Here is a 56264-nt window from a genome sequence, read left to right on the forward strand (position 1 = left end):
CCGGCGCGCGCCGCCAGACCGAGCTCGTGCGGTTGCTGGCGGATTACTGAGTTTTTTCAGCGCATAGTATGTTCGCATCATGCGGCGCCCGCGCCGCGCGGTCAGGATCGTCCCGTTCAGGCAACAGGGGGCGATCATGGCACCACGATATTTTCGCGCGGCACTTCTCGGCTGTTCGGTCTTCATTGGCGTGACGGCGACGCCCGCGCTGGGGCAGGGGCGGTACAGCGGTTATGATGTCGACCCGTTTTCGCAGCGGGGGTATAACCCGTTCGAGGCTTTCAGCGATCGTATCGGCGAAATGACGAACGATCGGTTGCGCGCCTATCGCGAGACGCGGCAGGAGCTGATCGACGGCTGGTGCAAGCGGCGGCTCAGCAATCTGAACAGTCTCCATGCCGAGGTCGAGCGGCGGCAGAACGAGATTTCAAAGGAGGATCTGGCGGCCTATCGGCAGGCGCTGGCGCAGGAACGCGCCTATCCGTGCCCGCCGGGCGGGCCGCCGACTCCGCCGCCGCCACCGCCGCCGCCACCGCCGCCGGTGGTGCCCGAGCCCAAGGCGGTGATGCGCGACAGGATCGCGCCCAGTCAGCCCTATGAAGGGCCTTCGATGACCTATGATCCGGGGCCGATGCTGCCGGGGCCGATGCTGCTCGATCCGGGCGCGCGCGTCGTGGCCGACCCGCCGCCCCCGGCGCAGCCGACACCGCCTCCGCCGCCTGCGGCACAGCCGGTCGCCGCGGCGCCGGCGCAGGGGCTGACGCAGGACGAGATCAACGAGGTCGCGCGGCAGCAGTCGCACTTCGACGTCGTCGAGCGCGAGCGGAAGATGGAAAAGGAGCGCAACGAGGCGGCCGCGCTCGGCCGCATCGGCAATAGCGTGCTGGTCAGTGTCGGCCTCGGCGAGATGGAAATCCCGGCGACCAATTACGGCTTCGTCCGCGACGGACCGGTCCCGACGCCCGAAGTCGCGGCGCTGACCGGACAGCAGCGCTTTCCGGCGATCTTCGTCGAGGGCATCGCGAGCTTCGCGACCGTCGGCGACCTCGTCTTGCGCTATAGCGAGGGCGATGCGCGGAGCAGCGTCGACCTGCCCGCCGGGGAGGTCGGCACGGCGCGGGGCTTCCCGTACAGCGCCGAATCGCCGGGCGGCAGCACCGGCATTGCGGGCCGGGTGCCGCTGTCGGCGGCCGAAGAGAGTACCTTCAAGGACTTCGGGGGCGGTGTCCGCCGCAGCGCCTTCCCGCACGCCAAGCCGAAGGATCCCTTCGACATCTTCTACGGGATCGAGGGCGTGATCCGCGACCGCGACCATGTCGGCGAGGTGTCGATCACGACGCCGGTGATCGCGAACCAGCTGCTCGAACAGGATGTCGACGAGCGCGAGCTGCATGTGTTGGCCGGTGCGAAGGCCGAGGTGCCGCTCGGCAATATCGCGCGCTTCCTGATCGGGGCGGAGGCCAGCGTCTATTATTACGACTTCGACCTGAAATCGCTGGAAACGATCGATCAGAATTTCGGTCCGCTCGACGATCGCAGCTACACGCGGTCGGTCGAGGACGGCAGGACCGGGGTGGGTTATACGGGGACGATCCGCGGCCAGATCATCCTCAATCTCGGCGAACCCAAGACCGACGGGAGCGCTCGCGCGGAGCTGTTCCTCGCCGCACGCGCCGCCTATTCCAGCGACCGCGCGCAAATCCTGAACCCGCCCAATGGCGACTTCGTCCAGGCGGGCGGGACGAGCGGGCTGGTGACCAACGATGCCATCGACTGGTCGGTGTCGCTGGGGTTCCGCGTGTTTATGGGGGGCTCGGGGCGGTTCAAGTTCTGAGCCGAGCGGGCGAATAAAGAGCAAGGGGATGGTTGTTGGACCATCCCCTGTTTCCGCTCGACACAAATGGGATCATAGGGCGGCTTATTGCCTTCCGCCCGACACCGGCCACGCCACCCCGTCGTCCGCCGGGCGATATCGGCCGTTGGTGGAACAACCATGGCCCCGACACATTGTTGCGACAATTGCGACATAGGTGAACCGCGACCGCAAACGGGCGTCAGCGATGGTTCAGCGCGTGCCGGTAAGACAAGACAAAGACAAGAAAAACAAAGGCCCTCTCCCAATGAATTACTCCCGTTCGACCCTCTCCGTCCGGGCCGCCCTGCTGGCGGCCGGCGCGTCGCTCGCGGTGCCGGCGCTGGCCGAGACCGAGGCGCCGGTCGCGATCACCGCGACCGCCGCGCAGCCGGTCGAGGATAGTGCAGCGCAGCCCGACGACGCCGGTTATGACGAAGGCTATGAGGACGAGATCGTCGTCACCGCGCCGCGGCTCGCGGGACAGCTCGACACCGATTATGCGGCCGAGGCCGAACTCGATGAAGCGGCGATCGCGAGCTATGGCGTTTCGAACGTCGAGGAGCTGCTGACCGCGCTCCAGCCGCAGACGCGCTCGGGGCGCGGGCGCGGCAGCGGGCGGCCGATCATCCTAGTCAACGGGCGCCGCGTCGGCGGCTTCGGCGAGGTGCGCAACCTGCCCCCCGAAGCGATCGCCAAGGTCGAAATCTTTCCCGAGGAAGTCGCGCTGCAATATGGCTATTCGGCCGACGAGCGCGTCGTCAACCTGGTGCTCAAGCCCAATTTCCGTCAGGTCGCGGTCGAGGCCGAGGGCGGCATCCCGACGCAGGGCGGGCGCTTCCAGAGCGAGATCGAGCCCAGTTTCCTGATGATCGGCGACAATGGCCGTTTCAACCTCAACGCAGGGTGGGAGCATCAGACGATGCTGCGCGAGAGCGAGCGCAATCTCGTTTACGACGATCCCGTGCTCGCCGCGCAGGCGCCCGCGCGCAGCCTGCTCGGCGCCAGCGACGAATATTCGCTCGACGCGACGATCCAGCGCAGCCTGAACAAGCTCACCGACGCGTCGCTCAACGTGCGCTTCGACCAGACCGACAGCCTGTCGTTGCTCGGCCCCGGGCTCGGCGGCGTCACCGATCCGCTCGAGCGCGACGGGCGCAGCCGCAACCTCGCCGCGACCGCCAGCGTCAACGGCATGCTCGGCGACTGGCGCTGGTCGACCTCGGCCAATTATGCCGACGCCGACCAGCGGACCTTCACCGATCGTATCGTCAATGGGGCCGCGCGGGTCGACCGGTTCGACAGCAGCCAACAGAGCTTCGGTGGCAACGCCAATCTGTCGGGCACGGTGACCGAAGGCTGGGCGGGTCCGATCCGCCTGTCGGCGACCGCGAGCTATTCGGGGCTGCGCTTCGACAGCCGGTCGGACAATGCCAATGGCATCACGACGACCGACCTCGCGCGCGACTTGCCGGGCGTGTTCGGATCGCTGACCATCCCGCTGCTCGACCCCGAATATGAGGTCGGCAAGATCGGCCGCGTGTCGCTGACATTGAGCGGCCAATATCAGGACCCCAGCGATTTCGCCGCGCTGAAGAGCTGGGGCGCAAACCTCAACTGGGGCGTCACCGACAATCTGTCGCTGATCGCGAGCTACAACCAGGACGAGGCGGCGCCGGGTATCCAGCAGCTCGGTGCCGCGCCGCTGGTGACCCCCGCGGTGACCTATTACGACTTCCGCACCGGGCAGACGGTGCAGATCACGACGACGACGGGGGGCAATCCCCTGCTCCAGGCCGAGCAGCGCCGCGACCTTAAGCTGGGGGTGAACTGGTCGCCGCCGATGATCGAAGGGCTCAACCTGTCGGTCAATTACAACCGCAACCGCAGCTACGACACCGCGAACGGCTTCCCGCTGCTGACGCCCGAAATCGAGGCGGCCTTCCCCGACCGGGTGACGCGCGATGCGAACGGGGTGCTGACCGCGCTCGACCTGCGCCCGGTCAATTTCGACCGCAGCGAGAATTCGCAAATCCGCTGGGGCTTCAATTTCGGCAAGAGCTTTGGCCAGCAACAGCAGGGCGGCCCCGGTGCTGGCGGCGGACGCGGCGAGCGTCCGGCGGGCGCGAGTGCGACGCCGCCGGTGGGCGAAGGCGGGCCTCCTCCGGCGGGCGCGCGGCGCGGCGGAGGCGGCGAAGGCGGCCCGCGTGCGGGCGGCGGGCGTGGTCCGGGTGGCGGCGGTCCCCGGATGGGCGGCGGGCGCGGCGGCCCCGGCGGGATGTTCGGCGGGCCGCAGGGCGGGCGCTGGCAGGTGTCGCTCTACCACACGATCAAGCTGACCGACACGGTGCTGATCCGTCCGGGCGTGCCCGAACTCGACCTGCTCGACGGCTCGGCGACGGGCAGCGGCGGCGGCAGCAACCGCCACCTGCTCGAGCTCGACGGCGGCGTGTTCAACAAGGGCTTCGGCGTCCGGCTGAGCGCGAAATACGACAGCGGCAGCACGGTTACCGGCGGCAGCTCGGGCGATTTGAAGTTCGGCGACCTCGCGACCTTCAACCTGCGCGTCTTCATGGATTTCAACCAGAAGCCCAAGCTGATCGAGAAAATGCCCTTCCTGAAAGGGTCGCGCCTGCGCCTGTCGGTCGACAATCTGTTCGACGCGCAGCGCAAGATCACCGACGGCAACGGCATCGTGCCGCTGAATTACCAGCCGGGCTATATCGACCCCTTGGGGCGCTATATCGAGCTGGAGTGGCGCAAGGCTTTTTGATGTCGGTTAAACGGGACAGCCCCTATATTCCCTCCCCCTTGATGGGGGAGGTAGCGAGACTTCCGAACTTGTTCGCTAGCCGCAGCGGTGGGGGTGCGGTTTCGGCCTGAACCGACGGGGGCAGGATGCACCATCACCCCCATCCAACTTCGCCTAGCGCCAACGGCGCAAGGCTCCGTATCCTTCCCCCATCGAGGGGGAAGGAGGTCAGGCCGAAAGGATCGTCGTGCCCAGCGGTGCGGTCGGGCGCGGGCTCGCTCGGTACGAAGGTCAGCGCCTTTTCGAACTGCGCGGTGCAGCCCGCCCAATTGTAGCGCGCGCCGAGTGCGGCGGCGTCGGCGCGGTCGCATGCGAGCGCTGCGGCGATCGCGGCGTCCAGATCTTCGTCGAGCGCGCCCGCGCCATCGCGGACGATGTCGCCGGGGCCGGGCACCGGATAGGCGGCGACGGGCGTGCCCGCGCTCAGCGCCTCGATGATCACGAGGCCGAAGGTGTCGGTGCGGCTGGGGAAGACGAAGACGTCGGCGCCCGCGTAAGTCGCGGCGAGCGCCTCGCCCGTCTGCTTGCCGAGGAAGACGGTATCGGGATAGCGCGCCTGGAGTTCGGCGAGCGCGGGGCCGTCGCCGACGACGATCTTGGTGCCGGGCTGCGCGGTATCGAGGAACGCCTCGATATTCTTTTCGACCGCGACGCGGCCGACATAGAGCTGGAGCGGGCGCTTGAGGCCTTCGAAGGCGGGGTGCGGCGCGCGGTCGGGGCGGAAGAGGTCGTGATCGACCCCGCGTTCCCACATCATCGTCTGGGTGAGGCCCTGGTCGGCGAGTTCGCGCGCGAGGCTGCGCGTCGCGACCATGATGTGGCGCGCCGGGCGGTGGAACCAGCGGATGAAGCGCCAGACGAAGGCGGGCGAGAGCGGTAGCCGCGCCGCGACATATTCGGGAAAGCGCGTGTGATAGGCGGTGGTGAAGGGGAATTGGTTGCGGATGCACCAGCGCCGCGCCGCCATGCCGAGCGGGCCTTCGGTGGAGATATGGATCGCCTGCGGCGCGAAGGCACGGATATGGCGGCCGACCTTGCGCCAGCCGGCGAGCGCGAGGCGGATTTCGGGATAGGAGGGGCAGGGAAAAGAGCGGAAGAGGTCGGGCGAGATCACCCCGACCTCGTGGCCCGCCCCCCGCAGTTCGCCGATCGTCGCCTGCAGCGTACGCACGACGCCGTTGACCTGCGGCTCCCACGCGTCGCTGACGATCAGGATCCGCATCAGGCGGCCTTGGCCGGGGCGGGGAGCGACAGCTGCGCCGGGGCGCTGCGCGCCGCGACTTCCTCGGCCCAGTGGAGAATTTCCATCGTGCCGTCGTGATGCTCGACCAGCGCGGTGCAGCCCTCGACCCAGTCGCCGTCGTTATAATAGGAAACGCCGTCGATCTCGCGCATCTCGGCGCTGTGGATATGGCCGCACACCACGCCGTCGACCCCGCGCGAGCGCGCGGCGTGGGCTACGACCTCCTCGTAGCGACCGATGAACTGGACCGCGTTCTTGACCTTGTGCTTGGCGACCATCGACAGCGACCAATAGGGCAGGCCGAGCTTTTTGCGCACCGCGTTGACCGCGACATTGCACTTCATCAGCGCGGTGTAGGCGGCGTCGCCGACGAAGGCGAGCCAGCGGTGCGCGAGCATCACCGCGTCGAAATCATCGCCATGGACGACGAGCAATTTGCGCCCGTCGGCGGTCTCGTGGATCGCTTCGCGGCGGATTTCGACCCCGCCGAAATCGAAGCCGTCGAAGGGCTTGATCATCTCGTCGTGATTGCCGGGGACATAGACGACGCGGGTGCCGCGCTTGGCGCGCTTGAGCACGCGCCACACCACGTCATTATGCTCGGGGGGCCAGAAATGGCGCTTCTTGAGGCGCCAGCCGTCGATGATGTCGCCGACAAGGTACAGCGTCTCGCAGTCGACATGGTCGAAGAAGTCGATCAACAGCGGCGCGTTGCAGCCGCGCGTGCCGAGGTGGATGTCGCTGACCCAGACGCTGCGATAATTGCGGCGCTCGCCGATCACGCGTTCGGGAATATGCGGATCCGTGGTGAAGGGATCGGGGAAACGCGCGGGGATCGGCAGGGTGGAAATCGATGCCATGTCGTGCTCCGGGGCAGCCTGTGCTGCCCCCGGCCTAGACAGGAGTTTTGTTACACGGTGCGAATCAAAGCCGCGACAGTTCGGAGAAAGTTTTGCGGCGGTTCGGTGACGTTACCGCAGCGTAGCACCCACTCTCCCCCTCGATGGGGGAGGCAGCGAGATTTGCGAACTTGTTCGCTAGTCGCAGCGGTGGGGGTGCGGTCCGGGCCTGACAGGGGCGGCGCACGGACGCACCATCACCCCCATCCAACTGCGCCTAACCGCTTCGCGGTAAGGCTTCGTATCCTTCCCCCATCAAGGGGGAAGGACGCTAGACCCGCCTTATCACCAGATTCCGGATTTCGCTCATATCCTCGATGGCAAAGCGTACGCCCTCGCGGCCGAGGCCGCTGTCCTTCACCCCGCCATAGGGCATGTTGTCGATGCGGTAGCTCGACACGTCGTTGACGACGATGCCGCCGACGTCGAGATGGTCCCATGCCTCCAGCACCTTGTGGATGTCGCGGGTGAAGATGCCCGCCTGCAGCCCGAACTTGCTGTCGTTGACCTCGGCAAGCGCCGCGTCCCAGTCGCTGAATTTCGACAAGACGACGACGGGGCCGAAGGCTTCCTCGACCACCACGTCGGCATCGCGCGGGACATTTTCGAGCAGCGCGGCCTCGAGCATATTGCCCTCGCAGCCGCCGCCCGCGAGCAGGGTCGCGCCCGCGGCGACCGCGGCGTCGATCCACCCTTTCAGGCGCGTCGCTTCCTTGACCGAGATCATCGGGCCGATGAAGGTCTCGCGCAGCTTCGGATCGCCCGATTTCAGCGTCTTGACCTTCGCGGTGAGCATGTCGCGGAATTTATCGTAGATGTCCGCATGGATGATCGCGCGCTGGACGTGGATGCAGCTCTGCCCCGACTGATAATAGCCGCCGAAGACGATGCGCGCGAGCGCATGGTCGAGGTCGGCGTCCTTGTCGACGATCACCGCGGCGTTGCCGCCGAGTTCGAGCACGACCTTCTTCTTGCCCGCCTTGGCCTTGAGGTCCCAGCCGACCCCGGGCGAGCCGGTGAAGCTCAGTAATTTCAGCCGCGGGTCGGTGGTGAACAGGTCCGATCCCGCACGGGCGGCGGGCAGGATGCTGAACGCGCCCTCGGGCAGGATGTCGCATTCGGCGAGCACCTCGCCCATGATGATCGCGCCGAGCGGGGTCATCGACGCGGGCTTCATCACGAAGGGACAACCGATCGCGATTGCCGGCGCGATCTTGTGCGCGGCGAGGTTCAGCGGGAAATTGAACGGCGAGATGAAACTGCACGGGCCGATCGGCACGCGTTTCCACATTCCGATATAGCCCTTGGCGCGCGCCGAAATGTCGAGCGGCTGGATTTCGCCATAGTTGCGCACCGCCTCCTCGGCGGCGATGCGGAAGGTGTCGATCAGCCGCCCGACCTCGCCCTCGGCGTCGGCGATCGGCTTGCCCGCCTCGACGCAGAGCGCATAAGCGAGCTCGTCATAGCGCTCCTTGAAGCGCGTCACGCAATGGTTGAGCACATCCTGCTTCTCGTAACTCGCCAGCCGCGCCATCGGCTCGGCGGCGCGCACGGCGCCGGCGATCGCTTCGTCGATCACGTCGGGGGTCGCCAGCGCGGTCCGGAACGCGACCTCGCCGGTATATTTGTCGATCACCTCGAGGTCGGTGTTCGGCTGCGCCGCCTTGTTGTTGAGATAGAGCGGGTAGACGTCCTTGAGTTTCATTCAGCTTCCCCCCCCCCCCGCAGGCGGGGGGGGTGGGGGGTGGGCATGAAACGGGTGGGCCCGGAAAGCCCACCCCGCTGCGACTAGCGAGCAAGCTCGCAAGTCTCGTTGCCCCTCCCGCTTGCGGGAGGGGAGCCGAAATCAAAGCTCCTTCGACAGCTTCTTGATGTCGATGTTCAGGATCTGGTCGTTCTCGCTATAATCGACGGGGCAGTCGATCAGATGCACGCCGGGGGTGCTGAGCGTATGCGCGAGCAGTTCCTTGAGATGTGCGGCGCTTTCGACGCGGTGGCCGTGGGCGCCATAGCTTTCGGCATATTTGACGAAATCGGGGTTGCCATAGGTCAGCCCCCAGTCCTTGAAGCCCATGTTCGCCTGCTTCCAGCGGATCATACCATAGCTGTTGTCGTTGAGGATCAGCACTGTGATGTCGAGCCCCAGGCGGACCGCGGTCTCCATCTCCTGGCTGTTCATCATGAAGCCGCCGTCGCCGCAGATCGCCATGACCTTGCGCCCCGGATAGACCATCGACGACATCATCGCCGACGGCAGCCCCGCGCCCATCGTCGCGAGCGCATTGTCGAGCAGCACCGTGTTCGGACGATAGGCGGTGTAGCCGCGCGCGAACCAGATCTTGTAGACGCCATTGTCGAGGCAGATGATGCCGTCCTCGGGCATCGCATCGCGCACCGACTGGACGAGGTGCGGCGGGAAGATCGGGAAGCGCTCGTCCTTGGCGAGCGGCGCGGTATGGTCGACCTCGCCCTTGCGATAGGCGAGCAGATGGTCGAATTTCCAGCCGCCGTTGGGGACGATGTCTTCCTTGATCTGCCACACCGCGTTGGCGATGTCGCCGATCACCTCGATGTCGGGGAAATAGACCGGATCGACCTCGGCGGTCTTGGTCGAGACGTGGATGACGGTCGGGCCGCCCTGTTTCATGAAGAAGGGGGGCTTTTCGATCACGTCGTGGCCGAGATTGACGATGCAATCCGACGCCTCGACCGCGCGGTGGACGAAGTCACCAGACGACAGCGCCGCGCAGCCGAGGAATTTCGGGTGGCGCTCGTCGATCACGCCCTTGCCGAGCTGTGTGGTCAGAAAGGGGATGCCGGTCTTTTCGATGAACTGCAGCAGCATGCGGCCGGTCATCGTTCGGTTGGCGCCCGCGCCGATGACGAGGACGGGCGAGGTCGCTTCCTCGAGCGCCTTCACCGCCTCGCGGATCGACTTGACGTCGGCGGTCGGGCGGCGCGAGTGGCTGCGCTTCAGCGGCAGGCTGTCGGTATGTTCGTCGGCGATGTCCTCGGGCAGTTCGATATGCACCGCGCCGGGCTTTTCCTCCTCGGCGAGGCGGAAGGCTTCGCGCACGCGGCTCGGGATATTGTCCGACGAGGCCATCTGGTGCGTATATTTGGTGATCGGCCCCATCATCGCGACGACATCGAGAATCTGGAAGCGACCCTGTTTGGACTTCTTGATCGGCTTTTGCCCGGTGATCATCATCATCGGCATGCCGCCCAATTGCGCATAGGCCGCCGCGGTGACGAAGTTGGTCGCGCCGGGTCCCAAGGTGGCGAGGCAGACGCCGGTCTTGCCGGTGTGGCGGCCGTACGTCGCGGCCATGAAGCCCGCGCCTTGCTCATGGCGGGTCAGGATCAGCTTGATCTTGGTCGACCGCGACAGGCTGTCGAGAAAGTCGAGATTCTCCTCGCCCGGAACGCCGAAGATATATTCGACGCCTTCTTCCTCGAGGCATTCGATGAACAGGTCGGATGCTTTTTTCATGTGACAGTCGCCCCCTCAGCCCCGCACCCGGTGGTGCGGCCTTTAGCCTGTGCCGGCGACCCTCAGCACGATGATGACACAGCGGCGCCCGTCGTCAGGTCGCGAGTCCCTGCTGCATCGGGAAGCGGTTGTAACGATGGGAAAAGGGCTTGTCACCCACCCGCGGGCAACGCCGTTCAATCGATGTCGAACAGACCCGCGAGTTGCTCGACCATCGTGCCGCCCAGCTGCTCGGCGTCCATGATCGTCACCGCGCGGCTGTAGTAGCGCGTCACGTCGTGGCCGATGCCGATCGCGCAGAGTTCGACCGGCGATCGGTTCTCGATCCACTCGATCACCTGGCGCAGATGCTGGTCGAGATAGGCACCATGGTTGACCGACAGCGTGCTGTCGTCGACCGGCGCGCCGTCCGAAATCACCATCAGGATGCGGCGTTCCTCGGGGCGACCCACGATGCGGCTGTGCGCCCAGATCAGCGCCTCGCCGTCGATATTCTCTTTCAGCAGCCCCTCGCGCATCATCAGCCCCAGCGACTTGCGCGCGCGGCGATAGGGTTCGTCGGCGGGCTTGTAGATGATGTGGCGGAGGTCGTTGAGGCGGCCGGGATGCGCGGGGCGGCCCGCGGCGAGCCAGTCCTCGCGGCTCTGCCCGCCCTTCCACGTCCGCGTGGTGAAGCCGAGGATTTCGGTCTTCACGCCGCAGCGTTCGAGCGTGCGCGCGAGGATGTCGGCGCTGATCGCGGCGATGCTGATCGGGCGCCCGCGCATCGACCCGCTATTGTCGATGAGCAAGGTGACGACGGTGTCGCGGAAGTCGGTGTCGCGCTCGATCTTGTAGCTCAAGGACTGGCCCGGCGAGACGATGACGCGCGCGAGCCGCGCGGCGTCGAGCTGGCCTTCCTCCTGGTCGAAATCCCAGGCGCGGTTCTGCTGCGCCATCAACCGGCGTTGCAGCCGGTTGGCGAGCTTGGTCACCGCGCCCTGCAGATGCTGCATCTGCTGGTCGAGATAGGCGCGCAGCCGCGTCAGCTCGTCGGCATCGCAGAGCTCGGTCGCGGCGACGATCTCGTCATGCTTTTCGGTGAAGCGGACATAGTTGAAGTCGGGGACGTCGGTCGGCAGGCGGTTGGGGCGCACGGGCAGCATGCCCTCGTCGCCTTCGCCGCCCATTTCGGGTTCGCCGTCGGCCTCCATTTCCTGCGCGTCGGGGTCGCTGTCGCCGTCGTCGGCCTGGTCGCCCGCGGTCTCGGCGCGCGCGTCGACCTGGCTCTCGCCGGTGCCGCCATCCTCGCTCTCCTGTTCGTCCTGCGATTCCTCGGCCTCGCTCTCATCCTCCTCGCCATTGTCCTCGGCGCCGTCGTCCATCGGCTCGTCGCCATAGATGAGGTCGAGGTGGCGGAGCGCGAGCTTGGCGGTCTCGGCAAAGGCCGCCTGATCATCGATCTGCACCGCCAGCGCCTCGATATCGCCGCCGGCCTGGCGCGCGATCCAGTCGCTGATCAGCCCGAGCCCGGTCTCGGTGCCCGGCGGCGGCGCTTCGCCGGTCAGCGCCTCCCGCAGCATCAGCTCGAGCGCCGAGGAGACGGGCACGTCGTCGCGGCTCTGCGCGCGCGCGATCGGGTCGCTGCGCATCCGCATCGCGAGGCTGGCCGACAGGTTGCTGCGCATGCCGTCCATGTGCCGCGCGCCGAGCGCCTCGATGCGCGCGCGCTCCATTGCGTCGAAGGCGGCGGCGGCGAGCGGCTCGCCGGGGCGCGCGGCGGCGTGCAATTTCTCGCTATGGTGCTTCATGCGCAGCGCATAGGCGTCGGCGAACCCGCGCGCCTCGGCGACCTGTTCGGCGGGCAGCGTGCGCGACGGGGTGGGCACCTTGATCGTCTTGCCGATCTGCGCGGGCGCGTCGGCGGTGAAGCCGACCTCGACCTCGGCATCGCGCGTGACGGCGCGCGCGACGCTCGACAGCGCGGCCTTGAAATCGTCGAGGGGGGAGGAGGCGGTCATGGGGCGCGGCGATCTTCGAAAGCCTTCCCCCTTGATGGGGGAGGGTTGGGTGGGGGTGAGCTCTCGGCCAAAGCCTTTGTCAGAAGGATCGCAACACCGTCAATATTGGCGAGCATATCATTGTTCCAGAAACGGATGACGCGGTAGCCGTCATTTTCGATCACGGCCGTGCGGGGGCCATCGACTGCTTCGTCATGCTGGCCGCCGTCGACTTCGATTACCAATCTTGCGCGATGGCTGGCGAAGTCGGCGATATATTGGCGGATCGGAACCTGGCGACGGAAGCGCCAGCCGGGGAATGCCGTGCGCAACAGCGTCCAGATTTTCCGTTCGGCGTCGGTCATGGCGGAGCGCAATCGGCGTGCGCGCTGCGTGGAGCCATCCGGCGGCGTTCGTTTCATGGCGCGACAACACCCCTACCGCTGCGACTAGCGAACAAGTTCGCAAGTCTCGCTGCCTCCCCCATCAAGGGGGAGGGACTGGCTTTGCTACGCCGCTTTTTGCTTGAGGGGAATATAGCTAAGCTCGCTTGACGCCAACGGCAGCCGGGCGCATCCGCAGCCCATGTCCTCCCCCGCATCCTCCGCCATGAAAAAGCCGTGGATCGTCATTCTCTGCGCCGCGCTCATCGTCACGCTGGCGATGGGGGTGCGGCAGTCGTTCGGGCTGTTCCTGCCGCAGATGAGCGTCGATATCGGCATCAGCCGGTCGGACTTCGGGCTGGCGATGGCGCTCCAGAACCTGCTCTTCGGCCTCGTCCAGCCATTCGTCGGCGCGCTTGCCGACAAGCATGGCGCGGGGCGCGTCGTGCTCGCGGGGGCCTTGCTCTATGCGCTCGGCCTGATCGGCGCGGCGTTTGCAAGCGACGCGATCGGGCTGCATATCAGCTTCGGCCTGCTCATCGGCATGGCGCAGTCGGCGACGACATTCGTCGTCGTGCTCGGCGCGGTCGGGCGCGTCGTGCCGCCCGAGAAGCGCAGCAGCGCGTTCGGCATCGTCACCGCCGGCGGCTCGCTCGGGCAGTTCCTCGTCGTGCCGCTCGCGTCGATCCTGCTCCGCGATATCGGCTATCACGAGACCTTGTGGATCATGGCGGGGCTCGTCGCGCTCTGCGGGCTGCTCGCGATCGGCGTTGCGGGAAGCACCGATGCGAGCCCCGGCGTCGTGGAGCAGGTCGAGCAGAGCGCGCGCGAGGCGCTGCGCGAGGCGGCGGTGCATCGCGGCTATTGGCTGCTCAACGCAGGCTTTTTCGTCTGCGGTTTCCACATCGCCTTCATCGCGACGCACCTGCCCGCCTATCTCGACGACAAGGGGCTGGGGATCGAGATCGGGGCGCAGGTGCTGGCGCTCGTCGGGCTGTTCAACATTCTCGGTTCCTACGTGTTCGGCCGCGCGGGCGACGTGCTGCGCCAGAAATATGTGCTCTCGGCGCTCTACACCGCGCGCTCGGCGGTGATCGCGCTCTTTCTCTTCCTGCCGCTGACCCATGTCAGCGCCCTGGTCTTTGCGGGCGCGATGGGCTTCCTGTGGCTCGGTACCGTGCCGCTCACCAGCGGGATCGTCGGGCGTATCTTCGGCATCCGCTATCTCTCGATGCTTTATGGCATCGTGTTCCTCAGCCACCAGGTCGGCAGCTTCTTCGGCGCGTGGATGGCGGGGCTGATCTTCGACGCCACCGGCAGCTATGACGTCGCCTGGGGCTTCGCGATCGCGCTCGGCCTCTTCGCAGGACTTGTCCATCTGCCGATCGCCGACGCGCCGCTGAAGCGCACCGCGCCGGCATGAAGCTCTGGCGACAGGACTGGGTCGCGCTCGCGTTGTTCGCGGTTGTCGCGATCGGCGGGCTGTGGCTGTGGACCGGCGAGGGACCCGTCGTCTGGCTCAGCGATTTCGCCGTGATGTGCGGCTTTTTCTAGGGCGCCTTGTCGGGCAGCCAGCGGCAATTGGCCTCGTCGAGTTCCTTGGGCGCGGTCACCGGGTCGGGCAGCAGCAGGAACACATGCGCCAGCCGCGTCGCGACCCGCTCGTGCCGGGACCTCTTGTCGGCGACGACATCGACGAAATCGCGGCACGCGACCGTGCTGCGCAGGAAATTGCTGTGCCCCGTCGACCCGCGCGACACCTCGGTCGTGTCGATAATCGTCAGCCCCGGCGCGGGCGCGGCATAACAGCGCTCGGGCTCGCCCCTAGCCCTGAGTTCGGCCGCTTCGAACGGATCGAAGCAGTAGGGCGAGCCGAGCCGCGGATAGCCGTGGAGCACGCGCGAGGCGGCGAGCGCCTTGTCCTTCGACGACACATAGACGGTGATGTGGCGCCCCTGCGCGACGCGTTCGGGCGACAGCACATCCTCTACGATGTCGCGCTCGAAGGTCTGGCGGTCGACGTCGGGCGAGGCGAGGATGATGTTCGCGATCTTGTCGCGGCGGTCGGCGCGGCGCGCGAGCCGGTCGGCGGCGCCCACCGCCGGGATCACCAGACGCGCGCCGAGCGAGTGCGAGACGATCACGATCTCCTTCACCCATTCGCGCTCGGCGAGCGCGCGCAGGAAGTCGCGGAAATTGCGGATGTCGTGGTACATGTTGGTCTCGTCGACGACATAACCGAGCACCTCGTGCTGCGACGGCGAGCTGTACGCGACGACCGGCCCGTCGAACGCCGTCATGCGCGCGATCTGCGCCGTGTCCTTGGTCGTCGTTTCGAAACTCTCGCGATAGCCGTGGACATAGAGCAGGACGCGCCCCTGCCGCCGGTCGGTTTCGGCCTGCAACGCGCGCCACCAGTCGCCCGATTCCTGGAACGCCATCGGGGTACGCAATTCCTTCTTGGTCTCGGTCGGCGCGGCGAAGCGGCCGTAGCGGACATGGTCGCCGCGATAGACGAGCATACGGATGTCGGCGCTGCGGCAATCGGGCAGGCGGCTGGTCGCGAAAAAGAGCGGCAGCGCGGCCTCGTCGATCGCGGCGCCGGGCTGCGCGGTGCAACGCGCGTTGGCGACATAGTCGGCGTGGCGGATCTTGCCATAATCGACGGGCTTGATGCAGCCGGCGAGCAGCGCGCAGGCGAGGAGCGGGGCGAGGCGGGGAAGCGAGATCATGGCGCGGGGATAATCCGCTTTGCCGCCGGGGGGAAGCCGCGTCAGCGCGGCGCGAGCAGCGGCAACAGGCTGCGCGCGATCCGCTCGGCACCCGCGACCGACGGATGGTTGTCGTCCATATAGAGCGGCGCGGTACCGACGACATAGGGGCAGCGGCCGTCCATGCACATCGCGGCGCCGGGGTCGGCGACCATGACCCGGTCGCCGTCGGCGAGCCGTTCCAGCGCCGCGCGCATCGGCGCGCTGGTCCGGCGATACTCGGCCTCGCTTTGCGCCAGCGGCAGGTCGTCGCGCCCGTTGCGGTCGCGGCGCGCGAGGCCGCTCGGCACGTCATAAGGCGGCTTGGGTAGCGGCCCCACGATGATCACGCGCTTGCCCGCGCGGCGCAGCAGCGCGGCGCTGCGGTCGAGTGCGGCGGCGATGCGCGCGTCGCCCAGATAGGCGTGGCGGCCGTAATACGCGACGAGCACCACGGTCTGGATCGACGGCGTCGCTGCGATGCGCGCGGCGATGCGGTCGTTGTCGGCGGGGCAGTCGGGCTGGCTCCGGATCGCGGTGCCGAGGAAGGGCGGGCACCCCGACGAGGTATATTGCGCGAGCGAGCGGCCGGCGGGAGCAAGCTCGCGGCCGAGTGCATGCGAAAGCTCGCGGCTGTGGCTGTCGCCCCACACCGCCACATCGGGGCGCACCGCGGTGTCGCCGAGCAGGCAGGCGCCCGGCGGCGCGAAGGCCGCGCTGCGCGATGCCGGGGTACAGCGCGTGCGGTCCTTGAACACCGCGAGCAGCGCGCGCTCGTCGGCGGAGAAGCGCTCGGGCATGCCCTTCTTCGCGACGATCAAGCTTGCAGCGCCCACGATGAGCGCGGTGGCGAGCAGCGCCGCGCCATAGACGTGGATCGCGGGGGTGGCCGCCCGGTTGGCCCAGCGCCGCGCGGGCCGCTCGACGAGGAACCAGCAGAGCGCCGCCAGCGCCAGCGTCGCGGGCAGCACGAGCAGGCGTCCCGTCGGCGAGAGCGGCACGATATGCCAATTCTCTGCGAGCATCAGCAGCGGCCAGTGGATCAGGTACACCGAATAGGAGACCAGCCCGAGCGCGCGCATCGGCGGCAGCGCCAGCAGGCGCGCGGCGGGGTTGGCCGGCGCGGCGAGATTGGCGTGGAGGAGGAGCGCCGTGCCCGCGATGCACAAGATCTGCCACAGGCTCTTCGCCGCGAAATGGCCGGGTACCGGCGCAAAGGCCGCGCCGAACATCATCGCCGCACCGAGCGCCGCGAGTATGGCGGCACGGCGCGGCGGTATTGCTGCGATCGGTCCGGCGGCGATCAGCACGCCCGCCAGAAACTCCCATGCGCGCAACGACGAGAAATAAAAGGCCGCGCGCGGCTCGTGGAGGCCGGCCGCGACATAGGCGGCGAGGCCGAGCAGCAGCAGCGCGCCAACCCCGCGGCGGGCGAACCAGCCGAAGCGATGGAGCAGCAGCGCGAGCAGCGGGAAGGCCGCATAGAATTGCGCCTCGACCGACAGCGACCAGCTGTGGAGGAAAAAGCGCTCGATGCGGTCGCGCATGAAATAGGAGGCCTGCGGCTCGAAATGCCAGTTGGCGATGTTGAGCGCCGCTGCGCGGACCTCGAGCGCCATGCGGCTGAGGTCGGCCGGGATGAGCAGCGCATAGCTCGCAGCGAGCGTCAGCGCCGCCACGACCAGCAGCGCGGGGGTGATTCGCGCGATGCGGCGACGATAGAAATCGACGAAGCCAAAGCGCCCGTCGGCGAGGTCCGTCCGCACGATCCCGCCGATCAGATAACCCGAAATGACGAAGAAGATGTCGACGCCGAGGAAAGCCTGCGCCCCGCCGCCGAAATCGAAATGATAGAGCAGAACCAGCGCGATCGCGACCGCGCGCAGCCCGTCGATATGGCCATGATAGGCCGCCGATCCGGACCCGCCCCCCGCGGTCATCGCCGGCGCCGCTTATTTGCCCCCGACGATGCCCTCGGGCAGATCCTCGCCGAAGACGCGCTGATAATATTCGGCGACGATCATCCGCTCGGCCTCGTCGCACTTGTTGAGAAACGACAGGCGGAAGGCGAAGCCGAGGTTGTTGAAGATCGCGGCATTCTGCGCCCAGCTGATCACGGTGCGCGGGCTCATCACGGTCGAGATGTCGCCGTTGATGAAGCCCTGGCGCGTCAGGTCCGCGACCTTGACCATGTTCGCCACCGTCATGTCGTCGGTATCGGGCACCTTCGCCAGGATGATCGCGCTTTCGGTTGCGGCCGGCAGATAGTTCAGCGTGACGACGATGTTCCAGCGGTCCATCTGGCCCTGGTTGATCTGCTGCGTCCCGTGATACAGCCCGCTCGTGTCGCCGAGCCCGACGGTGTTCGCGGTCGAGAACAGCCGGAAATGCGGGTTCGGGCGGATCACGCGGTTCTGGTCGAGCAGGGTCAGCTTGCCCTCGGTCTCCAGCACGCGCTGGATTACGAACATCACGTCGGGGCGGCCGGCGTCATATTCGTCGAAGACGAGCGCGGTCGGGGTCTGCAGCGCCCAGGGGAGCAGGCCTTCGCGGAACTCGGTGACCTGCTGGCCGTCCTTGAGCACGATCGCGTCGCGGCCGACCAGGTCGATGCGGCTGATATGCGCGTCGAGGTTGACGCGGATGCACGGCCATTTGAGGCGGGCGGCGACCTGTTCGATATGCGTCGACTTGCCGGTGCCGTGATAGCCCTGCACCATGACGCGGCGGTTGTATTTGAACCCCGCGAGGATCGCGAGCGTGGTATCACCGTCGAAGACATAAGCCGGGTCGAGGTCGGGCACGCGCGCGTCGGCCTCGCTGAACGCCGGGACCATCATGTCGACATCGACGCCGAACATCTCGCGCGCGCTGACCTCGACATCGGGGGCGGCGAGCAGGGTCGAACCATGATGGTCGGCGAGGCTGTTGGGGATATCGGTCATGTCGCGGCCTTCAAATTTCTAATTCCCTTCTCCCTCGACGGGAGAAGGATACGGAGCCTTGCCGCAAAGCGGCTAGGCGCAGTTGGATGAGGGTGAGCGGCGCCTTGCGCCGCGCGAGCCTATGGCTCGCAACCCCTCACCCAGCTTCGACTAGGCAGCAAGCTGCCGAGTCTGCGCAACCCTCTCCCGCAAGGGGAGAGGGGAGTTGCGTTAGCGCGGTATCGATATGGGTTGCGCCTTGCAACGCCTTATTCAGAGGATGCCCAGCGCCTTCAGCACCGACGACTGGTCGTAATAGGGGCGTTCGCAGACGATCTTGTCGCCGCCCGGCGCGAATTGGAAGCTCGCCGCCATGCGCACGCGAAACGCCTTGCCCGTCGGCTCGATCGTGCGCAGGCCGAGGTTGAGCGGACCGAGGTGGGTGCCGGTCAGCCAGAATTCGACGAGCACCGTGTCGGTCGCGGCATCGGCGGCGATCGAGATCACCTCGTTGCCCTGGTCGGGAAAGGGGATGCGCGACTGGGTGAAATAGCTGCGCACCGCGGCCTCGCCGTCGAAGATCGTGCCGGGGCCGTGGAGCTCGTAGCGCGGATGCTCGAAGGTTTCGATCACCGCATCCCATTCGTGGGTGATCTCCAGCGCCATGTGGCGGCGGACCACGTCGATGCGCTTTTCGTCCAGTTCGCTCATCGCAGCTCTCCCGTCAGGCGAAGGCTTTGGCCTTTCTGAGCAGCTGATATGCCGCAACGACCGCGCCGAGTCTCGCTTCATGGCTGCGGTCGCCGCCGTTGCGGTCGGGGTGATATTTGCGCACCAGCTCGCTGTAGCGGCGGCGGAGCGCGGCGCGGTCGGCGTCGGCGGGCAGCGCGAGCAATTGCATCGCGGCATGCTCCTCGCGCGACAGGCCGGGGTTCGCCGCCTGTCGCCGCGCCTCGTCCATCCGCTGGCGGAAACGCGCGCCGAGCGCGTCGATCGGGTCCTTGAAATCGGCCCAGCGCGGCGGCAGGTCGGCGCTGCCGGCGGGGCGGAAGGTGCGGCTTTCGGTTTCCCAGCCGGCGGTCGGCGTTTGCGCCGCCATGATCTGGTCGGCGCTCATCCCCTCGAAATAATTATAGCCGCTGTTGAACGCGCGGACATGGTCGAGGCACAGCCAGCGATATTGCGGCGGCCCGTCGGGCGAGCGCGTCGCCGCGATCGGCGCGCGAAACTCGCCCGCCTCGCGGCAGCCGGGCGCGGCGCAACGCTCTTCGCGCGGAACGCGGCCATGGAAACGGGTCGGGCGGGTCGGGGAGGGCAAAGCATTTCTCGGGGCTTGGGGAGGTCTTATCATTTGGCGACGAAGCGCTTATGGTCAACCCCATGAGCACCCCCGGACCCGTACAACAAGAGATGGAAGCGCTGCTGACGGCGGCGTTTCCCGACGCGAATTTCACCCTCAGCAACGACAGCGCCAGCCATCATGGCCATGCCGGCGACGACGGCAGCGGCGAGTCGCATTTCAGCCTGAGCATCGAGTGGGCGGGCTTCGCGGGCATGAACCGCGTCGCACGCCAGCGTGCGGTGAACAAGGCTTTGGGCGACCTGCCCGGACAGCGCGTCCACGCCCTCGCGATCCGCGCGACGGCGCCGGGCGAAGGCTGATGTTCGACAAGGTCAATCTGGCACAGGCTTTCGCAAGCTTCGACGATCCCTGGAACCCGCGCATCGCGGGCGACATCAACGATTTCCAGGTCAAGCTGGTCAAGCTCGCCGGCAAGTTCGACTGGCATCATCACATGCAAGAAGACGAGTTGTTCCTCGTCATCGCAGGGCGGATGAAGATGGCGTTCCGCGACCGCGACGTAATCGTCGAGCCCGGCGAGTTCATCATCGTTCCGCACGGCACCGAACATTGCCCCGAAGCGCTGGACGGCGAATGCCAGGTGCTGTTGCTCGAACCGAACTCGACGCGAAACACCGGCAATATCGAAACCGAGAAGACGCGAAAGACGCTGGAAAGGCTCGACTGACCGATGGACGTCATCACTCCCTCGACCCATGATCTCGGCGCGTTCGAGGTGCGGCGGACGCTGCCGAACAAAGCGCGGACGATGGTCGGGCCCTTCATCTTCGTCGACCAGTTCGGTCCGGCGCATTTCGACATCGGCGCGGGCATGGACGTGCGCCCGCATCCGCACATCAACCTCGCGACGGTGACCTATTTGTTCGAGGGGGCGATCGACCATCGCGACAGCCTGGGCACGCTGGCGACGATCCGGCCGGGGGCGTGCAACCTGATGACCGCGGGGCGCGGCATCGTCCATTCGGAGCGCACCCCGGCGGCCGAGCGCGCCGCCGGATCGGCGATCTCGGGGATGCAGACATGGCTCGCGCTGCCCGACGGCAAGGAAGAGATCGACCCGGCGTTCGAGCATGTCGCGAAGGACGATCTGCCACTGATCGAGGACAGCAATGTCTCGGCGCGGGTGATCATGGGCAGCCTGTGGGGCAAGACCTCGCCGATCACCCAGCATAGCGCGACCATCTATGCCGACATATTGATGAACGCCGGCGCGACGATCCCCATCGAGGCCGAAGCCGACGAGCGCGCGATCCTCGTGGCGATCGGCGACGCCAGCCTCGACGGCGAAAGGCTCGACCGCCACAGCCTCTATATCCTGAAGCCCGGCAACGCGATGACCTTGCGCGCCGACAGCGATGCCCGCGTGATGCTGCTCGGTGGCGAAGCCTTTTCGACCCCGCGCCACGTCTGGTGGAATTTCGTGAGTTCCTCGCGCGACCGCATCAACGAGGCCAAGCATGAGTGGAAGGAGCAAAAATTCCCGCTCGTCCCCGGCGACAGCGAGGAATTCATCCCGATCCCCGAAGTGCCCAAGACAGTGAGCTATCCGTGAGTCTGCTGCTTGCGCTGGCGATGGCGGCGGCGCAAGCCAACGATCCCGGGCCGGTGTTCGACTGCGCGATCGGCAAGAAAAGGCTGACGGTGACGCAGGAGGGCGGGGCGCTCGTCTATCGCTACGGGACGAAGCAGCGCGCCGGGCTCCGCATGGTCGCCGATGCCGCGAGCGGGCGCGTCCATTACCACCGCACACTCTATCCGCGCGGCGAGGACCAGACGCTGCGTTTCGTGAACGGCGATTACTCCTATGTCGTCTACGCCAATTGGTCGGCGCCGGGCATGGGCATGACCGAGGAGGGAAGTACGACCGAGGCCGCCTATGGCGGGCTGATCGTGCTGAAGAACGGCGAACAGCTAATTTCGAGCCGCTGTAACGGCGAGAGCGGCGACATGCGCGAATGGCCGATCTTCAAGACGCTGCCGGTGGATGCGGAGAATCTGACGCCGACGTTTTGAGGTTTGCCATTTTATGGTGGCGGATTTGGGGTGGCGAGCTGCCCTGAAGATCCTCCCCACGCGCAGCGATGGGGAGGGGGACCGCCGCGAAGCGGTGGTGGAGGGTTCGCGGCGCAGCGCTGACTTTTGACGTCGCTAACCCCTCCGTCAGCCCTGCGGGCTGCCACCTCCCCATCGCTTCGCGTTGGCAGTATCTGAACGACCGCTCCCGCCCACAACCGACCCCTCGATCACACCCCTTGCCAGCCGTCCCGATCCCCGGCATCAGGTTGCGAAAAGCAACCTATGGAGCGGAAAATGATCGGCGATTTCGAACAGCAGCGGGTGAAGCTTTCGACCGGAGTCGAGCTCGACGTCGTCGATATCGGTCCTCGCGATGCGCCGGTGCTGATCTTCCTCCACGGCTTTCCCGAATCGCACCGCACCTGGCGGCACCAGCTGCCACATTTCGCGGGCCGCTTCCGCTGCATCGCGCCCGACCAGCGCGGCTATTGCGGATCGTCGAAGCCGCAGGACGTCGCCGAATACACCCCCGACAAATTGTTCGCCGACGTCTTCGCGCTCGCTGATGCGCTGGGGATCGAGACCTTCACCATCGTCGGGCACGACTGGGGCGGAGCGATCAGCTGGGGCGTCGCGCTCGGTGGCCAGCCCGGCGGGCTGCATCCCGCGTGGGCCGGCCGCGTGACGCGCGCAGTGATCGCCAATGCCCCGCATCCTGGCATCTTCGGCCGCCTGCTCCACGCCGATCCCACGCAGCGCGCGGCTAGTCAGTATATCCGGATGTTCCGCGACCCCGCGACCGACGCGCTCGTGCGCGAGCAAGGCCTCGCCGGGGTGCTCGCCAAGGCGTTCGAGGGGCGGCTCGAGGGCATGCCGACCCCGCCCGAGGAGGTCGCGCGGTCGCTCGCCTGGTGGGAGAACCGCGATACCTGCTTCGGCATGCTCAACTGGTACCGCGCCTCGCCGATGGAGGTGCCGCCGATGGACGCGCCCTTCGTCGAGCCGCCCGCGATGCCCTTCCCGAAACTGGAAATCCCGACCTTGGTGATCTGGGCGCTCGACGATGTCGCGCTGCCGCCGAGCAACCTCGACGGGTTGGAAGAACTCGTGCCGAATGCGACGATCGTGAAAGTACCGGGCTGCGGCCATTTCGTGACTTGGGAAGCGCCCGATGCGGTGAATGCCGCGATGGAAAAATTCCTCGCGGCGACCGGATGATCAATCCTCGGGCCTGAGCAGGCAGCCGCTCGCGCCCGCGTAGCGCGCGCTGCGCGAAGCGAGCAGGGGGACGCTGCCGGTAACCGTCTTGGTCACGGGATCCTCGCTCAGCGACACCAATTCCATGCCCGGCGGAAAGTCGGTGGTGCAGCTTTCGAGGCTGCGCCCCTGGATATAGCGGCACGAACAGCCGACGCGCGCGGCATAGGCCGAGCCGAGTTCGGCCTGCGCCTTGAACGAGGGGAATTTCCAGATCAGGTAACCGCCGCCGATCACCAGCGCGATCAGCAGCCACGGCAGACAGCCGCCCCAGCGGCTCGGCCGCTTTTTGCCGCGCAGCCGCTCGGGCACTTCCGGCGCCGGGCTGGTGGGCAGCGGTGCCGGGGTTGGCTCGGGCGTTGCCGGGACGGGCGGATCGGTGTTAGTCACGCCGCCATGATCACCAAAAAAATCCTGCTGGCAAGTGGCGTGCTCGGGCTCGTCGGGGTTTGGTCGCTGAGCCAGGCGGCGGGGCAGGGCAGCATCGCACCCGCCGCGCCGGGGCCAGCAATGGGAACGTCGATGTCCGAGAAGGCGGTCGATACGCTGCCGCCGCTCCCTGGGCTCGACCCGGCGATCAAGGCGAAGGCCGATGCGTTGTTCGCCGACGCCGAGGCGGTGGGGGAGACGCGCGCGCTTTATGTGCTGCGCGACGGGGCGCCGATCTACGAGCGCTATGGCGAGGGTTTCGGGCCCGAGACGAAGATGATCAGCTGGTCGATGGCGAAGAGCATCACCGCGGTGCTGACCGGGATCATGGTCTCCGACGGCCAATTGTCGCTCGACGCCCCCGCGCCGGTCGCGGCGTGGCAACGCAGCGGCGACCCGCGCGGCGCGATCACGCTCGCCGACCTGCTCCACATGTCCTCGGGGCTCGAGCATGTCGAGAATGGCGATCCGATCTGGGAGGGCGACACGGTCGCGATGCTCTTCGGCGGTGGGGCGCCCGACATGGCCGGTTTTGCCGAGGCCAAGCCCGCGGCGGCGCAGCCGGGCGAGGTTTTCAACTATAGCTCGGCGACGAGCGTGATCCTGGCGGACATATTGGCCGACACGCTGACCCCGTCGAAAAGCCCCGAGGCGCGGCGCGAGGCGATGCGCGAGTTCATTTCGGGACGGCTGGCGGAACCGCTCGGCATGACCAGCTTGACCCCCGAATTCGACGCGGCGGGGACGATGATCGGCGGATCGATCATGCACGCGACCGCGCGCGACTATGCCAGGTTCGGCGAATTTCTGCGCAACCATGGCGTGGTGAACGGCCAGCGGCTTCTGCCCGAAAGCTGGATGGATTTCATGCTGAAGCCGTCGGCGAAGGATGCGGGCTATGGCGGGCATATCTGGCTCAACCGCACGCGGCCGCGCGGTGTTACGCCCAGCCTGTGGCCCGATCGCGGGCCGAACGACCTCTTCGCCTGCATCGGGCACCAGGGGCAGTATATCATCGTTTCGCCGTCGCAGCGGGTGACGATCGTGCGGCTGGGGGTGACCGACGACGACCAGTTTCCCGAACTGCGCCGGCATCTGGCGGATTTGACCGCGGCGCTGTGAGGCGATTGGTGTCTGCTTTCGAGCGAAACCCGACATTTATAGCATCGTCACCCCGGACTTGATCCGGGGTCCCACTTGGCGAGGTTGAAGAGTGGGACCCCGGATCAAGTCCGGGATGACGCAGGTTGGGAAATCAACCTTTGTGCTCCCCAGCGAAAGCCGGGGCCCAGATGGCCAACGCCGCCTTGTCCTCATGGGCCCCGGCTTTCGCCGGGGTACGCATAAGGGCAGCTCCCCACCTCAAAGCCGACCTTTGTCCCGCAACCAAACCCTAGAGCAGGAACTCGCCCACCAGCGTCGTCACGCACGTCCCGCTGAGCTCGACCATCGCGCCGTCCGCGCGGCAGCCGACATGGCCGCCGCGCTTGCTGGCCTGATAGGCAGCGAAACGGTCGCGGCCGAGGCGGGCGGACCAATAGGGCGTCAGCACGCTGTGCGCCGAGCCGGTCACGGGATCCTCGTCGATCCCCGCGCCGGGGGCGAAGCAGCGGCTGACGACATCGGCGCCCGACGGGTCGCCGCCGCCCGGGGCGGTCGCGATAGTGAGGATGTCGCCCCCGGCCGACAGCGCGCGCAGGTCGGGGTCGAGCGCGCGGATGCTCGCCGCGTCGGCATAGACGATCAGCGCATAACCGCCGTCGTGCCACAGCGTTTCGACCGGCGCCCCGCCCATCGCCTTGGCGATGTCGGGCAGCGGCTTGTGCGCGGCGGGATAGGCAGGGAGCGCCATCTTGTAACCGTCGTCGCCGTCGCGCGCGACGCGGAGGATGCCCGCCTTGCGGGTTCGAAAGCGCATGTCGTCGCGCCACGGCGCGGCGCTCAGCAAAACATGCCCGCTCGCGAGCGTCGCATGGCCGCAGAGCGCGACTTCGACCCCGGGAGTAAACCAGCGCAGCTCATAATCGGCGTCGCCGCTTTCGTCGGGGATCAGGAAGGCGGTCTCGGCGAGGTTGTTCTCGGCGGCGATCGCCTGCAGCACGTCGTCGGCGAGCCATTCGTCGAGCGGCATCACCGCGGCGGGATTGCCCGCGAAGGGGCGGTCGGCAAAGGCATCGACCTGGGTGATCGGGAAGCGGCGCCAGCTCATGGATAGAGGTGACCTTTCGACCAGTTTTCGCCGTCGCGGACGAAGAGGTTACGCTCGTGGAGGCGGTGCTCGCGGTCCTGCCAGAACTCGATGCGCTCGGGAGTGGCGCGCCAGCCTGACCAGCGCGGCGGGCGCGGCACGTCCCGCCCCTCGAAGCGCGCCTGCATTTCGGCGAAGCGCGCTTCGAAGGTCGCGCGGCTGTCCAGCGGGCGCGACTGGTCGCTCGCCCAGGCGCCGAGCTGGCTGTCGCGGCCGCGCGTCGCGAAATAGGCGTCGGCGGTGGTGTCGTCGACCGGGCTCACCGGCCCCTCGATGCGGATCTGGCGGCGGAGCGATTTCCAGTGGAAGAGCAAGGCGACATGCGGGTTGGCCGCCAGTTCGCCACCCTTGCGGCTGTCGAGGTTGGTGTAGAAGACAAAGCCGTCGGGGCCGTGGCCCTTCAGCAGCACCATGCGCAGCGACGGATGGCCGTCGGGGGTGGTCGTGGCGAGCGCCATTGCGTTGGCGTCATTGGGCTCGCTGGTCCGGGCTTCGGCGAACCAGCTGTCGAAGAGGGCGAAGGGATCGGTCGTCATGCGCGTCTCTTAGTGCGCGGTCATTAAAGGGTCGAGCAACATCGTCATCCCGGCCTTCACCGGGATGACGGGCAGGTCGGAACTTGACCCCCCTTCACCCCGTTACCACATGCTGCCCGCACATGGGCCTTTCCGGCCATCCTCTTATCGGGCACAGAAGAAACATGGCAGATCCCTATTCCACCCTCGGCGTCGCGAAGAGCGCGAGCGAAGCGGAGATCAAATCCGCGTACCGCAAGCTCGCCAAGGAATTGCACCCCGACAAGAACAAGGACAATCCGAAGGCGTCGGAGAAGTTCTCCGACGTCACCAAGGCCTATGACCTGCTCTCCGACAAGACCAAGCGCGGCCAGTTCGACCGCGGCGAGATCGATGCCGAGGGCAATCCGGCGATGCCCTTCGGCTATGGCGGCGGCGGGTTTCGCGGTGACCCGCGCGGGCAGGCGGGCGGCTTCGGCGGCTTCGGCAACGAAAGCAGCGACTTCGGCGACATCTTCGAAGGGCTGTTCGGCGGGCGCGGCGGAGCGGGCGGCGGCGGGCCCTTCGGCGGCTTCGGCGGGCGCGCGGCGCCGCCGCCGAAGGGCGCCAATGTCGCCTATCGCCTGGGCGTATCCTTCGTCGATGCCGCGACGCAGGCGCCGCAGCGGATCACGCTCGCCGACGGCGGCACGATCGACCTCAAGCTCCCCGCCGGGGTCGAGACCGGGACGCAGATGCGCCTGGCGGGCAAGGGCCAGCCGGGCCCCGGCGGCAACGGCGACGGCATCGTGACGATCAGCGTCAAGGACCATCCCTTCTTTGTCCGCGAGGGCGCCAACATCCGTCTCGACCTGCCCGTGACGCTGAACGAGGCCGTCAAGGGCGCGAAGATCAAGGTGCCGACGGTCGATGGCCCGGTGATGCTGTCGGTTCCCGCGGGATCGACCTCGGGCAAGGTCATGCGACTCAAGGGCAAGGGCTTCAGCCAGAAGAGCGGCGGACGCGGCGACCAGCTGGTACGGCTGATGATCGACATTCCCGCGGGCGATGCGGCCCTGGAAAAATTCGTCGGCGAATGGAGCGATTCGCGGGCCGTGCGCGCGGACCTCGGCGTGTGATGCGTGGCTGAACGCGGCGACAAGGCGGCGGTCGCCGCGATCGAGCGCGAGGTCGCCGAAGAGGTCACCCAGCAATTCGCCGCCGAGGGCCATTCGCCGCACTCGCCCGAGGCGCGCGCCGAACGCGCCAAGCGCGTCAAACTGCGCGCGCGCGCCGAGGGGCTGATCCACCGCGGCCGCGAATCGCTCGGCCCCGGTACGCGCGCGTTCAGGATCGTCCGCCGCGTCGTCGTTGGCACCTATACCGACGGCTTCATCCATGCGGGCAACCTCGCCTATCTGGCGTTGATCGCGCTCTTTCCCTTCTTCATCCTGCTCGCTGCGGCGTTGTCGATCTTCGGCGGCAGTGTCGGCGGCGAAGCGGCGATCGAGGCGGTCTTCTCGACCATGCCGCCGACCGTCGCAAAGGCGCTGTCGGGCCCGATCCGCGAGGTGATGTCCGCGCGCACCGGCATCTTCCTGTGGCTCGGGGCGCTTGTCGCGCTGTGGACGGTGGGGAGCCTGATCGAGACGGTGCGCGATATCCTCCGCCGCGCCTATGGCACGCATTTTTCGAAGGGTTTCTTTCACTACCGATTGCTGTCGATCGGGATCATCACCGGCGCGGTGGTGCTGATGCTGCTGTCGTTCAGCATGCAGGTGCTGATCGTCGGCATCGAGGAATTCGTGACGCGCTTCCTGCCCGAGGAAATCCAGTCCTTCGGTATCGTCCTGCTGTCGCGCGGGGTATCGGGCTTCGGGCTGTTCGTGGCGATCTACATGCTCTTCTACAGCCTTACCCCGTCGAAATACCGCCGCAAACAATTCCCCAAATGGCCGGGCGCGCTGTTCACGACTTTGTGGTGGATTGCGGTCACGCTGGCGCTGCCGCCGTTGCTCGCCAGCCTGCTCAGCTATGACGCAACCTATGGCAGCCTTGCGGGTGTGATGGTCGCGCTCTTCTTTTTCTACCTCGTCGGATTGGGTATGGTGATGGGCGCCGAACTCAATGCCGCGCTCGTCGAGGTTGAGGATTTGGGCCACGACGCTATTGGGCGCGTCGACGACGTGATGATTGGAAAGACCGGAGACACAAAATGACGGGTCTGATGACGGGCAAACGCGGGTTGATTATGGGGCTGGCGAACGACAAGTCGCTCGCCTGGGGCATCGCCAAGGCGCTGCACGGCGCGGGAGCCGAGCTGGCGATTTCGTACCAGGGTGAGGTGATGCTGAAGCGGGTGAAGCCGCTCGCCGATCAGCTCGGCTGCGATTTCCTGATCGACTGCGACGTGTCCGACATGGCGAACCTCGACGCCGCCTTCGCGACGCTCGGCGCGCGCTGGCCGACGATCGACTTCGTCGTGCACGCGATCGGCTACACCAATAAGGAGGCGCTGCGCGGCCATTATGCCGATGTGACGCTTGACGACTTTTTGATGACGATGAATATCAGCGTCTACAGCTTCACCGCGGTGGCGCAGCGCGCGTCGCAGATGATGACGCCCTACGATCCAGAGACGGGCAAGGGCGGCGGCTCGCTGCTGACCTTGAGCTATTATGGCGCCGAGAAGGTGATCCCGCATTACAACGTCATGGGCGTGGCCAAGTCGGCGCTGGAGACCAGCGTCAAATATCTCGCCAACGATTACGGCCCGCAGGGGGTGCGCGTGAACGCGATCTCGGCCGGGCCGATCAAGACGCTGGCGGCGTCGGGCATCGGCGATTTCCGCCTGATCCTGAAATGGAACGAATATAACGCCCCGCTGCGCCGCAATGTCACGATCGACGATGTCGGCGGTTCGGCGCTGTACCTGCTGAGCGATCTCGCGAGCGGGGTCACCGGCGAGACGCATCATGTCGATGCCGGCTACCATACGATCGGCATGAAACAGGAAGACGCGCCGGACATCGCGCTCGCGTGACGTCCGACCTCGCTCTCGATCATGTCCAGGTCGCCATTCCCGTGGGCGGCGAGGCGCGGGCGCGCGGCTTTTTCGGCGATCTCCTCGGCCTTGTCGAGCTGCCCAAGCCCGCCGACATGGCGGCGCGCGGCGGCTGCTGGTTCCAGCTTGGAGAGCGCCAGCTGCATCTCGGCGCCGAACAGGATTTCCGCCCGGCGAAAAAGGCGCATGTCGCGCTCACGACCGATACGCTCGATGCCTTGCGCGCGCGCATCGAGGCGGCGGGGCATGCGACGCAGGACGATAGTCCGGTCGATGGGCGCTATCGTTTTTTCACCGAAGATCCCTTCGGCAACCGGATCGAGTTCATGGACAGGACGCCGCGCCAGTGAGTTTCAACAGTTTCGGACGCGTGTTTCGCTTCACGACCTGGGGGGAAAGCCATGGGCCCGCGCTCGGCGCGGTGGTCGACGGTTGCCCGCCGCGGTTGTCGCTGAGCGAGGGCGATATCCAGCCTTTCCTGGACAAGCGCCGCCCCGGCCAGTCGCGCCACACGACGCAGCGGCAGGAGCCCGACCAGGTGCGCGTCCTATCGGGGGTGTTCGAGGGCAAGACCACGGGCACGCCGATCAGCCTGATGATCGACAATGTCGACCAGCGCTCGAAGGATTATGGCGATATCGCACAGGCCTATCGCCCCGGCCACGCCGATTACGCTTATGACGCGAAATATGGCATCCGCGACTATCGCGGCGGCGGCCGGTCGAGCGCGCGCGAGACCGCCGCGCGCGTCGCCGCGGGCGGGGTCGCGCGGCTGATCATTCCCGAGGTGCAGATCCACGCCTGGGTCTCCGAGATCGGCGGCGATGCGATCGACCCCGCGAACTTCGACCTCGAAGAGATCGATCGCAATCCCTTCTTCTGTCCCGATCCCGCCGCGGCGCAGCGCTGGGAAGGGCTGATGGACGCCGCGCGCAAGGCGGGCAGTTCGCTGGGTGCGGTGATCGAATGCGCCGCGAGCGGGGTGCCCGCCGGTTGGGGCGCGCCGATCTATGCCAAGCTCGACAGCGACCTCGCCGCCGCGATGATGGGGATCAATGCGGTGAAGGGAGTCGAGATCGGCGCCGGTTTCCAGGCGGCGCGGCTTCGCGGCGAAGAGAACGCCGATCCGATGCGCCCCGCGAGCGACGGCAGCAACCGTCCCGACTTCCTGTCGAACAACGCCGGCGGCATCGCGGGCGGCATTTCGACCGGCCAGCCGGTGGTGGTGCGCGTCGCCTTCAAGCCGACCAGCTCGATCCTCACCCCGGTGCCGACGATCAACAAGGCGGGCGAGGCGGCCGACATCGTCACCAAGGGCCGCCACGATCCCTGCGTCGGCATCCGCGGCGCGCCGGTGGCCGAGGCGATGATGGCGCTCGTCCTCGCCGACCATAAATTGCTGCACCGGGCGCAGAACGGCTGACGTGATCGAGACTATCCGGGCTTTTATCGCGGCGCATCAGGCGGTTATTTCGCTCGCGATCCTGGGCGTCATGTTCGTCGGTTTTCTGATGGAGCGGCTGCCCGCGACGGTGATCGCGATCCTCGGCGCCTGTACCTATCTCGCGCTCGGCATTCTCGACGACAAGGGATTATACTCCGTGTTCTCGAACTCGGCGCCGATCGTCATCGGCGCGATGTTCGTGCTGTCCGGCGCGCTGATTCGCACCGGGGTGATCCAGCGGGTTGCCGATCTGATCATGGCGCGCGCCGAGAAACATCCGCGGCTCGCGATCGTCGAGGTGCTGCTCGGCGCGGTCGTCGCGTCGGCCTTTCTCAATAACACGCCGGTCGTCGTCGTGTTGCTGCCGATCATGATCAAGCTCGCCGAGGTGACGGGAGTCAGCGCGAAGAAATTGCTGATGCCGCTGTCGATTGCCGCGGTCCTTGGCGGGACGTTGACCTTGATCGGCACCTCGACCAACCTCGTCGTAGACGGCATCGTGCGCGAAGCGGGCATGGAGCGTTTCGGCATTTTCGAGATCACGCCCATAGGGCTGGTCACCGCGGCGTCGGGGATGATCGGGCTCGCGCTGATGTGGTGGCTGCTGCCCTCGGACAGGCCGGTGACCGGCCCCGCGGGTACGCACGATTCGCACCAATATCTGACCGAATTGGTGCTGGCAGACGAGGACGATCTGGTCGGCATGACCGTCGAGGCCTTTCGCGACCTGCCGCGGACGGGGCAGGTCGTCGGTATCCGTCGCGGCTCGGCGGTGGTCCATGGCGCCGAGCTCGAGAATTGGGTGCTAGCGCCGGGCGACCGGCTCGTCCTGCGCGTCGACGGCGCGACGCTGATGACGTGGCGCGAACAGGGGCGGTTCCGCCTCGGCATCGGCAGCGGCGAGCCTGCTGAGGAAGATTTGGTGGTCGAGACGATGATCGCGTCGAACCATCCGGCGATCGGCCAGCGGCTGATCGACATTCCTTTCCTCCAGCGGGTCCGTGCGCGCATCATCGGGCTCGACCGGCCGGCGCACCAGCCGGGCCCCGACCTCGCGAGCGTGCGTATCCGTCCTGCCGACCGTCTGCTGGTCGCGGGCGGCCCGCGCGAGGTCGAGGCGCTGCGCGACAATCCGCACCTGATCGGCGCCGACCTCGCCAAGGTCCGCGCCTTCCGCCGCCGCAAGGCGTGGATCGCCATCCTGTGCATGCTGAGCGTGGTCACGCTCGCGGCCTTCGACGTGATGTCGATCGGGGTCGCGGCGATCATCGCGATTGGGGTCATCCTCGTCACCCGTTGCATCGACAGCGAAGAGGCCTGGGGGACGATCGACGGCGACGTGCTGATCCTGATCTTCGCGATGCTCGCGGTCGGTCTCGCGCTCGAGGCGAGCGGCGCGGTCGCGATGATGGTGGGCTGGGTCGAGCCTTCGCTGGCGGGGCAGCCGATGTGGGTGCTCGTCTTCGGCATCTATTTTTTCGCGCTGATCCTCTCCGAACTGCTCAGCAACAATGCGGTCGCGGCGCTGATGACCCCGGTGACGCTGGCGATCGCCGCCGAGCTCGGGGTCGATCCGCGTCCGCTGGTGATCGCGCTGATGATCGGCGCCTCGGCCTGTTTCGCGACGCCGATCGGTTATCAGACGAACACCATCGTCTATGCCGCGGGCGATTATCGCTTCGTCGATTTCGTCAAGATCGGGGTGCCGCTCAACATCATCACCGGGGTTTCGACCTGCCTCGCCATCACCGCCTTCATGACCTGATCGGTTCGGCGCGGCGCCCTTGACGCTGCGCGCGGCGCCCGCTCAAAGGGACGCCATAATGTCGGGCCGCGACCGCGCCCGGATACGCGAAGATTTTTGAGGGGGACGGCCGGATGGACCGTAAGCTTACCTGGTATATTCTGGCCGGCATGGTGCTCGGCGTCATCGTCGGTTACGCCGTGCACCTCGGCATCCCTGCGAGCGATCCCTGGTTCGAATATCTGTCCAAATCGTTCAAGCTGCTTTCGGACATCTTCCTCAACCTGATCAAGCTGCTCGTCGCGCCGCTGGTGCTGTCGACGATCGTCGTCGGCATCGCGCATATGGGCGACAGCAGCGCGCTGGGGCGCATCGGGGTGCGCGCGATTAGCTGGTTCATCGCGGCGAGCTTCATCTCGATCGCGCTCGGCCTGCTCATGGTGAACCTGTTTCAGCCCGGGGTCGGCGCACCGATCCCCGACGCCGCCGAGGCCGCCAAGATGGTCGGCGAGGTCAAGAAGCTCGACGCGTGGGAATTCACTTTCTCGATCTTCCCCAAGAACGCGCTCGAGGCGCTGGCGACGAACAATATCCTGCAGATTCTGGTGTTCTCGATCTTCGCGGGCGTCGCGCTGTCGGCGATCGGCGAGCGGGGCGCGGTGCTGGTACGCGGCGCCGACGCGCTCGCCGAAATGATGCTGCAGATCACCGGCTATGTGATGCGCTTCGCGCCCTTCGCGGTGTTCGGCGCGATCGCCAATGTCGTCGCGAAAAGCGGGCTTGCGATCCTCAGCACCTATCTGGAGCTGCTCGTCGAATTTTACGCGTCGCTCGTGCTGCTGTGGATCATCCTGCTGACCGCGGGCTGGATATTCCTCCGCCAGCGCATATGGCAGCTGATCCGCTATATCCGCGAACCGTTGCTGATCGCCTTCTCGACCGCCTCGTCGGAGGCGGCGCTGCCCAAGATGTTCGAACAGCTCGACCGCTTCGGCATCCCGCGGCGCATCTCGGGCTTCATGCTGCCCTTGGGCTACAGCTTCAACCTCGACGGTTCGATGATGTACATGAGCTTTGCGACGATCTTCATCGCGCAGGCTTACGGCCTCGACCTGTCGATCGCGACGCAGGTGCTGATCCTGCTGACGCTGATGGTCAGTTCGAAGGGCATCGCCGCGGTGCCGCGCGCCAGCCTGGTCGTGATCACGGGCACGCTCGCGCAATTCGGGCTGCCCGTCGAGGGCGTGGCGATCATCCTCGCGATCGACCAGTTCCTCGACATGGGCCGCACCGCGACCAACGTCGTCGGCAATGCCGTCGCGACCAGCGTCATTACCAAATGGGAAGGCATGCTGCAGGTGCCCGAGCCGGCGGAAATGGAGCTGCCGCACGCCCCCGCGCATACGTCGCATCATGGCGCGCGCGGGCTCGAACTCGCCGAGGATATGGTCACCGACGAGCGCGGCAAGCCGGTCTGACGGGGCTTCCTTGCTCAGGCTTCAGCGGAAACCTTAATCCTCGCGGACGTGGTTCGGCCGGTCGGCCCGGCTGCTGCGGGTCGCGGGCGCGGGGCGCGGCGGAGGAGCCGCGGCCGCAGGCGGGGCACTGCGTACGGGCGGTGCGGCCTGCGGGGCACGGCCTGCGGGGGGTGCCGACTGCGGTCGCGTCGGGCGGGGCGCGGCGCCCACCGCGCCGCCGCCAGGATTGCCCCACTGCTGGCGGGGTCGGCTCATGCCGCTATTGCCGTCCGAGCGCGGCGGGCGCGCTGCTCCGGGCGCGTTGCCGCTGCCGACGCCGGGACGGGTCCAGCCACCGGGGCGACCATCGCCGCGGCCCGGATCGATTGGAGTCGTGGTGCTGCCGGTGGGCGGTCCGCCCGCGCCGGGGCGCGGCGGCCGCGTGCCGCGCGGACCGTCGCGATCACGATCGCGGTCGCCGCGCAGGTCCCAAGGATTGTCGTCGCGGTCGGGGCGGCCGTTACCGTTGCCGGGGCGCCCGTCGCCGCGCGGCCCGTCGCCGCGGCCCGGGCGGCCGCCGTTCCATTGACCGTCGCCGCGACCGGGACGGCCGGGACCGTTCCAATGGCCGTCGCCGCGCCCGCCATGATGTTTCCACCAGGCGCGCCGCCCGCCCCAATAGTTCAGATATTGGCCGCGCAGCGGATAGCGGTTGTTGTAGCTGTCGAAGAGCCACAGGCCGTAGCCCGGATAATAATAATTATCGTACCAGCCACCACCGAATCCGATGTTGACGAAGCCCGCGCCATAATCGCTGCCATCGTAGCAGTCGTAGCCATAGCCGTCGTCATAGGCATAGGGGTCATAATCGTAATAGCTATCGCCGTAGCGCGACACGCAGTCGTTGCCGGCGTAGGCGGACCCATAGCCGTTGACGTCGCCATAATAGCAGCCGCCAAGGCTGGCGGTCGCGAGGGCGCCGAGCGCGATGCCTAGCGGGCGGCGAAGGAAATTTTCCATGACTTTATCCTTGGTTACGGCCCAAACGGACGAGCCGGCATCATGGATGCGAATTTGCGCGAGTCGAGTTGAATTTGCGGTGAATGGAGTCGGAGCGTCGACGAGACGTTACTTGCAACGATGTCAGTAGTGCGTTAGGCCTTGGCAGCTCTCCCCGTCGACGAGGATATTCAGATGAACGCCCCCGCCAAAGCCCAATGGTCCGCAGCGCGGTTCGGTGCCGACACCGCGCACTGGCTGCCGCGCAACGACGAACGCGTGCTCGACCATATCCCCGGCGAGGACGGCATGCCGCTGCTCGGCACGACGCTCGACCAGCTCAAGGATCCGCAGGGCTTCACGCGGCGCATGGTCGGCAAATATGGCAAGGTCTATCGCACCAAGAGCTTCGGCGGGCGCAGCGTCGCGATCCTGGGGCCCGAGGCGAACGAGCTAGCGATGTTCGACCGCGAGAAGAATTTCTCGTCCGAACAGGGCTGGGGGCCGGTGCTCAACCTGTTGTTCCCGCGCGGGCTGATGCTGATGGACTTCGAAAAGCACCGCGCCGACCGCAAGACGCTGTCGGTCGCGTTCAAGCCCGAACCGATGCGCCTCTACGCCGACAGCTTGAACGCCGGGATCAAGGACCGCGTCGCAAGCTGGAGCGGAAAGAGTTTCAAATTCTACCCCGCGATCAAGCAGCTGACGCTCGATCTTGCCGCGACCAGCTTCCTCGGCATCCCCTGGGGACCCGAGGCGGAGAAGATCAACAAGAGCTTCGTCGACATGGTGCAGGCGTCGATCGGCATCGTCCGCCGGCCCTTGCCCTTCACTGCGATGGGGCGCGGCGTCGCGGGGCGCAAATATCTGGTCGACTATTTCGGCAAGATGGTCCCCGAGCGGCGCGTCTCGGACGGCGAGGACATGTTCACGCAGATCTGCCAGGCGCGCGACGAGAATGGCGACTATCTCTCCGTCGAGGCGATCGTCGACCATATGAACTTCCTGATGATGGCGGCGCACGACACGATAACCAGCTCGATCAGCTCGCTCGTCTGGCTGCTCGCCAAGAACCCCGAATGGCAGGACAGGCTTCGCGACGAGATGCTGCGCGTCGCGCCGGCGGGCGAGGGGGTTGGGCATAATGCGCTGAACGAGCTCGAGCTTACCGAATGGGCGTTCAAGGAAGCGCTGCGGATGATCCCGCCGGTGCCGAGCATCCCGCGCCGCGCGCTGCGCGATTTCGAGTTCGGCGGCTATACCATCCCCGCGGGCACCAGCGTCGGGGTGAACCCGGGCTATACGCATATGATGCCCGAATATTGGCCCGAGCCCGAGACATTCGACCCGATGCGCTTTTCGCCCGAGGGGGCGAAGGGTCGGCACAAATATGCCTGGGTCCCCTTCGGCGGCGGCGCGCATATGTGCCTGGGGCTGCACTTCGCCTACATGCAGGCGAAAATCTTTTTCCACCATGTGATCACGACACACCGGATCGTGGTCGCCGAGGGTTATGATCCCGACTGGTATATGTGGCCGATCCCGCGCCCCAAGGACGGGCTGATGGTGACGTTCGAGCGGATTTGACCGGCCCGACCCTCCCCTTTTGATGGGGGAGGCAGCGAGACTTGGAAGCTTGCTTCCTAGTCGCAGCGGTGGGGGTGCGCTCTCGGCCAGCAGCGGCCGTGCAAGGCGCGCCATCACCCTCATCCAACTTCGCCGAGCTGGTTCGCAGCAAGGCTTCGCATCCTTCTCCCATCGAGGGAGAAGGGAAGTGATTCACCCCCGGATAAACAGATTCTTCAGCCACGGCGCGCGGCCGCGCGTCGCTTCGCGCCAGTCGCCGCCGTCGTCTGCCTCGGGCGCGGCGCGGCTGGGGTCGAGCAGCTTGAGCCGCGCGGTGCGGAACGCCGCGGGGTGATAGGTGACCAGCGTCAGCCCATGTTCGAGCGCGGTGGCGGCGAGCAGCGCATCGCGGTCTTGCTCGATGGTCAATGCGGCGCGCCGCCGCGCGACCGCTTGGTCGACCGGCACGATGCGCCCCTCGAAGGCAGGCAGCAGCTGCCCGTCGATCCACGCCCGCCACGCCGCGCCCGCCGCCTTGCCCTGCTTCTGCGCCAGCGCCGCCGCGTTTTCGAGCTCGACCAGCGACAGCGCCGAGACGAACATTGCCTGGCGCGACACGCGCTGCGCCCACGCCGCCAAGGGCGCGCCATCGGGCGCGTGGCGCAGGTCGAGCAGAACGTCGGCGTCGAGCAGATACATCAGCCGCGCCCCCGCCCGCCGAGCGCTTTGCTCAGCAGCGACCGGTCGAGCGCCGCCTCCCCCGGCGCGGCGGCGAGCAGCTGCACCATATTCTCGCGCTCGCCGCTCAGCTGGCGCCAGGCGTCGATGCTGATCAGTACATGCGTGGGCCGCCCGCGATCGGTGACATAGACGGGCTCGATCATGGCGAATCGCTTCGCGCGGCTGACGTCCTGGTTGAATTCGCGACTGGTGACTCGCCTCATTCGTGCCTCCGATCACCCGGCTGGTAGCGCTACCGGGATCGTTCACATGTAGGTATGTTACTACACTGTGGCGCCCTCGCAACAAAATAGAACGTCGCGCCGGGAATCGACGGTGCGCGCGCGCCCCATTGCGGACTTTGGATTGCGCAGCAGCCGCTTTCGTGGCTGCTGACCATCGGAAGGAACGGATACCGAGGCCGGAAGAGCCGTCGGCCCGCCGGGTGGGGAGATAAAGATGATATCGAATATGTTCGGTGAACTGGCGCGAGCGATCGGCGACGTCATGGGCGCGCACGGGCCCGCGGTCGAGGCGGCGCAAAGCTATACCCCCGCCGACTACAGCATTCATTTTTTCCTGCAGATCGCGGTGATCCTGCTCGTCTGCCGCGTCGTCGGCTGGATGGCGAAGAAATTCCTCGGCCAGCCGCAGGTGGTCGGCGAGATGATCGCCGGCGTCGTGCTCGGCCCGTCGCTCTTCGGGCTGCTCTTCCCCGAATTCCAGGCGGCGCTCTTCCCCAAGGAGACGCGCAACTTCCTCTACGTCGGCGCGCAGTTCGGCGTCGGGCTCTACATGTTTCTCGTCGGCACGACGCTGCGCCTCGACCATTTCCAGTCGAAGGCGAAGAGCGCGATCGGCGTGTCGGCGGCGGGCATCGCCGCGCCCTTCCTGTTCGCGGCGCTGATCACGCCCTTCCTGATCGACATCCCCGGCCTGTTCACCGAGGGACTGGGGCAGGGCAGCGCGACCCTGTTCATGGGCGCGTGCATCGCGCTGACCGCCTTCCCGATGCTGGCGCGGATCATCAACGAGCGCGGGCTTGCCAACACCTCGCTCGGCACGCTTTCGCTGACCGCGGGCGCGTTCGACGACGCGGTGTCTTGGTGCGTGCTGGCGATCGTGCTCGCGACCTTCGGCGGCGGCCCGGGAATCGCGTTGCTCGCGATCGTCGGCGGCCTCAGCTTCGCGCTTTTCATGCTCTTCGTCGGGCGCAAGCTGCTGATCCCGCTCGGCCGCGCGGTCGAGGCGAAGGGCGAACTCACGCACGCGCTGCTCGCGGTGGTGCTGATGCTTTATGCGATGTCGGCCTTCTTCATGGACGCGGTCGGCATTCACGCCGTGTTCGGCGGCTTCCTGCTCGGCGCCTGCATGCCGCGCGGCCTGCTCACCGAGGAGATCAAGAAGAAAATCGAGCCGATGACCGTGGTCTTCCTGCTGCCGATGTTCTTCACCTACTCGGGGCTGAACACCCAGCTGACGACGGTCAACAGCCTGTCGCTGCTCGCGATCGCGCTCGGCATATTGCTCGTCTCGATCGCGGCGAAGTTCGGCGCCTGCTGGCTCGCGGCGCGGCTCGCGGGCGAGGACAATCGCACCGCGATGGGCATCGGCGCGCTGATGAACGCGCGCGGGCTGATGGAGCTGATCATCATCAACATCGGCCTGCAAAAGGGCATCATCGGCCCGACGCTCTTCGCGATCATGGTGCTGATGGCGATCGTCACCACCGTGATGGCGGGGCCCTTGTTCGAGCTGGTCTATGGCCGCAAGGCGCGCGAGACCGGCGAACTCGGACAGCTGAACGCGCATGACATGGCGAAGGAAAAGGCGCCGTTGGCCCCAGCCGGCTGAGGATGGTCAGGCCGCCGCGGCGTTGATCTGGTCGATCAGCGTGCGGTGCGCGGGGAGTTCGCTCGCGGCGCGGTCGCCAAAATTGCGGATACGCGCAAAGATGCGCTCGGCCTCGGCGACGTCGGGAAATTCCTCGCGCACCGGCGACAGGTCGGTCCGATATTCCATGCCGTAGAGGATGTACTGATAGTTGAAGAAGGCGAAGCTTTCGAGGTCGAGGATGAAGTCGAAGCGTCCCGGCGGGCGATAGCGCCACTCCTCGAGTAATTCCTTCAGCCGGTCGGGGATCGAGGCGGGATCGCCATTGTCGCGCCAGAAAGGCTCGTCGCGCCGGCTGAGGCAATAATGGAGCTTCAGGAAATTGACGATGTTGGCGTATCGCGCGCTCATCAGCTCGTTGAAGCGCCGCGCGGGGGCGCCGACCGGGCCACCCAAGGGGAACATCTCGGCGATCATCGCCGCGGCGGCTTCGATCATCACGATTCCGGTCGATTCGAGCGGTTCGAGGAAGCCGCCCGACAGCCCGACCGCGACGCAATTTTTGATCCAAGGCGTGGTGCGATAGCCCGCTTCGAACGGAATGCTACGCACCTTGACGTCATGGCTGCGCCCGCCGGTATAGGCCGCCAAAATCTCCGCCGCGCGGTCGTCGGAGAGATGCGCGCTCGAATAGACGCAGCCGATGCCGCGCGCGCCGGCGAGCCCGATGTCCCACGTCCAGCCGCCCGCGTGCGCGGCCGCGATGGTGTAGCTGTCGAGCGGCGTGGCGGGGTCGACATAGGGGAGCTTGCACGCGAGCGCGCGGTCGGTGAACAGCTGATGGCGCACGCTGTGAAAGGGCGCCCCGAGCGCGCCGATCAGCTCGGCGCGGAAACCCGAACAGTCGATATAAAGATCGGCCGACAGCGTGCCATGCTCGGCGGTGACGACATGGTCGATCGCGCCGCTCGCACCATCGAGCGCGACGTCGGTCAGCGTCCCCTGCAGATGCTCGACACCCAGCGCGCGCGCCTGCGCCGACAGCACGTCGGCCAGCCGCGCGGCGTCGAAATGATAGGCATAGTTCAGCGGCCCGTCGAACGCCCCCTCGCCCGAGCGCTTGGGGGCGCGGCGCGCCTCGGCGACGCGATTCTGGATCGTCATCGCCTCGGCGAAGGCGGGGCGCGTCGCGGGATCCTGGAGCAGCCAATAGGAGACGAGGCTATGCCCGTCGCCATGATAGGGCGGCTCGAACGGGTGGAGGAAATGGCTGGACTTCCCCGGCGCTGGTGTGCGCACCCAGTCGTCGAAGCGAATGCCCTGCTTGAAGGTCGCGGTGGTGGACCGAACGAACTGGCTCTCGTCGATGCCGATGAACTGCAGCGTACTGCGGATCGTCGGGAAGGCGCCTTCGCCGACGCCGATGCTGCCGATCTCGTCCGATGCGATCAGCGTGATCGCGAGGCGCGGGTTGCGCGGCAGGTCGAAAAAGCGCGCGAGATAGGCCGCGGTCAGCCAGCCCGCGGTGCCGCCGCCGACGATCAGGATCGAACGCTTCGCCATTGGGAACGCTATCGAGCCGCAAGGCGCTTTCAACAAGCGCTATTTTGCGCCACGCGGAAACCGACATGATGAAAAGCCTGCGCCCCTATCTGATCTGGTTCGGCATCGCGCTGCTGCTGGCGATCGCCGCGATCCGCGCGATGCAGTGGGTGCGCGACCATCCCGAGCATGTGCCCACAGCGCGTTTCGAGCTCAAGCATCCGCAGGGCTGGGCGACGCATCGCAAGCTGGTGGCGCTGAGCCAGGACGATAGCGTCTGCTTCGCCGCCTTCGACCGCGCGGGGGCGGGCTATCTGCGGCGCCCGGTGGTGGGCGAGGGGGTGTGCCGCGCGAGCCAGCGCATGCTGCTGACTGCAAACAAGCTGGTGCCGACGATGCGCCCGGCGGGCGCGGCGCCGGGCTGCGCGGTCACCGCGGCGATGGCGCTGTGGAACCGCGACGTGGTGCAGCCTCTGGCGCAGAAGCATTTCGGGCAGACGGTCGTCGAGCTAGAGAATCTCGGCAGCTATAATTGCCGCAAGATCGCGGGGCGGCAGGCGCAGAGCCAGCATTCGACCGCCAATGCGATCGACATTTCGGCCTTCGTGCTCGCCGACGGGACGCGCATTTCGCTCATCAACGACTGGGATGACGGCGACCGGCGCAGCGAATTTTTGCACGCGGTGCGCGACGGATCGTGCGGCCTGTTCAGCACCGTGCTGTCGCCCGACTATAATGAAGCGCATGCCGACCATTTCCACCTCGACATGGCGCAGCGGACGGCCGGCTGGACGGTGTGCCGCTGACTAGACGGTGAAGCTCTCGCCGCAGCCGCACGCGCCCTTGGCGTTCGGATTTTCGAACACGAAGCCCGCGGCGAAATCGTCCTCGACCCAGTCCATCGTGCTGCCGATCAGATAGAGCACCGATGCGCCGTCGATGTAGAAGACCCCGCCGGGCGTCTCGATCTTCTCGTCGAATTTCGCTTCTTCGGTGACATAATCGACCGAGTAAGCGAGCCCCGAACAGCCGCGGCGCGGCGTCGACAGGCGGACGCCGATCGCGCCTTCGGGCGCCGCGGCCATCAGCGTCGCGATGCGTTCCTCGGCGTTCGGCGTCAGCATGACGGCAGCGGGGCGGGCTTTCAACATCGTCATCTCACACTCCTTCCCCTCTCCCCTTGCGGGAGAGGGATGTGAAGACTTGGCAGCTTGCTGCCTAGTCGAAGCTGGGTGAGGGGTTGTGGTCGAAGACCGCGCGAGCCTGCGGCTCGCAGACCCCTCATCCAACTACGCCTAGCGCCAAAGGCGCAAGGCTTCGTATCCTTCTCCCGCAAGGGGAGAAGGGGTTAATTCACAACATCCCCAGTTCGAGGCGCGCTTCGTCGCTCATATTCTGCGGCGACCACGGCGGATCCCAGACGAGATTGACCTCGGCATCGCCGACGCCGGGCACCGCGCCGACGCGCAGTTCGACCTCGGCAGGCATCGATTCGGCGACCGGACAGTGCGGCGTGGTCAGCGTCATCGTGACCATAACATGGCCTTCGTCGATCTCGACATTGTAGATCAGGCCGAGATCGTAGATGTTCACAGGGATTTCGGGGTCGAAAATCTCCTTGAGCGCGTCGATCACCGACTCATAGAGGTCGCCGCCGACCGCGCCGGGCGCGACCTCGGCGGGCTTGGCCGCAAGGAAGCCTTCGAGATAGTCGCGCTTGCGCTCCAATTTCTCGGGTGCACTCTCGGCATCGTCGACGCGTGCCTTGGGCGGGGCTTCGACGCTCGCCACTTCTTCCACCTTGATCATGCGATCCTCGCTCATCCGAAAATCCTCTCGACGCGGGCGAGGCCGTCTATCAGCGTCGCCACATCGTCGTCATTGCTATACACACCGAAACTTGCGCGCGCGGTCGCGGGCACCCCCAGATGCTCCATCAGCGGCTGCGCGCAATGGTGCCCGGCGCGGATCGCGACCCCGCTTTCGTCCAAGATAGTGCCGATGTCGTGCGGATGAACCCCCGCCATCGAAAAGCTTACAATTCCGGCACTGTTTTCAGGACCATAGAGCGTGATGCTGTTCTTGCGCGAAAGCTGCTCGCGGAGCCTCGCAACCAGCGAACACTCATGCGCGTGGATCGCATCGATCCCGATCGCATCGACATAATCGACCGCCGCCGCGAGCCCGATCGCCTCGATGATCGCGGGGGTTCCCGCCTCGAAGCGCGTCGGGGCGGGGGCGTAGGTCGTGCGTTCGAAAGTGACCCGGTCGATCATCGACCCGCCGCCCTGCCACGGCGGCAGCCTGTCGAGCTTGTCGCTCCAAAGCACGCCGATGCCCGTCGGGCCGTAAAGCTTGTGCCCCGAGAAGGCATAATAGTCGCAGCCGAGCGCCGCGACATCGACGGGCAGCCGCGGCACCGCCTGGCAGCCGTCGATCAGCAGCTCGGCGCCGACGCGGTGCGCGATCTCGGCGGCGCGCGCGACGTCGAGCGGGCTGCCGAGCACGTTCGAGACATGCGCGAAGGCGACCATATTATGCTCGGGAGTCAGCAGTTTCTCGGCCGCATCGAGGTCGATGCAGCCGTCGGCGGTCAGCGGGCACACATCGACCTGCCACCCGGCGAGCTGCCAAGGCACGATATTGCTGTGATGCTCGAGCATCGACAGCAGCACGCGGCCCTTCTTCGGATGCGAGTAGGCGACGAGGTTGATCGCCTCGGTCGCGCCGCGCACGAAGGCAATCTGCTCTTCCTTTGCGCCGATGAACGCCGCGATCCGCCGCCGCGCGGCCTCATAGGCGAGCGTCATGTCGGCCGAGCGCGCATAGACGCCGCGGTGCACCGTCGCATAATCGCGTCCCATCGCGTTGACGGTCGCGTCGATGACCGCCTGCGGTTTCTGCGCGGTCGCGGCGGTATCGAGATAGTGCCAGCCGGGGTTGAGGCCGGGGAATTGGTCTCTAATCCCGTTTGTGTCGAGCGAAGTCGAGACACGTTGGCGCCCAGCTTCACGTCCCTCAACTTCGCTCGGGACGAACGGGGAAGAGAGGCTGCTCACACCAGTTCCCCCAGCTTCGCGAGCGCGAGCGCCTGCAATTTTTCCTCATCCTCGGCGCCGTCGAAGACGCCCGCGACGAAGGCTTGCAGCAGGATCTTCTTCGCCTCGCCGGGCGGCAGCCCGCGCGACTGGAGATAATAAAGACTCATCGCGTCGAGTTCGCCGATCGCGCAGCCGTGCGCGCATTTGACGTCGTCGGCGAAGATTTCGAGCTCTGGTTTGGCGTTCGCGGTTGCGCTGCGCTCGAGCAGCATCGCCTTCACATCCTGTTCGCTGTCGGTCTGCTGCGCATCGCGCGCGACGGCGACCTTGCCGAGATAGGTGCCGGTGGCATGGCCGCCGAGGACCGACCGCACAACCTGCCGCGACGTCGCGCCGGGTTCGGCGTGGGTAACCGAGGTGACGATCTCGAGGTTCTGCGCGGCTCCGCCGATCTGCGCGGCGCCGAGATGGAAGTCGGCGCCCTCGTGCAGGATCACGTTGAGCTCGATACGGCCATAAGCGCCGCCGATGTTGAGAACATGCAGCGACGCGGTCGCGCCCTTGCCGAGCACCAGCTCGATCTGACGGATCACACCTTCGTCTTGCACGATCGCACGGCGGAAATCGCCACCCGCCGGCACGACGATGGCCTCGGGCGCGGGCAACGGCCATAGGCGCGCCAGCGCATCCAAATCACTGTATCGCCAGGCCTCATCGCGGCGCGTCGGGAGGACCGCCGTGCTCACGGCCTGCCTCCCTCCGCGTCTCCGCGTCTCCGCGCGAACAAAATAAATGACTCACGCGGAGACGCGGAGACGCGGAGAAAATAAGAGATTGCGCCTTCGGCGCGGAGATGGGTCACGCCGCGATCTCCGCATAGCCTTCGCGTTCGAGTTCGAGCGCGAGTTCGGGGCCGCCCGACTTGACGATGCGGCCGGCGGCGAGGACGTGGACGAAATCGGGCTGCACATAGTCGAGCAGGCGCTGGTAGTGGGTGATCAGCAGCACCGCCTTGTCGGGGCGGCGCATGATGCTGTTGATCCCGTCGCCGACGACGCGCAGCGCGTCGATGTCGAGACCCGAGTCGGTCTCGTCGAGGATCGCGAGCTTGGGATCGAGAATGCCCATCTGCACCATCTCGTTGCGCTTCTTCTCGCCCCCCGAAAAGCCGACGTTCACGGGGCGCTTGAGCATGTCCATGTCCATCTTGAGCAGCCCCGCCTTCTCGCGCGCCAGCTTCAGGAAGTCGCCGCCCGACAACGGCTCTTCTCCGCGCGCCTTGCGCTGGGCGTTCAGGCTTTCGCGCAGGAACTGCACGTTCGACACGCCCGGAATTTCGACCGGATATTGGAAGCCGAGGAACAGGCCGGCGGCGGCGCGCTCGTGCGGGTCCATGTCGAGCAGGTCGTGCCCGTCAAAAGTCGCCGAACCTTCGGTGACCTCATAGCCAGGGCGTCCGCCGAGGACATAGGAGAGCGTCGACTTGCCTGCGCCATTGGGGCCCATGATCGCATGGATTTCGCCCGCATTGATGGCGAGCGACAGGCCCTTCAGGATCGGCTTGTCGGCAACGGTGGCGTGGAGGTTTTCAATTTTGAGCATTTATAGTCCGTTCAGTTTCCGCCGCGTCGCTGGCGGTCGGTACGTATCTTCTGCAATAATTTCATGAAGTTCGGCTTTTCCGCGGTATCGAGCTGCGACTTCAGGCCACTGGCCTGATCAACCGGATATTCCTTGTCGATTGCGCCGAAGAGCTGGGACTTCAGGTCCTTGCAGCCCTCGGTCGCCGCGGCAAAAATCGCATCGTCGGCCACATCGGTCTTGGTCATGCGCACTGCATAAGTCGTCATGCAGCGGTCGTTGGCCTGCGCGAGCATCATCGCATTGGCCTGCGCTGGCTGCGCATGAACCGCTCCCGCGACAAGCGTCGGGCTCAAAAGGAGGCTGGTGATTAAGGTTCTGATCACCCCACGCTCCCCTCAAGGCTGATCCCCAACAACTTCTGCGCCTCGACGGCAAATTCCATCGGCAGCTGCTGCAGCACTTCCTTCGCAAAGCCGTTGACGATCAGCGCCACCGCCTCTTCCTGCCCCAACCCGCGCTGCATCGCGTAGAAGAGCTGGTCGTCGCTGATCTTGCTCGTCGTCGCTTCATGCTCGACCGTCGCGGTCGGGTTGCGGACTTCGATATAGGGCACGGTGTGCGCGCCGCATGAGCTGCCCAGAAGCAGGCTGTCGCACTGGGTGAAGTTGCGCACGCCCTCGGCGTTGGGCGCGACGCGGACGATGCCGCGATAGGTGTTGTTCGACTTGCCCGCGCTGATCCCCTTCGAAACGATGGTCGAGCGCGTGCGCTTGCCATTGTGGATCATCTTGGTGCCAGTGTCGGCCTGCTGGTAATTGTTTGTCACCGCGACCGAATAGAATTCGCCGACGCTGTCGTCGCCGTTGAGCACGCAGCTCGGATATTTCCACGTGATCGCGCTGCCGGTTTCGACCTGCGTCCACGACACCTTGCTGCGCTTGCCCTGGCAGAGCGCGCGCTTGGTGACAAAATTATAGATGCCGCCAAGCCCTTCGGCATTGCCGGGATACCAGTTCTGCACGGTCGAATATTTGATCTCGGCATCGTCGAGCGTCACCAGTTCGACCACCGCCGCATGAAGCTGGTTCTCGTCGCGCATCGGCGCGGTGCAGCCTTCGAGGTAGCTGACGTACGCGCCCTTGTCGGCAATGATCAAAGTCCGCTCGAACTGCCCCGTATTCTCGGCATTGATGCGGAAATAGGTCGACAGCTCCATCGGGCAGCGCACGCCCTCGGGCACGTAAACGAATGTCCCGTCCGAAAAGACCGCGCAATTGAGCGTCGCGAAATAATTGTCGTGCATCGGCACGACCTTGCCGAGCCACTTCTTCACCAGCTCGGGATATTCGCGGATCGCCTCCGAAATCGACAGGAAGATCACCCCCGCGCGCTTCAATTCCTCGCGGAAGGTCGTCGCGACGCTGACGCTGTCGAACACCGCGTCGACCGCGACCTTGCGCGCGCCCTCGACGCCCGCGAGCACCTTCTGCTCCTCGATCGGGATGCCGAGCTTCTTGTACACCTCGAGGATTTCGGGATCGACCTCGTCGAGGCTGGAGAGCTTCGGCTTCGCTTTGGGCGCGGCGTAATAATAAGCGTCCTGATAGTCGATCGGCGGGACGTTGAGCTTCGCCCAGTCGGGGGTCTCCATCGTCAACCAGTGGCGGAACGCCTTCAGCCGCCAGTCGAGCATCCATTCGGGCTCGTTCTTCTTAGCCGAAATGAAGCGGACCGTGTCCTCGGTCAGCCCCTTGGGAGCGAAGTCGGTCTCGATGGCCGAGGACCAGCCATGCTCGTAGTCGGCGACCTTCGCCGCGGCGTCGTGCGCGGCCTGGTCCTTGATGCGGGTTTCGGTGTTGTCGGTCATGCTGAAATTCCGTTCGCCTCGAGCGAAGTCGAGAGGCCCCTCGGTCGTGCACTGTCGAGGGGTGTCTCGACTTCGCTCGACACGAACGGGTTCAATTTGTGGGGTGTCACGCTCAAACTCGCCAAACTGATCTCCGCCAACGCCCCGCGCACCGCGCCGTTCACGACGCCCCAATGCGGCTGCACCTTGCAGCTGCCTTCGAGCGAACAGTCGTGGCGTCCTTCGGCGACGCAGGCGGTGAGCGCGATCGGGCCTTCGACGGCTTCGATGATATCGGCGACGTTGATCGCCGCGGCAGGGCGCGCGAGGCGGATGCCGCCGCCGCTGCCGCGCGAGGCGACAAGCAGGCCCGCGCGCGCGAGCTGGCTCACCAGCTTCTGCGCGGTCGGCCCCGGAATGCCCGTCTGCTCGGCGAGCATGCCGGCGCTGAGCGCGACCGACCCGCACTGGCGGGCGGCGGCGCTCATCAGCACCACGGCATAATCGGCAAGGTTGGACAGGCGCATCGCGGCTTTCTATCGTGCGCGAATTGCGAACGATTATTAACTGGAGTAAATTACTCCACTTATATAGGCGCGCTGTCCGCGCGGCGCAAGCAAGCCGGTTTTGCGGAGGCCCAAGAAAAAAAGGCACCCATCTGGCCGAAGCCAAATGAGTGCCAAGATGAAGGTCTCGGTCCCCTGAAAGGGGCGAGCTCTTCTGGGTCGCAGCACCCGATTATGCCGGGGCGGCGATTCGCGATTGGATGGAAACGCCAAAACGACGGTGTATGAAATTTTTGGTGGTTAATCGGGGATTTGGGCAAAATCCCTTCCTCCTTGATGGGGGAAGGATACGCAGCCTTGCCGCCAGAGGCGGTTAGGCGAAGTTGAATGGGGGTGATCGCGCGTCCTTGCATCGTCGCTTCAGGCCGAGACCGCACCCCCACCGCTGCGACTAACGAACAAGTTCGTAAGTCTCGCTGCCTCCCCCATCAAGGGGGAGGGATAGGCATCAGGTCTCAGACACCATCGGGCTGACCTTGCCTGCCATCTGCTTGCGGCCCTTCGCGGTCGCCTCGACATAGCTCGACGGTTTCGCGAGCTGGCCGGGGGTGGAGCCGGCGAAGCGCTTGATCTCGCGAATCAGGTGCGACTGGTCGTAAAACGCATTGCCGAGCTCGGCATCGTCGAGCTTTTCGCCGCGCGCGAGCGCCGACGCCGCGCGCACCGCGCGATATTTGCGCGCCAGCATCCGCGGCGACAGGCCGTAATAATGTTTGGTCATCCGCTCGACCGAGCGGATCGACATGCCCGTCGCCTCGACCAGTTCGGGCACCTGCGGATTGGCCGATCCGGTCAGCCACTGGTCGACGGTGCGCGTGAACCACACCGGCGCGGGCTCGTTCTTCTTGAGGATCTCGCGCACGAAATTATTGCCGATCACCAGCCGCTCGGCGGTGTCGGCGGCGTTGCCGATCGCGTCGACGACTTCCTCGATCCAGTCGCCGAACAGGTCGGCGGCGTCGATCGCGCGGTCGGTCAATTTGTCGGCGTGTGCGCCCATCAACGTCGCCCAGCCCGCGGGCATCAGCCCGAAGCCGCACATGCGCAGCGGCCCCGGCGCGATCGCGCGTACGCTGCCGCTGGTCGGGCCGATGATCGTCGCGCGCCCCGCGGGAAAACGATAACCGTCGGGGAAGACATATTCGCCCTTGGGCACGTCCATGATGCGGAATTGCGGGCGGTCGGCCCGCTCGCTCTCGTCGAACAAGGGCATGTCGACGCGCACGAAATAGAAGCTCGACACCATTTCCGCGAGGTCGGGATCGGGCGGGAAATATTGCAGCTCGAACGGCGCATCGCCGTCCGCGCCCGCTGGCGTGGATGAAGCTTCCGTCATGACGAGACCCGACCCCCGGCGGCTGGTCCACCGCCTGTTTAACTAGGCCAAATCATTTGCCTTTTGGTGCGGCGCGTCAAGCCGCAAAACGCCGGACGTTAACTCTTTTGGGTCGCGATCCACGCATCGACGCGGCGTTCGAGGACGTCGAGCGGCACCGGACCTGATTCGAGCACGACGTCGTGGAAAGCGCGATAGTCGAACTTCTCGCCCATCGCCTTCTGTGCGCGGGTCCGCAATTCCATGATCTTGAGCTTGCCGATGAGATAGGCAGTCGCCTGTCCCGGATAGACGACATAGCGCTCGATCGCCTTTTCGATGTCGCCCTGCGGGTTCGGGGTGTTGTCCTTCAGATACTGGATCGCCTGCTCGCGGGTCCAGCGCTTGTCGTGGATGCCGGTGTCGACGACGAGCCGCGTCGCGCGCCACAGCTCCATGCCCAGCCGCCCGAAATCGGCATAGGGATCAGTGTAGAAACCCATGTCCTTGGCGAGTTCCTCCGAATAGAGACCCCAGCCCTCGGTATAAGCGGTGAAGCCGCCGAAGCGGCGGAAGGGCGGCAGGCCGGTGAGTTCGGTCTGCACCGCGCGCTGGAGATGATGGCCGGGCACGCCCTCATGATAGGCGAGCGCTTCGAGCTCGGTCTTGGGCATATCGCGCAGGTCGTAGAGGTTGACATAATAGATGCCCGGGCGCGAGCCGTCGGGGGCGGGCGAGGAGTAGAACGCCTTTCCGGCGGACTTTTCTCGGAACGCCTCGACCGCCTTCACCTGCAGCGCCGATTTGGGGATGGTATTGAAGAAGGCGGGGAGGCGCGCCTCCATCGCCTTCACATGCGTGTCGACATCGGCGAGATAGGCCTCGCGCGTCGTGTGATAATATTGCGGGCTGGTGCGCAGATGCTCGAAGAACTGGTTCAGCGTGCCCTTGAACCCGACCTTGGCCATGATCGTCTTCATCTCGCCGTGGATGCGCGCGACTTCGGACAGCCCGAGGTCGTGGATCTGCGTCGCGGTCATGTTCGTCGTCGTGTAGTTGGCGAGCAGCGCCTCGTAATAGGCCTTGCCGCCCGGCATGCGCCACACGCCGTCCTGCGTCGGCGCCGTCGCCTGCTGGCGCGCCATTTCGGCGGCGAGGCGGGTGTAGGCGGGGCCCGCGCTCTCCGCCCAGGCGGCCTTGGCGGCGGCGATCAGCCGTGCCTTTTCGGCGGCGTCGATCGCCAGCTTGTTCACCTTGGCGCTGATGTCCTCGATCACCGCATTGTCGGGCTTGGTGAGGTTGCCGATGTCCGAGATGACATAGGGATAGACCCACTTCGGCGGCGCAAAGCCCTTGGCGGCGCGCTCGGCGGACTGCACCGACAGCGCGTCGAGGATCGGGCCCAATTCGCGGATGCGCGACACATAGGCTTCGGCCTCGGCGACACTTGCGACGCGGTGGATGTTGATCAGGAAGGCGGGCATCTGGCTCTGCGCGCCGTTCATCTGGTCGAAGACATAGCCATGGTCGCGGAAGGGGAAGAGCCGTTCGGCGCGCGCCGCCTGCGCGTTGAACAGTTCGAACGACAAAGCCTCGTCGGTCGACAGCGCGCCGGGGTCGAAGCTCCCGCGCATCGCCTCGGCGGTCGCGGTCTGCAGCTTGAAGCGCGCGACCGCGGCCTCGTCGCTGACATCGTCCCATTTCCCGTAATCGCCGTCGCGCACGCCGCGCCGCGCCTTGGTCTCGGGCGAGAGCGACAGCTGCGCCGCATCATATTTGTCGAAGAATTCGCCGAGGTTCGCGCCCGCGGGTGCAACTTCGGCGGCAGGGGGCGCCGCGACGGTGGCGGGGGCCTGCTCGGTGGCGGCCGGCGCGCAACCCGCGACGGCGAGCGCGATCAGGCAGGTGGACAGGCTGGCGGCGAGGCGAGGGTGCGACACTTGGTTCTCCGGGCGTTATCGTTGGACTTTGCTGGCCTGGCAGGGGCTTGCCATAGCGCCCCCCGGCGCGCAATGGCGGGCCATGTCGCTCTTCGCTTCCCTGACCGATGCCGCCTATGCGCTCGTCCGCCCGATCGTCCATGCGACCGACGGCGAAGCGGCGCATAATTTGACCATCGCCGCGCTCGAACCGCTGCCGCGGGCACGCACCGCGCTGACCAGCCCGATATTGGCGACCGAGGTGGCGGGGCTGCATTTCCCGAATCCCGTAGGGCTCGCGCCCGGCTTCGACAAGGATGCGCGCGCCGCCGCGGTGATGCCGCGTTTCGGTTTCGGCTTTGTCGAGGTCGGGACGCTGACCCCGCTGCCGCAGGAAGGCAATCCGCGGCCGCGGCTCTTCCGGCTGGTCGAGGACGGCGCGGTGATCAACCGCATGGGGTTCAACAACGGCGGGCAGGCCGCGGCGGCCGAACGTATCGCGAAGCTGCGCGCGTGCGGCATGGCGGTGCCGCTGGGCATCAACATCGGCGCGAACAAGGACAGCGACGACCGCATCGCCGACTATGCCAAGGGCGTCGCGGCGATGGCGCCGCTCGCCGATTATCTCACGGTCAACATCAGCTCGCCCAATACCCCGGGGCTGCGCGCGCTGCAGGACAAGGGCGCGCTCGAAGGATTGCTCGACGCGGTGAACGCAGCGCAGCCCACGGGCGGGGCGAAGCCTGTGTTCCTGAAGGTCGCGCCCGATCTCGAGCCCGCCGACATCGACGATCTCGTCGCGGTGGCGCTCGACAAGGGGCTGGCGGCGCTGATCGTGTCGAACACGACGATCGGGCGGCCGGCGTTGAAGTCGATTCATGCGCAAGAGGCGGGCGGGCTGTCGGGCGCGCCGCTCCGCAACCTCGCGCTCCAGCGGCTCAAGGATTTCCGCGCCGCGAGCGGCGGCACGCTGCCGCTGATTGGGGTCGGCGGGATCGCCAATGCCGATCAGGCCTGGGCGCGCATCCGCGCGGGTGCGAGCCTGGTGCAGATCTATTCGGCGATGGTCTTTGCCGGCCCCGGCCTCGCGCAGCGCATCGCGCGCGGGCTCGAGGACCTCGCGGTGCGCGACGGCTTCACCCGCGTGGCGGATGCGGTCGGGGTGGGGGACTGAACCGAATGATGGCGGGGCGGGCCGCGTCGGCGCCATAACCCCTCTGCATCGCTTCGCGACGAGTAGGAATAGGGATGGGGTTGCGCCATGCGCGCCCCCGCGCCAATGTCCCGCGCATGACCAAGAAGCTTCTCACCGCCTTCGCCCTTTTCCTCACCGCCATTCCTTCGCTCGCCGCGGCGCAGGGCGTCACCTCGACCGCCGATCCGCGCGCGACCGAGGCGGGGCGGCAGATCCTGCACGACGGCGGCTCGGCGGCCGATGCCGCGATGGCGATGATGCTGGTGCTGACGCTCGTCGAGCCGCAGTCGAGCGGCGTCGGCGGCGGCGGTTTCCTCGTCTATCACGACGCGAAGACCGACACGATCGGCACGGTCAACGGCCGCGAGATGGCGCCCGCCTCGGCGAAGCCCGAGCGTTTCCTCGGCCCCGACGGCAAGCCGCGCGGCTATAGCGATGTCATCCCCGGCGGGCTGTCGGTCGGCGTGCCCGGCAATGTCCGGCTGATGGAAATGGCGCACAAGAAATGGGGCCGGCTCGAGTGGAAGGCGCTGTTCCAGCCCGCGATCAAGCTCGCCGACGAGGGGTTCCAGGTGACCCCGGCGCTCTATGGCTGGCTCGACCGCTTCCAGGACACGTGGAAGGATTTCCCCGCGGCGCGCGCGCTCTATTATGTCGACGGCAAGCCCGCGCCGGTCGGCACGGTGATCAAGAACCCCGCCTATGCCAAATTGCTGCGCGACATCGCCGCGCGCGGCCCCGACGCCTTTTACACCGGCGCCAACGCCAAGGCGATCAGCGACGCGGTGGCGAAATCGGTGCGCAACCCTGCGGTGCTCACGGTCAAGGACATCGCGGCGTACAAGGCGCAGGACAAGCCCGCGGTCTGCACCACCTACCGCGTCTACAAGGTGTGCGGCATGGGCCCGCCCTCGTCGGGCGCGACCACCGTCTTCGGCATCCTCGGCCTGATCGAGGGCTGGGACATGAAGGCGATGGGCAAGGACAATCCGATGAGCTGGCATCTGCTGTCCGAGGCGATGCAGCTCAGCTACGCCGACCGTGAAAAATATCTCGGCGACGGCGATTTCGTCGACGTCCCGGTCGCCGGGCTGCTTGACAAGAAATATCTTTCCGAGCGCCGCCAGCTGATCTCGCCCTTCGGCCGCGCCGCCGCTTACCCTGCGGGCAACCCGCCGGGCGCGCAACCGCGCACGCCGTCGGGCCCGGTGCCCGAAGCGGGCACGACGCATTTCGTCGCGGTCGACAAGGAGGGCAATGTCGCGTCGATGACCTCGACGATCGAGAGCATCTTCGGCAGCAATCTCAACGCCAACGGCTTTTTCCTCAACAACGAGCTCACCGATTTCGACCTCAATCCGGTGCAGGGCGACGCGCCCGGCGCGAACCGCGTGCAGGCGGGCAAGCGCCCGCTGTCGTCGATGTCGCCGACGATCGTCTATGGTCCCGACGGCAAGGTCGTGCTCGCGGTCGGTTCGGCGGGCGGCAAGCGCATCATCATGCACGTCACCAAGACGCTCGTCGGGGTGCTCGACTGGGGGCTGTCGGCCGAGGATGCGATCGCACTGCCCAATCTCTATTACGGCCAGCAGGGCGTGCTGATCGAGGACGACGCCGCGGGCAAGGCGATCGCCGACAAGATGAAGCCCTTCGGCTATCGCTTCGTACCGACCAGCCTCGGCTCGAAGCTCAACGCCGCGCAGCGCGTCGGTGAGGTCTGGCACGGCGCCGCCGACCCGCGCGGCCCGGGCAGCTCGTCGGTCGACGGCGCACCGCCGCAGGGGTGACGCCGTCCGCCCGCGCTCTCGGGGCTTATTGACTTCAATCGGGCATGATTTGACCCTAAGGATGGGCAAAATAGTCAAACCCTCCCCGGGAGAGCAAGAGGCATGAAGCTGGAAAACCCCCATCTCGACCATTTCCCGAGCCTGGTCGCGATGTTCTTCGACCGCGCCGAAAAGGGCGACGACGATCCCTTCCTGTGGCGCAAGGCCGACCGCGCGTGGCAGCCGCTGAGCTGGCGCGAGGTCGCCGAACAGGTCTCGGCGCTCGCGCACAACCTGCGCAAGCTGGGGCTGAAGGAGGGCGACCGCGTCGTGCTGGTCAGCGAGAATCGCCCCGAATGGTGCATCGCCGACCTAGGCATCATGGCCGCGGGCTGCATCACCGTGCCGACCTACACCACCAACACCGAACGCGACCACCAGCATATCCTCGACAACAGCGGGGCGAAGGCGGTGATCGTCTCGACCGCCAAGCTCGCGCGCGCGCTGATGCCCGCGGTGATGCGCTCCGATGCCAATCTGGTCGTGACGATGGAGAATCTGCGCGTCGGGCAGCAGGGCGATGTGCGCGTCCACGACTGGGCGCCGCTCGTCGCCGATGGCGCCACCTATGTCGAGGAGACCAAGGCGCGCGGGCTCGGCGTCAAGCGCGAGGACACCGCGTGCCTCATCTACACCAGCGGCACCGGCGGCGCGCCGCGCGGGGTGATGCAGCACCACGGCGCGATCCTGCACAATGCCGCGGGCGCGGCCGAGGTGCTGGTCAATGATTTCGGCATCGGTGAGGACGAAGCGTTCCTGTCCTTCCTGCCGCTCAGCCACGCCTATGAGCATTCGGGCGGGCAGTTCCTGCCAATCATGGTCGGCGCGCAGATCTATTACAGCGAAGGTCTCGAAAAGCTCGTCTCGAACATCGAGGAAACCAAGCCGACGATCATGGTCGTGGTGCCCCGGCTGTTCGAGGTCATCCGCGCGCGGATGATCAAGTCGGTCGAGAAGCAGGGCAAGCTCGCGAACTGGATGCTGGGGCAGGCGCTGCGCGTCGGCGAAAAGGATTATGAGCGCCGCATGGGGCTGCTCGACCGGCCGGTCGACCTGCTGCTCGACAAATTGTTCCGGCCCAAGATCGGCAAGCGTTTCGGCGGGCGGATGAAGGCGCTGGTATCGGGCGGCGCGCCGCTCAATCCCGAGATCGGCGTGTTCTTCCACTCGATCGGGCTGACCCTGCTGCAGGGCTATGGCCAGACCGAGGCGGGTCCGGTGATCAGCTGCAACCGCCCGAGCGCGGGGATCAAGATGGACACCGTCGGCCCGCCGCTGATGAACACCGAAGTGAAGATCGCCGACGATGGCGAAATCCTCGTCCGCGGCGAACTCGTCATGAAGGGCTATTGGCGCAACCCGTCGGAGACCGAGCGCGTGCTCGTCGCCGACCCCGCCGAGCCCGATGCGGGGCCGTGGCTCCACACCGGCGACATCGGCCATATCGACGAGGCGGGCCGCATCGTCATCACCGACCGCAAGAAGGATTTGATCGTCAACGACAAGGGCGACAATGTGTCGCCGCAGCGGGTGGAGGGTATGCTGACGCTCCAGCCCGAGATCCTGCAGGCGATGGTCTATGGCGACAAGCGGCCGCACCTCGTGGGCATCCTCGTGCCCGACCCCGAATGGGCCAACGAATGGGCCGAGGCCGAGGGATTGCCCAAGGATATCAAGCTGCTGCGCGAGCACGACAAGTTCCGCTCGGCGCTGCGCGAGGCGGTCGACCGGGTCAACGGCCAGCTGTCGGTGATCGAGAAGGTGCGCAAGTTCGACCTGGCCGACGAGGCGTTCACGATCGAGAATGAGCAGATGACCCCGTCGATGAAGATTCGGCGCCACATATTGCGCGACGTCTACGCCGACAGGATCGCGGCGATGTACAAGGGGTGAAAACCGGCCCCTCCCCCTTGATGGGGGAGGCAGCGAGACTTGGCAGCTTGCTGCCTAGTCGCAGCGGTAGGGGTGAGCTATCTGCCTGAGATGAAGGTTTGAGGACGCTCCATCACCCCCATCCAACTTCGCCTAGCCGCCGACGCGGCAAGGCTGCGTATCCTTCCCCCATCGAGGGGGAAGGTTGAATCATGACAGGCGGGGGTGCGACCCGAGAGCTCGGCGCAAACCGGACCCCGCCTGTCGCCGAACCCAAAGGTTCAGCCCTTGTCCCCATCCGGTTTGCGATAGGGGACGAAGTCGCCGAGCACGCAGGTCGGGCCGCGGATGCCGCTCGACCGGTCGACCAGATGGAAAAAATCGCCGCTGCACGTCGAGCTGCCGAACTGGCGCACGACCATGATGTCGCTGTCGCGACCCAGCCCCGGGCAACTGCCCTTGAGATCATTGCGGTACACGACTCGGCCCGATTGGCGGTAGAGCAGGATATCGTCGGAGATGCGGATGGTGTCGATACTCGCAGTGGTGGGAAGGCAGCGCACCGGTTCGCCGGCAATCTTGCCGGCGA

53 protein-coding genes (2 of these 53 cut by a window edge) are annotated in these 56264 nt (G+C 66.4%); 24 read left to right on the plus strand and 29 right to left on the minus strand.

Annotation, left to right across the window (positions count from 1 at the left end; genetic code table 11):
- The 3 genes from BWQ93_RS19970 to BWQ93_RS19980 form a co-directional block, all read left to right on the plus strand.
- Window positions 1-50: the final stretch of a helix-turn-helix transcriptional regulator gene (locus tag BWQ93_RS19970; RefSeq protein WP_077032017.1), read on the plus strand. It extends 346 nt beyond the left edge of the window; 50 of the gene's 396 nt are visible here — the last part of the coding sequence; its start codon lies off the left edge, out of view; its stop codon occupies window positions 48-50.
- 86 nt (window positions 51-136) lie between these two features.
- Window positions 137-1834: a hypothetical protein gene (locus tag BWQ93_RS19975; RefSeq protein ID WP_156878312.1), complete on the plus strand. Its 1698-nt coding sequence runs from the start codon at window positions 137-139 to the stop codon at window positions 1832-1834.
- A 286-nt stretch (window positions 1835-2120) separates the two neighbouring features.
- The gene (locus BWQ93_RS19980) at window positions 2121-4625 is read left to right on the plus strand and encodes a TonB-dependent receptor plug domain-containing protein (RefSeq protein ID WP_077032019.1); all 2505 of its coding nucleotides are present in this window, start codon (window positions 2121-2123) and stop codon (window positions 4623-4625) included.
- A gap of 133 nt (window positions 4626-4758) precedes the next feature.
- Here the strand turns inward: BWQ93_RS19980 and BWQ93_RS19985 are convergent, their stop codons facing one another.
- From BWQ93_RS19985 to BWQ93_RS20010, 6 genes are all read right to left on the minus strand, one after another.
- A complete protein-coding gene (locus BWQ93_RS19985; protein ID WP_083721079.1) occupies window positions 4759-5886 on the minus strand; it encodes a glycosyltransferase family 4 protein in 1128 nt (375 codons plus the stop codon).
- Window positions 5886-6767 carry a UDP-2,3-diacylglucosamine diphosphatase gene (locus BWQ93_RS19990; protein ID WP_077032020.1) on the minus strand — a complete coding sequence of 294 codons (882 nt, stop codon included), beginning with the start codon at window positions 6765-6767 and terminating at the stop codon, window positions 5886-5888. Before BWQ93_RS19990 ends, BWQ93_RS19985 begins: the two co-directional genes overlap by 1 nt.
- 310 nt (window positions 6768-7077) lie before the next feature.
- The gene (locus BWQ93_RS19995) at window positions 7078-8511 is read right to left on the minus strand and encodes an aldehyde dehydrogenase family protein (RefSeq protein WP_077032021.1); all 1434 of its coding nucleotides are present in this window, start codon (window positions 8509-8511) and stop codon (window positions 7078-7080) included.
- Between the two features lie 141 nt (window positions 8512-8652).
- A complete protein-coding gene (locus BWQ93_RS20000) occupies window positions 8653-10299 on the minus strand; it encodes an acetolactate synthase large subunit (RefSeq protein WP_077032022.1) in 1647 nt (548 codons plus the stop codon).
- 176 nt (window positions 10300-10475) lie between these two features.
- A complete protein-coding gene (gene cobT / locus BWQ93_RS20005) occupies window positions 10476-12299 on the minus strand; it encodes a cobaltochelatase subunit CobT (protein ID WP_077032023.1) in 1824 nt (607 codons plus the stop codon).
- Complete coding sequence (locus BWQ93_RS20010; RefSeq protein ID WP_077032024.1) at window positions 12296-12700, minus strand: endonuclease domain-containing protein; 405 nt, start codon at window positions 12698-12700, stop codon at window positions 12296-12298. Before BWQ93_RS20010 ends, cobT begins: the two co-directional genes overlap by 4 nt.
- A 187-nt stretch (window positions 12701-12887) precedes the next feature.
- Between BWQ93_RS20010 and BWQ93_RS20015 the strand changes: the two genes are divergently transcribed.
- Both BWQ93_RS20015 and BWQ93_RS21415 read left to right on the plus strand, forming a co-directional pair.
- Window positions 12888-14084, plus strand: a complete 1197-nt coding sequence (locus tag BWQ93_RS20015; RefSeq protein WP_198040432.1) for an MFS transporter — start codon at window positions 12888-12890, stop codon at window positions 14082-14084.
- Window positions 14081-14215 (plus strand): hypothetical protein, encoded by a 135-nt coding sequence (locus tag BWQ93_RS21415; RefSeq protein ID WP_257787754.1) that lies wholly within the window; start codon window positions 14081-14083, stop codon window positions 14213-14215. The genes BWQ93_RS20015 and BWQ93_RS21415 overlap by 4 nt, the downstream gene beginning before the upstream one ends.
- Here the strand turns inward: BWQ93_RS21415 and BWQ93_RS20020 are convergent.
- The 5 genes from BWQ93_RS20020 to BWQ93_RS20040 all read right to left on the minus strand — a co-directional run bounded on the left by BWQ93_RS20020 (window position 14212) and on the right by BWQ93_RS20040 (window position 19686).
- Complete coding sequence (locus BWQ93_RS20020) at window positions 14212-15393, minus strand: alpha/beta hydrolase (RefSeq protein WP_077032026.1); 1182 nt, start codon at window positions 15391-15393, stop codon at window positions 14212-14214. The genes BWQ93_RS21415 and BWQ93_RS20020 overlap by 4 nt on opposite strands.
- A gap of 41 nt (window positions 15394-15434) precedes the next feature.
- Window positions 15435-17351, minus strand: coding sequence for an acyltransferase family protein (locus BWQ93_RS20025; RefSeq protein ID WP_077032027.1), 1917 nt, complete (start codon window positions 17349-17351; stop codon window positions 15435-15437).
- Window positions 17352-17363: 12 nt separating this feature from the next.
- Entirely contained in the window at window positions 17364-18356 is a 993-nt protein-coding gene (cobS, locus tag BWQ93_RS20030) for a cobaltochelatase subunit CobS (protein WP_077032028.1), read from the minus strand.
- A gap of 252 nt (window positions 18357-18608) precedes the next feature.
- The gene (locus BWQ93_RS20035) at window positions 18609-19046 is read right to left on the minus strand and encodes an ester cyclase (RefSeq protein ID WP_077032029.1); all 438 of its coding nucleotides are present in this window, start codon (window positions 19044-19046) and stop codon (window positions 18609-18611) included.
- 13 nt (window positions 19047-19059) lie between these two features.
- Window positions 19060-19686, minus strand: a complete 627-nt coding sequence (locus tag BWQ93_RS20040; protein WP_077032030.1) for a J domain-containing protein — start codon at window positions 19684-19686, stop codon at window positions 19060-19062.
- Window positions 19687-19715: 29 nt separating this feature from the next.
- Here BWQ93_RS20040 and BWQ93_RS20045 point away from each other — a divergent pair, with 29 nt between their 5' ends.
- From BWQ93_RS20045 to BWQ93_RS20065, 5 genes are all read left to right on the plus strand, one after another.
- Window positions 19716-19997, plus strand: coding sequence for a BolA family protein (locus BWQ93_RS20045; protein WP_232314687.1), 282 nt, complete (start codon window positions 19716-19718; stop codon window positions 19995-19997).
- Window positions 19997-20365 carry a cupin domain-containing protein gene (locus BWQ93_RS20050; RefSeq protein ID WP_077032032.1) on the plus strand — a complete coding sequence of 123 codons (369 nt, stop codon included), beginning with the start codon at window positions 19997-19999 and terminating at the stop codon, window positions 20363-20365. Before BWQ93_RS20045 ends, BWQ93_RS20050 begins: the two co-directional genes overlap by 1 nt.
- A gap of 3 nt (window positions 20366-20368) precedes the next feature.
- Complete coding sequence (locus BWQ93_RS20055; protein WP_077032033.1) at window positions 20369-21250, plus strand: pirin family protein; 882 nt, start codon at window positions 20369-20371, stop codon at window positions 21248-21250.
- Window positions 21247-21711, plus strand: coding sequence for a hypothetical protein (locus BWQ93_RS20060; protein WP_077032034.1), 465 nt, complete (start codon window positions 21247-21249; stop codon window positions 21709-21711). Before BWQ93_RS20055 ends, BWQ93_RS20060 begins: the two co-directional genes overlap by 4 nt.
- A gap of 297 nt (window positions 21712-22008) precedes the next feature.
- Entirely contained in the window at window positions 22009-22932 is a 924-nt protein-coding gene (locus BWQ93_RS20065) for an alpha/beta fold hydrolase (protein ID WP_077032574.1), read from the plus strand.
- Here BWQ93_RS20065 and BWQ93_RS20070 read toward each other — a convergent pair whose 3' ends face one another.
- Window positions 22933-23361 carry a hypothetical protein gene (locus tag BWQ93_RS20070; RefSeq protein WP_083721081.1) on the minus strand — a complete coding sequence of 143 codons (429 nt, stop codon included), beginning with the start codon at window positions 23359-23361 and terminating at the stop codon, window positions 22933-22935.
- Window positions 23362-23367: 6 nt separating this feature from the next.
- Between BWQ93_RS20070 and BWQ93_RS20075 the strand changes: the two genes are divergently transcribed.
- The gene (locus tag BWQ93_RS20075; protein ID WP_077032035.1) at window positions 23368-24522 is read left to right on the plus strand and encodes a serine hydrolase domain-containing protein; all 1155 of its coding nucleotides are present in this window, start codon (window positions 23368-23370) and stop codon (window positions 24520-24522) included.
- A 271-nt stretch (window positions 24523-24793) separates the two neighbouring features.
- Here the strand turns inward: BWQ93_RS20075 and BWQ93_RS20080 are convergent, their stop codons facing one another.
- Both BWQ93_RS20080 and pdxH read right to left on the minus strand, forming a co-directional pair.
- Window positions 24794-25609: a PhzF family phenazine biosynthesis protein gene (locus tag BWQ93_RS20080; protein ID WP_077032036.1), complete on the minus strand. Its 816-nt coding sequence runs from the start codon at window positions 25607-25609 to the stop codon at window positions 24794-24796.
- A complete protein-coding gene (gene pdxH, locus BWQ93_RS20085) occupies window positions 25606-26184 on the minus strand; it encodes a pyridoxamine 5'-phosphate oxidase (RefSeq protein WP_077032037.1) in 579 nt (192 codons plus the stop codon). The genes BWQ93_RS20080 and pdxH overlap by 4 nt, the downstream gene beginning before the upstream one ends.
- 164 nt (window positions 26185-26348) lie before the next feature.
- On the opposite strand from pdxH, the gene BWQ93_RS20090 reads away from it, so the two are divergent.
- The 7 genes from BWQ93_RS20090 (at window position 26349) to BWQ93_RS20120 (ending at window position 33872) form a co-directional block, all read left to right on the plus strand.
- Complete coding sequence (locus tag BWQ93_RS20090) at window positions 26349-27281, plus strand: DnaJ C-terminal domain-containing protein (RefSeq protein ID WP_077032038.1); 933 nt, start codon at window positions 26349-26351, stop codon at window positions 27279-27281.
- Window positions 27282-27284: 3 nt separating this feature from the next.
- On the plus strand, window positions 27285-28361 hold the full coding sequence (locus BWQ93_RS20095; protein WP_077032039.1) for a YihY/virulence factor BrkB family protein: 1077 nt from the start codon (window positions 27285-27287) through the stop codon (window positions 28359-28361).
- Complete coding sequence (gene fabI / locus BWQ93_RS20100) at window positions 28358-29185, plus strand: enoyl-ACP reductase FabI (RefSeq protein ID WP_077032040.1); 828 nt, start codon at window positions 28358-28360, stop codon at window positions 29183-29185. The genes BWQ93_RS20095 and fabI overlap by 4 nt, the downstream gene beginning before the upstream one ends.
- Complete coding sequence (locus BWQ93_RS20105) at window positions 29182-29556, plus strand: VOC family protein (protein ID WP_077032041.1); 375 nt, start codon at window positions 29182-29184, stop codon at window positions 29554-29556. The genes fabI and BWQ93_RS20105 overlap by 4 nt, the downstream gene beginning before the upstream one ends.
- A complete protein-coding gene (gene aroC, locus BWQ93_RS20110) occupies window positions 29553-30629 on the plus strand; it encodes a chorismate synthase (protein WP_077032042.1) in 1077 nt (358 codons plus the stop codon). The genes BWQ93_RS20105 and aroC overlap by 4 nt, the downstream gene beginning before the upstream one ends.
- Window positions 30630-30633: 4 nt before the next feature.
- Window positions 30634-32415 carry an SLC13 family permease gene (locus BWQ93_RS20115; protein ID WP_077032576.1) on the plus strand — a complete coding sequence of 594 codons (1782 nt, stop codon included), beginning with the start codon at window positions 30634-30636 and terminating at the stop codon, window positions 32413-32415.
- A 113-nt stretch (window positions 32416-32528) separates the two neighbouring features.
- Window positions 32529-33872, plus strand: coding sequence for a dicarboxylate/amino acid:cation symporter (locus tag BWQ93_RS20120; protein WP_077032043.1), 1344 nt, complete (start codon window positions 32529-32531; stop codon window positions 33870-33872).
- A 33-nt stretch (window positions 33873-33905) separates the two neighbouring features.
- On the opposite strand, the gene BWQ93_RS20125 is transcribed toward BWQ93_RS20120, so the two are convergent.
- On the minus strand, window positions 33906-34871 hold the full coding sequence (locus BWQ93_RS20125) for a hypothetical protein (protein WP_077032044.1): 966 nt from the start codon (window positions 34869-34871) through the stop codon (window positions 33906-33908).
- A gap of 174 nt (window positions 34872-35045) precedes the next feature.
- Between BWQ93_RS20125 and BWQ93_RS20130 the strand changes: the two genes are divergently transcribed.
- Window positions 35046-36437: a cytochrome P450 gene (locus tag BWQ93_RS20130; RefSeq protein WP_077032045.1), complete on the plus strand. Its 1392-nt coding sequence runs from the start codon at window positions 35046-35048 to the stop codon at window positions 36435-36437.
- A gap of 192 nt (window positions 36438-36629) precedes the next feature.
- On the opposite strand, the gene BWQ93_RS20135 is transcribed toward BWQ93_RS20130, so the two are convergent.
- Both BWQ93_RS20135 and BWQ93_RS20140 read right to left on the minus strand, forming a co-directional pair.
- Complete coding sequence (locus BWQ93_RS20135; RefSeq protein ID WP_077032046.1) at window positions 36630-37115, minus strand: PIN domain-containing protein; 486 nt, start codon at window positions 37113-37115, stop codon at window positions 36630-36632.
- On the minus strand, window positions 37115-37360 hold the full coding sequence (locus BWQ93_RS20140) for a type II toxin-antitoxin system Phd/YefM family antitoxin (protein ID WP_077032047.1): 246 nt from the start codon (window positions 37358-37360) through the stop codon (window positions 37115-37117). The genes BWQ93_RS20135 and BWQ93_RS20140 overlap by 1 nt, the downstream gene beginning before the upstream one ends.
- Before the next feature lie 235 nt (window positions 37361-37595).
- Between BWQ93_RS20140 and BWQ93_RS20145 the strand changes: the two genes are divergently transcribed.
- Window positions 37596-38990: a cation:proton antiporter gene (locus tag BWQ93_RS20145; RefSeq protein WP_232314689.1), complete on the plus strand. Its 1395-nt coding sequence runs from the start codon at window positions 37596-37598 to the stop codon at window positions 38988-38990.
- Window positions 38991-38996: 6 nt separating this feature from the next.
- On the opposite strand, the gene BWQ93_RS20150 is transcribed toward BWQ93_RS20145, so the two are convergent.
- Entirely contained in the window at window positions 38997-40532 is a 1536-nt protein-coding gene (locus BWQ93_RS20150) for a tryptophan halogenase family protein (protein WP_077032049.1), read from the minus strand.
- 65 nt (window positions 40533-40597) lie between these two features.
- Here BWQ93_RS20150 and BWQ93_RS20155 point away from each other — a divergent pair, with 65 nt between their 5' ends.
- The gene (locus tag BWQ93_RS20155; RefSeq protein WP_083721237.1) at window positions 40598-41317 is read left to right on the plus strand and encodes an extensin-like domain-containing protein; all 720 of its coding nucleotides are present in this window, start codon (window positions 40598-40600) and stop codon (window positions 41315-41317) included.
- Here BWQ93_RS20155 and BWQ93_RS20160 read toward each other — a convergent pair whose 3' ends face one another.
- The 10 genes from BWQ93_RS20160 to BWQ93_RS20205 form a co-directional block, all read right to left on the minus strand.
- Window positions 41318-41668: a HesB/IscA family protein gene (locus BWQ93_RS20160; protein ID WP_077032050.1), complete on the minus strand. Its 351-nt coding sequence runs from the start codon at window positions 41666-41668 to the stop codon at window positions 41318-41320.
- 196 nt (window positions 41669-41864) lie between these two features.
- On the minus strand, window positions 41865-42335 hold the full coding sequence (locus tag BWQ93_RS20165; RefSeq protein WP_077032051.1) for an SUF system Fe-S cluster assembly protein: 471 nt from the start codon (window positions 42333-42335) through the stop codon (window positions 41865-41867).
- Window positions 42332-43477, minus strand: a complete 1146-nt coding sequence (locus BWQ93_RS20170) for an aminotransferase class V-fold PLP-dependent enzyme (RefSeq protein WP_077032578.1) — start codon at window positions 43475-43477, stop codon at window positions 42332-42334. The genes BWQ93_RS20165 and BWQ93_RS20170 overlap by 4 nt, the downstream gene beginning before the upstream one ends.
- An 89-nt stretch (window positions 43478-43566) precedes the next feature.
- A complete protein-coding gene (locus BWQ93_RS20175) occupies window positions 43567-44298 on the minus strand; it encodes a SufD family Fe-S cluster assembly protein (protein WP_077032052.1) in 732 nt (243 codons plus the stop codon).
- Window positions 44299-44410: 112 nt separating this feature from the next.
- Window positions 44411-45154 (minus strand): Fe-S cluster assembly ATPase SufC, encoded by a 744-nt coding sequence (sufC, locus tag BWQ93_RS20180; RefSeq protein ID WP_077032053.1) that lies wholly within the window; start codon window positions 45152-45154, stop codon window positions 44411-44413.
- Window positions 45155-45165: 11 nt separating this feature from the next.
- The gene (locus BWQ93_RS20185; protein ID WP_156878314.1) at window positions 45166-45432 is read right to left on the minus strand and encodes a hypothetical protein; all 267 of its coding nucleotides are present in this window, start codon (window positions 45430-45432) and stop codon (window positions 45166-45168) included.
- Window positions 45433-45515: 83 nt separating this feature from the next.
- Window positions 45516-47003, minus strand: coding sequence for a Fe-S cluster assembly protein SufB (gene sufB / locus BWQ93_RS20190; RefSeq protein ID WP_077032055.1), 1488 nt, complete (start codon window positions 47001-47003; stop codon window positions 45516-45518).
- Window positions 47000-47509 (minus strand): SUF system Fe-S cluster assembly regulator, encoded by a 510-nt coding sequence (locus BWQ93_RS20195; protein ID WP_077032056.1) that lies wholly within the window; start codon window positions 47507-47509, stop codon window positions 47000-47002. The genes sufB and BWQ93_RS20195 overlap by 4 nt, the downstream gene beginning before the upstream one ends.
- Window positions 47510-47996: 487 nt before the next feature.
- A complete protein-coding gene (locus tag BWQ93_RS20200) occupies window positions 47997-48884 on the minus strand; it encodes an AraC family transcriptional regulator (RefSeq protein ID WP_077032057.1) in 888 nt (295 codons plus the stop codon).
- A 98-nt stretch (window positions 48885-48982) separates the two neighbouring features.
- On the minus strand, window positions 48983-50803 hold the full coding sequence (locus BWQ93_RS20205) for a DUF885 domain-containing protein (RefSeq protein WP_077032058.1): 1821 nt from the start codon (window positions 50801-50803) through the stop codon (window positions 48983-48985).
- A gap of 82 nt (window positions 50804-50885) precedes the next feature.
- Between BWQ93_RS20205 and BWQ93_RS20210 the strand changes: the two genes are divergently transcribed.
- From BWQ93_RS20210 to BWQ93_RS20220, 3 genes are all read left to right on the plus strand, one after another.
- Window positions 50886-51956: a quinone-dependent dihydroorotate dehydrogenase gene (locus tag BWQ93_RS20210; protein ID WP_077032059.1), complete on the plus strand. Its 1071-nt coding sequence runs from the start codon at window positions 50886-50888 to the stop codon at window positions 51954-51956.
- Window positions 51957-52072: 116 nt separating this feature from the next.
- Window positions 52073-53764, plus strand: coding sequence for a gamma-glutamyltransferase (ggt, locus tag BWQ93_RS20215; RefSeq protein WP_077032579.1), 1692 nt, complete (start codon window positions 52073-52075; stop codon window positions 53762-53764).
- Between the two features lie 102 nt (window positions 53765-53866).
- The gene (locus BWQ93_RS20220; protein ID WP_198040434.1) at window positions 53867-55696 is read left to right on the plus strand and encodes an AMP-dependent synthetase/ligase; all 1830 of its coding nucleotides are present in this window, start codon (window positions 53867-53869) and stop codon (window positions 55694-55696) included.
- Window positions 55697-55956: 260 nt separating this feature from the next.
- On the opposite strand, the gene BWQ93_RS20225 is transcribed toward BWQ93_RS20220, so the two are convergent.
- On the minus strand, window positions 55957-56264 hold the 3' portion of the coding sequence (locus BWQ93_RS20225; protein ID WP_077032060.1) for a hypothetical protein. 127 nt of this gene lie beyond the right edge of the window; the window shows 308 of its 435 coding nt (coding positions 128-435); the start codon falls outside the window, past its right edge — the gene reads right to left on this strand; it ends in the stop codon at window positions 55957-55959.

It is taken from the genome of Sphingopyxis sp. QXT-31 (genome assembly GCF_001984035.1).
Lineage (GTDB): Bacteria > Pseudomonadota > Alphaproteobacteria > Sphingomonadales > Sphingomonadaceae > Sphingopyxis.

Bases quoted from the DNA above. Each gene is read 5' to 3' on its own strand.
- BWQ93_RS20050 (WP_077032032.1), top strand. From the start codon at position 19,997: ATGTTCGACAAGGTCAATCTGGCACAGGCTTTCGCAAGCTTCGACGAT.
- BWQ93_RS20055 (WP_077032033.1), top strand. From the start codon at position 20,369: ATGGACGTCATCACTCCCTCGACCCATGATCTCGGCGCGTTCGAGGTG.
- BWQ93_RS19990 (WP_077032020.1), bottom strand. From the start codon at position 6,767: ATGGCATCGATTTCCACCCTGCCGATCCCCGCGCGTTTCCCCGATCCC.
- BWQ93_RS20125 (WP_077032044.1), bottom strand. From the start codon at position 34,871: ATGGAAAATTTCCTTCGCCGCCCGCTAGGCATCGCGCTCGGCGCCCTC.
- BWQ93_RS21415 (WP_257787754.1), top strand. From the start codon at position 14,081: ATGAAGCTCTGGCGACAGGACTGGGTCGCGCTCGCGTTGTTCGCGGTT.
- BWQ93_RS20140 (WP_077032047.1), bottom strand. From the start codon at position 37,360: ATGAGGCGAGTCACCAGTCGCGAATTCAACCAGGACGTCAGCCGCGCG.
- BWQ93_RS19995 (WP_077032021.1), bottom strand. From the start codon at position 8,511: ATGAAACTCAAGGACGTCTACCCGCTCTATCTCAACAACAAGGCGGCG.
- BWQ93_RS20130 (WP_077032045.1), top strand. From the start codon at position 35,046: ATGAACGCCCCCGCCAAAGCCCAATGGTCCGCAGCGCGGTTCGGTGCC.
- fabI (WP_077032040.1), top strand. From the start codon at position 28,358: ATGACGGGTCTGATGACGGGCAAACGCGGGTTGATTATGGGGCTGGCG.
- BWQ93_RS20150 (WP_077032049.1), bottom strand. From the start codon at position 40,532: ATGGCGAAGCGTTCGATCCTGATCGTCGGCGGCGGCACCGCGGGCTGG.
- BWQ93_RS19975 (WP_156878312.1), top strand. From the start codon at position 137: ATGGCACCACGATATTTTCGCGCGGCACTTCTCGGCTGTTCGGTCTTC.
- BWQ93_RS20160 (WP_077032050.1), bottom strand. From the start codon at position 41,668: ATGACGATGTTGAAAGCCCGCCCCGCTGCCGTCATGCTGACGCCGAAC.
- BWQ93_RS20075 (WP_077032035.1), top strand. From the start codon at position 23,368: ATGATCACCAAAAAAATCCTGCTGGCAAGTGGCGTGCTCGGGCTCGTC.
- pdxH (WP_077032037.1), bottom strand. From the start codon at position 26,184: ATGACGACCGATCCCTTCGCCCTCTTCGACAGCTGGTTCGCCGAAGCC.
- BWQ93_RS20200 (WP_077032057.1), bottom strand. From the start codon at position 48,884: ATGACGGAAGCTTCATCCACGCCAGCGGGCGCGGACGGCGATGCGCCG.
- BWQ93_RS20080 (WP_077032036.1), bottom strand. From the start codon at position 25,609: ATGAGCTGGCGCCGCTTCCCGATCACCCAGGTCGATGCCTTTGCCGAC.
- ggt (WP_077032579.1), top strand. From the start codon at position 52,073: ATGACCAAGAAGCTTCTCACCGCCTTCGCCCTTTTCCTCACCGCCATT.
- BWQ93_RS20000 (WP_077032022.1), bottom strand. From the start codon at position 10,299: ATGAAAAAAGCATCCGACCTGTTCATCGAATGCCTCGAGGAAGAAGGC.
- BWQ93_RS20195 (WP_077032056.1), bottom strand. From the start codon at position 47,509: ATGCGCCTGTCCAACCTTGCCGATTATGCCGTGGTGCTGATGAGCGCC.
- sufB (WP_077032055.1), bottom strand. From the start codon at position 47,003: ATGACCGACAACACCGAAACCCGCATCAAGGACCAGGCCGCGCACGAC.
- sufC (WP_077032053.1), bottom strand. From the start codon at position 45,154: ATGCTCAAAATTGAAAACCTCCACGCCACCGTTGCCGACAAGCCGATC.
- BWQ93_RS20120 (WP_077032043.1), top strand. From the start codon at position 32,529: ATGGACCGTAAGCTTACCTGGTATATTCTGGCCGGCATGGTGCTCGGC.
- BWQ93_RS20090 (WP_077032038.1), top strand. From the start codon at position 26,349: ATGGCAGATCCCTATTCCACCCTCGGCGTCGCGAAGAGCGCGAGCGAA.
- BWQ93_RS20210 (WP_077032059.1), top strand. From the start codon at position 50,886: ATGTCGCTCTTCGCTTCCCTGACCGATGCCGCCTATGCGCTCGTCCGC.
- cobT (WP_077032023.1), bottom strand. From the start codon at position 12,299: ATGACCGCCTCCTCCCCCCTCGACGATTTCAAGGCCGCGCTGTCGAGC.
- BWQ93_RS20065 (WP_077032574.1), top strand. From the start codon at position 22,009: ATGATCGGCGATTTCGAACAGCAGCGGGTGAAGCTTTCGACCGGAGTC.
- BWQ93_RS20155 (WP_083721237.1), top strand. From the start codon at position 40,598: ATGATGAAAAGCCTGCGCCCCTATCTGATCTGGTTCGGCATCGCGCTG.
- BWQ93_RS20045 (WP_232314687.1), top strand. From the start codon at position 19,716: ATGAGCACCCCCGGACCCGTACAACAAGAGATGGAAGCGCTGCTGACG.
- BWQ93_RS20145 (WP_232314689.1), top strand. From the start codon at position 37,596: ATGATATCGAATATGTTCGGTGAACTGGCGCGAGCGATCGGCGACGTC.
- BWQ93_RS19985 (WP_083721079.1), bottom strand. From the start codon at position 5,886: ATGCGGATCCTGATCGTCAGCGACGCGTGGGAGCCGCAGGTCAACGGC.
- BWQ93_RS20025 (WP_077032027.1), bottom strand. From the start codon at position 17,351: ATGACCGCGGGGGGCGGGTCCGGATCGGCGGCCTATCATGGCCATATC.
- BWQ93_RS20185 (WP_156878314.1), bottom strand. From the start codon at position 45,432: ATGATGCTCGCGCAGGCCAACGACCGCTGCATGACGACTTATGCAGTG.
- BWQ93_RS20015 (WP_198040432.1), top strand. From the start codon at position 12,888: ATGAAAAAGCCGTGGATCGTCATTCTCTGCGCCGCGCTCATCGTCACG.
- BWQ93_RS20035 (WP_077032029.1), bottom strand. From the start codon at position 19,046: ATGAGCGAACTGGACGAAAAGCGCATCGACGTGGTCCGCCGCCACATG.
- BWQ93_RS20020 (WP_077032026.1), bottom strand. From the start codon at position 15,393: ATGATCTCGCTTCCCCGCCTCGCCCCGCTCCTCGCCTGCGCGCTGCTC.
- BWQ93_RS20040 (WP_077032030.1), bottom strand. From the start codon at position 19,686: ATGATAAGACCTCCCCAAGCCCCGAGAAATGCTTTGCCCTCCCCGACC.
- BWQ93_RS20165 (WP_077032051.1), bottom strand. From the start codon at position 42,335: ATGAGCGAGGATCGCATGATCAAGGTGGAAGAAGTGGCGAGCGTCGAA.
- BWQ93_RS20220 (WP_198040434.1), top strand. From the start codon at position 53,867: ATGAAGCTGGAAAACCCCCATCTCGACCATTTCCCGAGCCTGGTCGCG.
- cobS (WP_077032028.1), bottom strand. From the start codon at position 18,356: ATGACCGATATCCCCAACAGCCTCGCCGACCATCATGGTTCGACCCTG.
- BWQ93_RS20010 (WP_077032024.1), bottom strand. From the start codon at position 12,700: ATGAAACGAACGCCGCCGGATGGCTCCACGCAGCGCGCACGCCGATTG.
- BWQ93_RS20135 (WP_077032046.1), bottom strand. From the start codon at position 37,115: ATGTATCTGCTCGACGCCGACGTTCTGCTCGACCTGCGCCACGCGCCC.
- BWQ93_RS19980 (WP_077032019.1), top strand. From the start codon at position 2,121: ATGAATTACTCCCGTTCGACCCTCTCCGTCCGGGCCGCCCTGCTGGCG.